This is a genomic window from Vibrio cyclitrophicus, assembly GCA_023206055.1.
GTDB classification, from domain to species: domain Bacteria; phylum Pseudomonadota; class Gammaproteobacteria; order Enterobacterales; family Vibrionaceae; genus Vibrio; species Vibrio cyclitrophicus_A.
Map to the genome: position 1 here is coordinate 2,710,554 of CP065366.1, position 57,671 is coordinate 2,768,224.

The window sequence follows — 57,671 nt, forward strand, 5'->3', positions numbered from 1 at the left end:
TCCGGTTCACTAACGCCTTGCGTTAATTCCGTCACAATCATTTGAATTGGTTTAAAACTTGTTAAAATAGTATTGGCACTTGCAACACTTGGCGCTAAAAGCAAAGTAGCAAGTATAAAAGATGAACGTGACATAATCCCTCGATAATAGAAAAGTAGCTTAGGCTTGAGGTAAATGTTACATTATAACATTAGCGAATTGCAAATGAGTTCTATTCATGGATAACTTAATCCAACTAGATTCTGTGAGCGTCGAATTTGACGGTCGAAAAGTTTTAGACAACATCTCTCTAAATTTAGAGCGTGGCAGAATCACTACCCTAATTGGGCCAAATGGCGCGGGAAAATCAACCTTAGTTAAGGTACTACTAGGGCTCCAACACAAATATTCCGGAAAGATCACCAAATCAAAAAAACTAAAAATTGGTTATGTTCCTCAAAAGCTAAAGCTGAACGACTCTCTACCTCTTAATGTAGAGCGTTTTCTTAAGCTCACAGGAAAATTCAGCAAACAAGAAATTCTAGAATCTTTGATGCTAGTGGGCGCTGAACACCTGATGAAAAGTAACATGCACCAACTGTCTGGTGGCGAAAACCAACGCGTGCTGATCGCTCGCTCTCTATTGAAAAGACCCGATCTGCTCGTTCTTGATGAGCCCGCACAAGGTGTTGATGTACAAGGCCAAATCGATCTTTACGACCTGATCGACTCCATCCGTCACCGCTTTGGTTGCGCTGTGTTTATGGTTTCACACGACTTACACTTAGTGATGGCAAAAACAGACGATGTGATCTGTTTGCACCATCACATCTGCTGTTCTGGCGCACCGGCTGATATTAAACATCACCCTTCTTATATCGCGCTATTTGGGACTGCGGTTCAAGAGAGCTTAGCTTTCTACCACCACCAACATGACCACCATCACCATGACTTGGCAGGCAAGCCAGTTTCCGGGGATGTGCACGACTGCTCCAACCATAAACACGGACATCACCACTAATGCTTGAGTTTCTTCTACCTTCTATTCTTGCAGGCTTAGGCATTGCTCTTATTGCTGGCCCACTGGGTTCGTTCGTGGTGTGGCGCAAGATGGCTTACTTTGGTGACACTCTTGCACACGCCTCTCTAATGGGCTTAGCGCTTGGTTTCCTGTTCAACATTAACTTGTACTTTGCGTTACTGATCTGTTGTTTGATGCTGGCAGTGTTGCTCGTGACATTACAAAAACAAAAACTGGTCGCGACCGATACCCTACTCGGGATTTTGGCGCACAGTGCACTATCACTTGGTTTGGTTGCTGTCAGCTTCTTAGATAATGTTCGTGTTGATCTGATGAGCTACCTATTTGGTGACTTGCTGGCGGTATCTCCGACTGATTTAGTATTCATCTATGCGGGTGCTGCAGTGATAGGATTGGTACTGGCTATCTTTTGGCGACCACTATTATCAACAACCGTTAACGAAGATCTCGCGGCTGTTGACGGCATCAACATTGATTTAATGCGTCTTATTTTGATGCTGCTTGTTGGTATCGTGATTGCTGTCGGTATGAAATTTGTGGGTGCGTTGATTATGACATCGCTACTGATTATTCCTGCAGCAACAGCAAGAAAGTTCTCCAATACACCTGAGCAGATGGCATTCCTCGCATCGATTATTGGCTCTATCTCTGTATTCGGTGGATTAAGCTTGTCTTGGTTCTATGACACGCCTGCAGGCCCTTCTGTGGTTATCAGTGCAGCTGCGATGTTTATGCTATCTCAAATGGTGAAGACCCGAGCGTAGTCATACGATTCGTATCTCGTATCTCGTATCTCAAGAACATAAAAAAGGCTTGGTCAATAATGACCAAGCCTTTTTAATATCGTTCAGTTAGCTTCTATCTCTCTCGATAAAAGTTAGCTGATTACCAACCTGTGATTTCACGTAGGCCTTTACCGATGTCAGCAAGAGACTTAACTGTCTTAACACCTGCTGCTTCTAGTGCTGCGAATTTATCTTCAGCTGTACCTTTACCGCCAGAAATGATTGCGCCTGCGTGGCCCATACGTTTACCCGGAGGAGCCGTAACACCAGCGATGTAAGAAACAACTGGCTTAGTTACATTCGCTTTGATGAACTCAGCCGCTTCTTCTTCCGCAGTACCACCAATCTCACCAATCATTACGATTGCTTCAGTCTCTGGGTCTTCTTGGAAAAGTTTTAGGATATCAATGAAGTTTGAACCTGGGATTGGGTCACCACCGATACCAACACATGTAGACTGACCAAAGCCTTCATCTGTTGTTTGCTTAACTGCTTCGTACGTCAGAGTACCGCTGCGAGATACGATACCTACTTTACCCTTCTTGTGGATATGACCAGGCATGATACCAATCTTACACTCGTCTGGAGTGATAAGACCCGGACAGTTAGGACCGATCATGCGAACGCCAGTTTCTTCTAGCTTCACTTTAACGTCGATCATATCTGTTGTTGGGATACCTTCAGTGATCGTTACGATCAGTTCGATACCTGCATCAATCGCTTCTAGGATTGCATCTTTACAGAAAGGAGCTGGTACGTAGATAACTGTTGCTGTTGCGCCAGTTACTTCTACTGCTTCACGTACTGTGTTGAATACTGGAAGGCCTAGGTGAGTTTGACCACCCTTACCAGGCGAAACACCACCAACCATTTGCGTACCGTATGCGATAGCTTGGTCTGAGTGGAATGTACCTTGACCGCCAGTGAAACCCTGACAGATTACTTTAGTGTCTTTGTTAATTAATACAGACATTATTTAGCCTCCGCAGCAGCAACAACTTTCTGAGCAGCATCTGTTAGAGATTCAGCTGCAATGATATCAACATCAGAATTAGCAAGTACTTCGCGACCTAGGTCTGCGTTAGTACCTTCTAGACGAACAACTACAGGAACTGTTACGCCAACTTCTTTAACCGCACCGATAATACCTTCAGCGATCATGTCGCAACGAACGATGCCACCGAAAATGTTTACTAGTACTGCTTTAACATTGTCATCAGAAAGGATGATCTTGAATGCTTCAGCTACACGCTCTTTGGTCGCGCCGCCGCCTACATCAAGGAAGTTTGCTGGCTTGCCGCCGTGTAGGTTTACGATATCCATCGTACCCATCGCAAGGCCTGCACCGTTAACCATACAGCCAACGTTGCCATCTAGTGCTACGTAGTTCAGTTCCCACTGTGCTGCGTGTGCTTCACGCTCATCTTCTTGAGATGGATCGTGCATTTCACGTAGTTTAGGCTGACGGTACATCGCGTTTGAGTCGATGTTGATCTTGCCGTCTAGACAAAGCAGGTTGCCTTCGCCAGTAATTACAAGCGGGTTGATTTCTAGTAGAGCTAGGTCGTACTGAGAGAACATTTGGCCAAGACCCATGAAGATCTTAACGAACTGTTTAATTTGATCGCCAACTAGACCAAGTTTGAACGCAAGTTCACGGCCTTGGTAAGCTTGAGGGCCCACTAGAGGATCGATCGCTGATTGGTGAATCAACTCTGGCGTTTCTTCAGCGATTTTCTCAATGTCCACACCGCCTTCAGTTGACGCCATGAATACAATTTTGCGTGTTGCACGGTCAACAACAGCACCTAGGTAAAGTTCGTTAGCAATGTTCGATGCTTCTTCAACTAGGATCTTTGTTACAGGCTGACCATTAGCGTCTGTTTGGTAAGTCACTAGGTTTTTACCTAGCCACTTTTGTGCAAACTCTTTAACGCCTTCTTTTGTGTCATGTAGCTCTACGCCGCCCGCTTTACCGCGGCCACCAGCGTGTACTTGACACTTAACGACTTTCTTGGCTGTACTGATACGACCCGCAGCTTCGAAAGCTTCTTGTGCAGTATCACATGCGAAACCTTCTGGTACAGGCAAACCGAATTCTGCAAACAGCTGTTTGGCTTGGTATTCATGCAAATTCATTTTGATATTCCGTTTATTTTCCCTTAAGGGATTATTATTTCCATAACGACACAGTTTCCTGTGTTACGTCTGTAGGGTCTTCTCAAATCAACTGCTGTCCATTTTCTAATGGCTTTACAGTTCAAGTGAAGGCCAGACGTTGAGCAGCCTAGCCTTTGAAACTTTTTACGTCTAGCTAACTGGGTTAACTAGACGTTTTAGAGATACTAAACGTCTAATAGCAGACGTGCAGGATCTTCTAGAAGCTCTTTGATTGTCACTAGGAAGCCAACTGATTCACGGCCGTCGATTAGACGGTGATCGTAAGAAAGCGCTAGGTACATCATTGGTAAGATCTCAACCTTGCCATCAACAGCCATTGGACGATCTTGGATTTTGTGCATACCCAAAATTGCCGCTTGAGGCGGGTTGATGATTGGCGTAGACATTAGAGAACCAAATACACCACCGTTCGTGATAGTGAAGTTACCGCCCATCAGCTCATCAACAGTTAGCTTGCCGTCACGGCCTTTGATTGCTAGCTCTTTGATGCCTTTTTCGATGTCAGCGAAACCTAGTGTGTCACAGTCTTTCAGTACTGGAGTCACTAGACCACGTGGCGTTGATACTGCCATGCTGATGTCGAAGTAGTTGTGGTAAACGATATCTGTACCATCAATAGAAGCGTTAACTTCTGGGAAACGTTTCAGTGCTTCTGTTACTGCTTTCACGTAGAAAGACATGAAACCAAGACGCGTATCGTGACGCTTCTCGAATTGGTCTTTGTACTGCTTACGAAGGTCCATGATTGGCTTCATGTTCACTTCGTTGAAAGTAGTCAGCATTGCTGTGCTGTTCTTCGCTTCTAGAAGACGGTTTGCAACTGTCTTACGTAGGCGAGTCATAGGCACGCGTTTTTGGCTACGAGCCGCTGCTGGCGCTTCAACTGCTGGTGCAGATGCTGCTGCCGGAGCCGCTTTCGCTGCTGCTAGGTGTGCGTCGATGTCTTCACGAGTAATACGACCACCAACACCAGTGCCTTTAACGTCAGCTGGTTGTAGGTTGTGCTCTGCAAGCAGACGACGAACAGCTGGGCTTAATGCATCGTTGTTCTCTTCTGTTAGCGCAGCTTTATGGCGCTTATCAGGAGATGCTTCTGTATCTTCAGTGGTGTCTTTCGTTGGTTCACCAGCGACAGCACCCGGCTTGATTTTAGCCAGAAGCTGCTTAGAAAGTACCGTAGCACCCTCTTCTTCGATGATAGCTTCCAGAACACCCGCTTCAGGAGCCGGTACTTCTAGAACTACTTTATCTGTTTCGATATCTACAATGACTTCATCACGTGCAACCGCTTCGCCCGGTTTTTTGTGCCAAGTAGCAACTGTTGCATCAGCCACAGATTCAGGTAAATCTGGAACCAGAATTTCAATTGTCATGTGCGTATTTTCCTTTTACTTCTAGTTCTTAAGTAGGGTCAAAGCGTCGTCAACTAACGCTTTTTGTTGTTTCAAGTGTACTGACATATAGCCAACAGCTGGTGATGCTGATGCAGGACGACCTGCGTATTGAATATCAGCACCTACTGGGATAGCAGCTCGGAAATTATGTTGGCTACTGTACCAAGCACCTTGGTTTTGTGGCTCTTCTTGACACCAAACGTAATCGACTACATTTGTGTATTGTGCGATGGCAGCTCTCACGTCCTCATAAGGGAACGGGTAAAGTTGCTCAATACGTACAATAGCGACATCGTCTTGCTCGTTCTTACGTCTTTGGTCAAGCAGGTCAAAGTAAACCTTACCTGAACAGAACACGACGCGTTTTACGTTCTCAGGAGCCAGATCATCAATTTCTGCGATAGCTGGTTGGAACGTGCCTTCTGCCAAATCTTCAAGAGAAGAAGTACACAGAGGGTGACGAAGCAATGACTTAGGTGACATTACAATCAGTGGACGACGCATTGGTCGAACAACCTGACGGCGAATCATGTGGTAAACCTGTGCCGGTGTTGAAGGAACAACAACCTGCATATTTTGTTCAGCACATAACTGAAGGTAACGCTCAAGACGTGCAGAAGAGTGTTCTGGGCCTTGGCCTTCATAACCGTGAGGAAGCAGCATAGTTAAACCACATAGACGTGCCCACTTTTGCTCACCTGATGAAATGAATTGGTCGATAACAACTTGTGCACCGTTTGCGAAGTCACCAAATTGTGCTTCCCAAAGGGTTAGACCGCTTGGCTCTGCTGTTGCATAACCATACTCAAATGCGAGTACCGCTTCTTCAGATAACACAGAGTCAAACACTTGGAAAGGCCCTTGTTTATCGTGAATGTTCGCAAGAGGAACATACGTGCTTGCATCTGATTGATTGTGCAATACTGAGTGACGGTGGAAGAACGTACCACGACCTGAATCTTGGCCTGAGATACGAATACGCTTACCGTCATCAACAAGTGTTGCGTAAGCCAAAGTTTCAGCCATACCCCAATCGACTTGTTTCTCACCATTCACCATGGCAGTACGATCGTTGTACAGTTTATTTACTCGGCTTTGCAGCTTGTGGCTGTCTGGGTATTGGCAAAGTTTAGTACCAAGCTCTTTCAGGCGCTCGATATCAATCTTGTTATCCCACTCGATATTCCAATCGTGACCTAGGTAAGGAGACCAGTCCACAGAGTGAAGTGCCATTGGGCGCCACTCTTTTACCACAACTTCACCGTGATCAAGTGCATCACGATATTCATTAACGAGTTGAGTTGCTGTATCAATACCAAACTCACCGCGCTCCATTAGCACGTCAGCGTAAAGCTTACGTGGCGTTGGGTGCTTCTTAATTTTTTGGTACATCAAAGGCTGTGTTGCATTCGGCTCATCGGCTTCGTTGTGACCGTGGCGACGGTAACAAACCAAATCAATAACAACATCACGCTTAAACGTATTACGGTAATCCAATGCAAGACGCGCAACGAACGCAACCGCTTCTGGATCATCAGAGTTAACGTGGAAAATCGGAGCCTGAACCATCTTCGCGATATCGGTACAGTACATCGTAGAGCGTGTATCGCGAGGGTTAGACGTTGTAAAACCAACTTGGTTGTTTACAACGATACGAACCGTACCACCAACACAGAAACCACGCGCTTGAGACATGTTAAACGTCTCTTGTACTACACCCTGACCCGCGATAGCTGAGTCACCGTGGATAGTAATAGGAAGTACACGGCTACCGTCGTTATCACCAAGGCGATCTTGACGTGCACGTACTGAACCGATAACTACCGGGTTTACGATTTCTAAGTGAGATGGGTTAAATGCTAGTGCTAAGTGAACGTTGCCGCCTGGCGTTGCGAAGTCCGCAGAGAAACCTTGGTGGTATTTCACATCACCAGTACCCCACGTGTCATCGTGCTTGCCGGCAAACTCGTCAAACAGGTCTTGTGGCTTTTTACCAAGCACGTTGACCAACATGTTTAGACGACCACGGTGAGCCATACCAACAACAACTTCACGCATGCCTTGTCCGCCAGCATGACGAATAATTTCTTTCGTCATTGGGATAAGCGCATCACCACCTTCCAACGAGAAGCGTTTTGCGCCTGGGAATTTAGCACCAAGATAGCGCTCAAGACCTTCAGCAGCAGTTAGCTCTTCTAGGAAAGCTTGCTTTTCTTCTTTGTTGAAAGAGGGCTGACCCGATACAGACTCTAAACGTTGTTGGATCCAACGCTTTTGCTCTGTATTTGTCATGTGCATGTATTCAGCACCAATAGAGCCACAATACGTTTGCTTTAGAGATTTGTAGAGATCTTTAAGCACCATCGTCTCTTGGCCAATGGCGTAAGAGCCGACGTTAAACGTCTCATTGAGGTCATCTTCGGTAAGAGTGTGGAAAGAAGGGTCCAGTTCATCAACTGTCGCTCTTTTCCATAAACCTAGGGGGTCTAGATTTGCTGCTTGATGCCCTCGGAATCGATAGGCATTAATAAGTTGCAGAACCTTTACTTGTTTCGCATCGACATCTGGATCACTAACTTGGACACTGTAATGCTTTGTTTCTTGAGCGAGTCGACGGAAGTATTCACGAACACGAGAGTGTGGTTGTTCCACTGTCTCTGAAGCTTGCACAGGCAGTTCTTCAAAAACACTTCTCCATTCGTCACTTACCGAATCTGGGTCACTTAGATACAGTTCATAGAGTTCTTCTACGTACGTTGCATTGGCGCCAGCCAAGTGTGAAGACTCGAGCCATGCCTTCATCACGCCGTTGTGCATATTTTCCCTTAACCAGTAGTTTTCACGTTTGCTGCGGTCTATGCCGAGCTATTAAAAGGCCGCCCCAAAACTTCTAGGGCGGCAATTTTTATATAACTTAAACCGAACGATTCACTAGCATGGTCTTGATATGACCAATCGCTTTCGTCGGATTTAATCCCTTAGGACAAACACTTACACAATTCATGATGCCATGGCAACGAAAAACGCTAAATGCATCATCAAGATCGGACAAACGTTCGTCTGTCGCTGTATCTCGGCTATCAATTAGCCAACGGTACGCTGCAAGCAGGCCTGCTGGTCCGATGAATTTGTCAGGGTTCCACCAGAACGATGGGCATGACGTTGTACAACATGCACACATGATACATTCGTACAATCCATCTAAATGAGCACGCTCATCAGGGCTTTGTAAGTTTTCACGAGCCGGTGGCACATTGCCATCAGACACTAAGAATGGCTTCACTTTTTCGTAGTTATCGTAGAACTGAGTCATGTCTACAATCAGGTCACGAACAACGGGTAAGCCAGGCAGTGGGCGAATCACAATTTTGTCTTGGCCAGAAAGCGCAGACAATGGAGTGATACACGCCAGACCATTTTTACCATTCATGTTCAAACCATCCGAACCACATACACCTTCACGGCATGAGCGACGGAATGAGATAGTTGGATCTTGCTCTTTCAACAGAATAAGCGCGTCCAAAAGCATCATGTCTGAACCTTCATCCACCTCTAGGGTGTATTCCTTCATATAAGGCTTCTGGTCGACATCTGGATTGTAACGGTATAAAGAGAAATTCAGTTTCATGGTCATATCTCCTTAGTACGTACGTGCTTTTGGTGGGAACGCTTCACGATGGATAGGTTCCATGTTTACACCACGCTTAGTCATGCTCTCTGACTCTGGATTGTAAAGAGAGTGGCATAGCCATTGCTCATCATCACGGTCAGGGAAATCGAATCGAGCGTGTGCGCCACGGCTCTCTGTACGGAAGTTTGCAGCAACCGCTGTTGCGAATGCAGTTTCCATCAGGTTTTCAAGCTCTAGACACTCGATACGTTGAGTGTTGAACTCTGTCGACTTGTCAGATAGGTGTGCATTCTTCAGACGCTCGCGAATCGCTTTAAGCTCTTCTAGGCCTTCAGCCATTGCTTTGCCTTCACGGAATACGGAGAAGTTGTTCTGCATACATTGTTGAAGATCTTTACGGATTTGCGCTGGATCTTCGCCGTCAGTACTGTTTTCCCAACGGTTGTAACGTTCTAGAGAACGCTCAATGTCTGCTTCCGTTGCTGGTTTCGCTTCGTCTTGCTTCTTCAGAGTCTCACCTAGGTGTAGACCTGTTGCACGACCAAATACCACCAAATCAAGTAGTGAGTTACCACCTAGTCGGTTTGCACCGTGTACTGATACTGATGCGATTTCGCCACAAGCAAATAGACCTTGGATTTCAACATCGGTGCCATCTTCAGTTTGCTTAATAGCTTGACCAGAAACTTGTGTTGGAACACCACCCATCATGTAGTGACATGTTGGGATTACTGGGATTGGCTCTTTTACTGGATCAACGTGAGCAAAGGTACGAGACAGTTCACATACACCAGGAAGACGAGATTCAAGTGTCTCTTTACCTAGGTGATCAAGTTTCAGCTTGATGTGTGGACCCCAAGGGCCATCGCAGCCGCGACCTTCACGGATTTCAACCATCATTGAACGAGCAACAACATCACGACCCGCTAAGTCTTTAGCGTTTGGTGCGTAACGTTCCATGAAGCGTTCGCCGTCTTTATTAAGAAGGTAACCACCTTCACCACGACAACCTTCCGTTACCAATACACCTGCACCAGCGATACCCGTTGGGTGGAACTGCCACATTTCGATGTCTTGCATAGGAACGCCTGCACGAATCGCCATACCAACACCGTCACCAGTATTAATGTGTGCATTGGTTGTTGATGCGTAGATACGACCAGCACCACCAGTAGCAAGGATTGTTGCCTTCGCTTTGAAGTAGCAAACCTCACCCGTTTCCATACAAAGCGCAGTAGTACCTAAGATTGCACCATCTTCGTTCTTAACAAGATCCAGTGCATACCACTCAGAGAAAACGGTCGTTTTGTGTTTAATGTTTTGTTGGTAAAGCGTGTGAAGCAGAGCGTGACCAGTACGGTCGGCTGCCGCTGCGGTACGAGCCGCTTGCTCACCACCAAAGTTTTTAGATTGACCACCGAAAGGACGCTGGTAAATAGTACCGTTCTCAAAACGAGAGAAAGGTAGGCCCATCTTTTCAAGTTCGATTACCGACTCAGGACCGTTTTTACACATGTATTCGATAGCGTCTTGGTCACCGATGTAATCAGAACCTTTTACTGTGTCATACATGTGTTGTTCCCAATGGTCTTCATGCGCGTTACCAAGAGCAACAGTGATGCCGCCTTGCGCTGAAACCGTATGAGAACGAGTAGGGAAAACTTTAGAAAGCAATGCACAAGAAAGGCCTTGCTCAGAAATTTGCAGTGCGGCACGCATACCTGCACCACCAGCGCCGATAACTACGGCATCAAACTCACGAACAGGAATAGTCACTTACGCACCCCACAAAATAAACAGACCAGAGAAGAAATATCCAAGAAGAACTGCAACAACACCGACTTGAAGACCAACACGCAGTTTTGCGCATTTGATGTAGTCAGTTAGTACTTGCCATAGGCCGATCCACGCGTGAACCAAAACAGAAGTAAGCGCTAACATGGTGAAGACTTTAGTGAAGGTTCCACCAAAGAATTGCGTCCAAGATGCGTAAGAGATATCACCAGAGAAAGCACAGAAGCTAACTAGGTAGATAGTGTAAAGCGTCATAATGATGGCAGTTGCACGAATCAATAGATAATCGTGGACACCATTACGACCAAAAGTAGAAACGTTGTTTACCATACTAAGATCCCCGCTAGTAGAGACAATACCGCTGTTGCTGCGAATGCAACCTTAGCGCTCTTAGCGCCAGATTCCAGCTCTTCAAAGTGACCTAGGTCCATAAGAAGGTGACGAATACCACCAGCAATGTGGTAAGCCAAAGCGGTTAAAATGCCCCACAGGATAAACTTCACAAAGAAACCGTCGACAATGTCGCTAGCTTCGGCAAAGCCTACTGGGGATGAGAGGGAAGTGGATAGTAACCAAAGCAAAATTCCAATCGCGACAAAAGTTATCACCCCAGACACACGGTGTAGGATGGAAGCTATTGCTGTGATTGGAAAGTGGATGGTCTGTAAATCTAAATTAACAGGTCTTGTCTTTCTTTCTTTCACGGGCTTGCTCACTCAGCTCCATTGAGCATTATGGTCATTAAATAACCTTATGATATTGTTATGGACAAAATTTGATTGCAAACCTTCAAAATTTAACATTAACTTAACAAATAACTGAAGTTGAGCCTTAGATAATTGTAAAATAATTGTTAACTGCTCGATTAAGAAAGACACCTCACATTTCTTCTTAGCCTTGCATTTATAAGGTTTTAACCAAACTTTTCAGCGCCACTATACGGCTGGCAACATTCTAATACAATTGATGTAACAAATAATGCTACACAGACCAGATTTTTAACGAATTTAATGTAAAAAACACTAACAAGTGCACACAAAGCTTCAGAAAAATTGACTTTCCCACGTAAGACCAGTAAAAAAATGGCACATAAACATCCTGGACGGATTAAATAATAAACAAAGGAGATTGTTATGGCGGATAAGAAAGCTACCCTTCACATTGAAGGTCAAGCGCCAATCGAGCTGCCGATTACAGAAGGTGTACTTGGTACTCCAGTGATCGATGTTCGTACACTAGGTTCTAATGGTTTTTTCACTTTTGACCCTGGTTTTCTTGCCACTGCATCCTGTGAGTCTCAAATCACTTTTATTGACGGTGGAAAAGGTATCCTTTTACATCGTGGTTATCCAATTGACCAACTTGCCAATAACGCTGATTACTTAGAAGTATGTTACATACTTCTTTACGGTGAAGCCCCATCTCGAGCTGAGTACGAAAAGTTCAAGACTACCGTGACACGTCACACTATGGTGCATGAGCAAATCGCTAGTTTCTTCCACGGCTTCCGTCGTGACGCTCACCCTATGGCTGTAATGTGTGGTGTTGTAGGCGCTCTAGCGGCGTTCTACCACGACTCACTTGATGTCAACAACGATACACACCGTGAAATTGCGGCATACCGCCTGATTTCAAAAATGCCAACACTGGCTGCAATGTGTTACAAATATTCAATCGGTCAGCCGTTTATCTACCCACGTAACGACCTAGGCTACGCAGAAAACTTCTTACACATGATGTTTGCAAACCCATGTGAAGAGTATGAAGTGAACCCTATCGTTGCTCGTGCAATGGATAAAATCTTTACTCTACACGCTGACCACGAACAGAACGCTTCTACGTCTACAGTGCGTCTTGCTGGTTCATCTGGTGCTAACCCGTTTGCGTGTATCGCAGCAGGTATCGCATCACTTTGGGGCCCAGCTCACGGCGGTGCAAACGAAGCTTGTCTGCGCATGCTTGAAGAGATCGGTAGCGTAGATAACATTGAAGAATACGTTGCGAAAGCAAAAGACAAAGATGACCCATTCCGTTTGATGGGCTTCGGTCACCGTGTTTACAAGAACTACGATCCACGTGCAACAGTAATGCGCGAAGCATGTCACGAAGTACTTAAAGAGCTAAACATCCAAGACCCACTACTAGACGTAGCTATGGAACTTGAGCGTATCGCTCTTTCTGATGAGTACTTTGTTTCTAAGAAGCTATACCCGAACGTAGATTTCTACTCAGGTATCATTCTGAAAGCAATCGGTATTCCAGTATCTATGTTTACTGTAATCTTCGCGATGTCTCGTACCATCGGTTGGATTGCTCACTGGAACGAAATGCACAGCGATCCGACGAACCGTATCGGTCGTCCTCGTCAGTTGTACACTGGTGAAGAACAGCGTGATTTCCAAGCTCTACACGAGCGCGAATAGTAAAGTTTAGACTTTTCTAATCGATTAAAATCAAAAAGGGTTGATGCATTAACATCAACCCTTTTTTGTCTTCCAGCATTTCGTCTCACTTCAATGAAGGTACAAATATCCAGAGAGTTACTACCTCTAAATATGGCTACACTGGATTATCGATATCAATAAACTCAACATCCAAGCCATGCTCTTTTGCTAACCACTCACCTAGTGCTTTTACACCGTAGCGTTCAGTCGCATGGTGGCCAGCAGCAAAATAATGAATGTCTTGCTCGCGTGCTGAGTAGGTTGTGCGCTCTGAAATTTCACCAGAGATAAAAGCATCAATGCCTTGAGAAGCCGCTAGCTCAATGTAATCTTGACCACCACCAGTACACCAACCGACGGTCGTAATCATTTTGTCTTGGTTTTCTGGAGCGATATGCAGTGGTTTACGATTTAGAACTTGATCGATTTTTGCTGCGAATTCAGCACCTGTCATTGGTGTTTTTAGTTTGCCAAACATAGCAACCGATTGTGGGTGTCCTTCCAAACCACCTTCAACTTCTATCTCAAGTAACTCTGCCAATTTTGCGTTGTTACCAAGTTCAGGGTGGATATCAAGTGGTAAGTGATAACCTAAAAGGTTGATGTCATTTTTAATCAGGGTACGAATACGCTTGCCCTTCATGCCACGAATTGCTTCTGACTCACCTTTCCAGAAAAAGCCGTGATGGACTAACAAAGCGTCTGCGTTCAGTTCTACCGCTTTATCAATCAAGGCTTGAGAAGCTGTCACACCAGTAACGATTCGCTTCACTTCTGTTGCACCTTCAACTTGAAGACCATTAGGACAGTAATCTTTAATCTGCTGAGGCTGCAGTTTTTCGTTAAGTAGCTTTTCTAATTGTAAGTTATTCATTTTTCTTTCCAGCTTACCTTTATAATAACGTCGTTATATCAATTTACGGGTAGAATGTCGAAAGCCCCACGATGAGTTTATGAGGAACAGATGACAGCACTGCAACGTTTTTATCAATGGGTCATCGACTCACCGCCATTACTAGAAATCAAGCCACCGATTTCTGACCTCAGTGCATTCTCAAACTACCAAGAGCTCAACGAATCACATACTTATAATGGTAACCCTAGATTAGGCTTTCTCTACCAACACCTATGTGAACAAGTCATCACTGCTTCGGATAATTATTCAATCAAGCACGATGAGATTCAGATTAATGTTGAGGGTAGAACACTAGGTGCTATCGACTTTATTCTCGAAGACGCGAACAACCAAAAGTTAGAACACTGGGAGGTCGCGATTAAATTTTACCTACTTCATGAGCAAACATGGTTTGGCCCCAACTCTCATGACCAATTGGATAAGAAGCTCGATAGAATGCTCAGCCATCAGCTTGGAATGTCATCTTCAGCCGCTTTTATTGAGCAGTACCCAGAGATCGATATCGACTCAAAACACCTCCTCATGCAGGGGCGTCTATACACCAACCCTTTTTTAGAGCAAAGCGTACCGAACGAATGTTTGGGCTACGACATTAATTCAAGTCAAGTAAACGGGTTTTGGTGCTATCAAAACCAAGCTCATCTAATCACCGAAGCGCTCTACCCCCTCACCAAAGAACAATGGGCAGCTGGGACGGATGATTTCAGCGGTAAACCCATCACCGAGTTTGGTGATCGATTTGTACATGGGCAAACCCAATCTGGGCAATTCTGGTTTGTGATGCCACAAAGTTGGCCACACGGTTAGTCGTCCGAATTAACTCACATACCTTTCCCGCTTATACGAAACCAACACAAATAAAAAGGGTTGATGCTTTCACATCAACCCTTCTTCTATTTACGTAGCAACTCTAGTAATCGAGATTCGATTATAGGCCAGCCGCTGCAAATACTTGGTTCACAATCTCTTGAGCTTCTGCTTCGATTGCTTTCAGGTGCTCTTCACCCTTAAAGCTTTCACAGTAGATCTTGTAGATATCTTCAGTACCTGATGGACGAGCAGCAAACCAACCGTTTTCAGTTGTCACTTTCAGGCCACCAATCGCAGCGCCATTACCTGGAGCATGTGTTAAACGTGCAGTAATCGAATCGCCAGCAAGTGTTTCAGCCGAAACCATCTCTGGAGACAGCTTCTTCAGCACGTCTTTTTGTGCGCCATTTGCTACCGCTTGAATACGGTTGTACTTAGATTCGCCGTGTTTAGCAGCAAGCTCTTCGTAATATTCTTGTGGGTTCTTACCCGTTACCGCTGTGATCTCAGCCGCAAGTAAGCAAAGAATTAGGCCATCTTTATCTGTTGACCAAGGCATTCCGTCTTTACGTAAGAAAGAGGCACCCGCACTCTCTTCGCCACCGAAACCAAACTGACCGTTGTATAAGCCATCAACGAACCATTTGAAACCAACTGGCACTTCACAAAGTTCACGACCTAGGTCAGCAACAACACGGTCAATCAATGCACTTGATACCAGTGTTTTACCAACAGCAACGTCTTTACCCCAACCTTCACGGTTACGGTATAAGTAGTCGATACAAACTGCTAGGAAATGGTTTGGATTCATTAGGCCTTTTGGCGTAACAATGCCGTGACGATCGTAATCAGGGTCGTTACCAAACGCTAATTGATAATCGTCTTTAAGGGCCAGTAAACCTGACATCGCGTACGGAGAAGAACAATCCATACGAACCACGCCATCTTTATCTAAAGACATAAACTGGAACGAAGGATCAACCGCTTCACTTACCAGAGTAAGATCTAGGTTGTACGCTTTGCCGATTTGACGCCAGTAATCGATGCCGCTACCACCTAGTGGGTCAACACCAATCTTGATGTTTGCTTTCTGGATCGCTTCCATATCAACCACGTTAACCAAGTCAGCAACGTAAGGAGCAACGAGATCAACTTCTTTTACTAAATCAGACTGTTTAGCTAGAGCGATAGGAGTACGTTTAACACCTTGCATTTGCTCAGCAATGATCACGTTCGCACGATCTTCAATAGCTTGAGTTAGCTCAGCTTCAGCAGGGCCACCGTGTGTTGGATTGTATTTAATACCGCCGTCTTGAGGTGGGTTATGTGAAGGTGTGATAACAATGCCGTCGGCTTTTTTATCATTTACTAGGTTGTGCGTAAGGATCGCGTGCGAGATGCCTGGTGTTGGAGTAAAGCCATTTTTTTCTTGAATAATAACTTCAACACCGTTCGCTACAAGCACTTCGATAACAGTAGAAAACGCAGGCTCAGAAAGAGCGTGAGTATCTTTACCTAAGAAAAGTGGGCCTGTTGTACCCTGCTCAGCACGAACCTCAGCAACCGCTTGAGCAATCGCTAGAATATGGTTTTCGTTAAATGTTGATTTGTCTGCTGTACCACGGTGACCCGAAGTACCGAATAGAACTTTATGGTCTGGGTTACTAGCATCCGGTTGCTGTAAGAAATAGTTAGCCACTAAAGCCGGAATATTATGAAGATCTTCCTGCTGAGCTTTTTGCCCGGCACGAGGGTGCATAGCCATTTTTCGACATCCTTATATATAAAAATTTAAAAACAAAAAAACCTCATAATATCTTCTTATCCATGGATATTATGAGGTTTAAATCAGATTTCTTTAAATTGAACCTGTTACTTTTTCTATCAATTCTGCTTGGAAATTCATGCGGCTCATAAGCTGCTCAACCATCTGTCTTTTACGGCTAGTATTATTATTAGTAATAACCCAAAAAGGACTGTGTGGGATCGCTTTAGGCTTGGTTGTATTCCCGTTTGCTAACAACGTCTCTTCGTTATCTGCAAAGTAAACACGCTTACGGCCTTTTACTTGAGTTGCTTCTGAAAAGCTTAAAGGGTCGATTTTATGCAGTGTTGATAACACAAGCATGAAACGATCAATGGCTTTCTTTAGTGATGCAAACTCATCTGATATTAGTAGTGAGCGCATTTCTTTAACGCCATCGAACTTCTCTGGAGTAAAGCCTACCTCTTTGCTAACAACGATACCTTTTGGCTCAACGATCTCTTCGATCGGAACCATGCCTTGGCTATCAACCTGTAACAAGCGGCGCAGAATATCTGAAGCGCTTTCGCCAATACGTTCTGTCTGACCCGCAATAAAACGGTATAGGTCCTCATCAACCTCAATTGTTTTCATTCGCTTTTCACAATCTCAATGTTTAAACTCTGGGGGATTATAGCGAGATCCGCGCGGATACTCTACGTCAAACCCACCATGAATAAGATAAAAATGTCAGTACAGCTCAACTATAAAATTGAAGGTGAGGGTCACACCATTGTTTTGATCCATGGATTATTCGGTAATCTGGACAACCTTGGCTTGCTCGCTAGGGATCTAAAAGCCGATCATCAAGTGCTTAGTATCGATCTACGTAACCACGGCCAATCTTTCCATAGTGACACTCACAACTATCAAGCGATGGCACAAGATGTGGCTCAACTGCTGAATGATCTTGAACTAGAAGATGTGACTGTGATTGGTCACTCTATGGGTGGCAAAGTCGCGATGGCGCTAACCCAACATCTCGAACTGCGTAAATTGGTTGTGCTGGACATGGCACCGGTTACGTACACTCAGAGCCGTCACGATAACGTATTCGCCGGCCTGCAAGCCGTGATCGAAGAACAACCAACCTCGCGCTCAGAGGCACTAAAGGTTCTCGCAAAACATATCGAGATTGATGGCGTTCGCCAGTTCTTGACCAAATCTTTATTTAAAACAGATCAAGGTATCATGGAGTGGCGCTTTAACGTCGCATCCCTGCTCGCAAATTACGCGCACATCATTGGCTGGGAACCGATCGACAAAACCTCGGTCAAAACCTTGCTAATAAAAGGTGGAGATTCTGACTACCTCACGGCTGAACACCAAACCGCGGTTCAGCAGCAATTTTCTAACGCAAAGGCACACGTCATTGCGAATACGGGTCACTGGCTACACGCAGAAAAGCCAGCTGAAGTACTCAGAGCAATTCGAAAATTCATCGCTTAAGCGCGCTTTTTCATGCAGATAAATGAGAGCTGAGTAATCACTGCACATTAACTTTATCTCGCAACAGTGATATAGTGCGCCCAAGCAAAATTGGTATATAAGGTTCCCATGCTTTACGACTACATGAACATCATTGAATCTGTTGGTTTAGATCTCCTATTTGCCGCGATTTTCTTTTTAATCGGTATGGCAATTAAGGATGTTCTCAAGCAGGGAAATGTTCCTCCATTTGGTCGTCGCATCGTATGGTTAGTACTTTTCCTTGGCTGTGCGGGCTTTATTGCCAAAGGGATAATCCAACTAAGCTGGGAAGGAACTGGGATCTAACGATTCTCTTCCGAACTTTATTACACCGACAACAGACAAAATGAAAGGTAATGATTCTATGGCAAGTGTAGGTCTCTTCTTTGGTAGCGATACAGGTAACACTGAAGCTGTTGCTAAGATGATTCAAAAGCAATTGAGCAAACAGCTCGTTCACGTTCAAGACATTGCAAAAAGCAGCAAAGAAGATATCGATAACTTCGATCTACTGTTGCTTGGTATCCCTACGTGGTACTACGGCGAAGCACAATGTGATTGGGATGACTTTTTCCCAGAGCTAGAAGCTATTGATTTCTCAACTAAGCTTGTTGCTATCTTTGGTTGTGGCGACCAAGAAGATTACGCAGAATACTTCTGTGATGCTATGGGTACTATCCGTGACATCGTTGAAGCAAAAGGCGGTACTATCCTAGGTCACACGTCAACTGAAGGCTACGAATTCGAAGCATCGAAAGGTTTAGTTGAAGGCGATGACAGCCAATTCGTTGGTCTATGTATCGATGAAGACCGTCAACCTGAGCTAACAGATGAGCGCGTATCTAACTGGGTTAAACAAATCCACGAAGAAATGTGCCTAGCTGAGCTAGAAGACTAATTCTCTGATGGTGGTTAATTGTTACAATTAATAACCATTATGTAGATATGAAAAAACCTCCTAACGGGAGGTTTTTTGCTATTTAAAATCTATTAATTAGCACTCAGCTTCTAATGCTTCGTCATCGTCTCTAAATTGCGGCTTCTTTCTTACATAGAGGGTGCGTTGAATTTCCGAAACCACATTCCCCTGCTTATCTTTCACGTGAATAATAAATTCAGGAAAACACTTTTCACCGAGCTGCGTCTGACGATAGATATCGTCAAGCTGTCCTTGGCTTATCTCAAAATCTGCATACAAGTCCGATTGCCCCGGCTTGATGAAGTTAATGCTCGCTTCTTTATCCCAAACATAATATCTCTCCCCTAAAATTCCCATTAACATCAATGAGTAAACGGGATCGGTAAGAGAAAAGATACTGCCGCCATATTGAGTACGATTGGCGTTCTTGTTCCACCAGCGTAGTTTTAATACTGTCTTAACAATTCTAAAATCAGGGCTTATATGAGCAATACGAATACCCGCCCCCCAGAAAGGTGGCCAGATATTGAGTGCGAACTTTACAATGTTCGGTTTGTAGATTTTTGCGAGTTGCTTATTCATAACAACATTCCATGTTCATATCAGAAACACCGTCACCTTGACTGGTCTTACCTCCACTATAAGTGAGATGCTTCTATTTTACAAAACAGATTGTGATGTCAGTGAGTAACCCTTTGAAGTTCGTGGTTTATTGTTATGCCTGACTAAACTATAATGGTATTAATATTGAATTCTGTTAATCGCGGCAGATCATCAACAGGAAAGTATATGTCAGACAATAATCAAGCGCTAAAAGATGCTGGTCTTAAAGTGACCCTTCCACGGCTCAAAATTTTAGAAGTATTACAACAGCCAGACTGCCAACATATTAGTGCTGAAGATTTATATAAGAAGCTGATCGACCTAGGTGAAGAAATCGGTCTTGCAACCGTTTATCGAGTACTTAACCAATTCGATGACGCTGGCATTGTAACTCGCCACCACTTCGAAGGCGGCAAGTCTGTATTTGAACTTTCTACACAGCACCACCACGACCACCTTGTGTGTCTAGACTGTGGCGAAGTGATCGAATTCTCTGATGACATCATCGAAGAAAGACAGAAAGAAATCGCAGAGCGTTACAATGTGAAACTGACCAACCACAGTTTGTACTTGTACGGAAAAAGTATTACCGGAGATTGCAAAGGCAATCCAGACGCGCACAAAGCGAAGAAGTAATGCAGAACGCTGGCTTAGACCGGCGTTTTTTATGTAGGGTGGAATCCAACTCGACTGCTATTAGCTCAACGACTTATTCAAGCACAAAAAAACCGGCTCTAAGCCGGTTTTTTATTGGGTCGCTTTTAACAAACTAAGTACTCAAGCATCAAGCTTCAGTTTTACCCCAAGTGTCACGTAGACCAACCGTGCGGTTGAAGACTAGTGCGTCTGCTTTAGAGTCTTTCGAATCCAAACAGAAGTAACCTGTACGTTCAAACTGGTACGCTTGCTCTGCCACACCTTCTGCTAGGCTAGGTTCAACAAAACCGTTTAGCGTAACAAGTGATTCAGGGTTTAGCGTTGCAGCGAAGTCATCAGCAGCGGCTGGATTTGCCACTGTGAATAGACGATCGTACAAACGAATCTCAGCAGGCAACGCTTTATCAGCAGATACCCAGTGGATAACGCCTTTCACTTTGCGGCCATCTGCAGGGTTCTTACCCAATGTTTCATTGTCGTAAGAACAGAAGATAGTCGTAATGTTGCCTTCTGCATCTTTTTCGATACGTTCAGCTTTGATCACGTAAGCGCCACGTAGACGAACTTCTTTACCTAAAACTAAACGCTTGTACTTTTTGTTTGCTTCTTCACGGAAGTCATCATGCTCAATCCAAACTTCACGGGTAAATGGTACTTCACGAGTGCCCATTTCTGGCTTGTTTGGGTGGTTTGCAACCGTTAGCGTTTCTACTGCATCTACTTCGTAATTTTCGATAACAATCTTAACTGGGTCAAGAACAGCCATTGCACGAGGTGCATTTTCGTTCAGATCATCACGGATGCAAGATTCAAGTGAACCGAACTCAATCATGTTCTCTTGCTTAGTCACGCCAATACGTTTACAGAATTCACGAATCGAGCTTGAAGTAAAACCACGACGACGTAGGCCTGAAATAGTAGGCATACGTGGGTCATCCCAACCTTGAACTAGGTTTTCAACCACAAGTTGGTTCAGCTTACGCTTAGACATCACTGTGTATTCAAGATTCAGACGGCTAAACTCGTACTGACGAGGTTGGCAATCGATCGTGATGTTATCTAGAACCCAATCGTACAAACGACGGTTATCTTGGAATTCAAGCGTACAGATAGAGTGCGTAATACCTTCCAGCGCATCAGAGATACAGTGAGTAAAGTCGTACATTGGGTAAATGCACCACTTGTCAGCAGTTTGATGGTGGTGAGCAAAACGAACACGGTAGATAACAGGATCGCGCATTACCATGAATGAAGAGCTCATGTCGATCTTAGCACGTAGACACGCTTTACCTTCTTCAAAGCCACCGTCACGCATTTTTTCAAACAACGCTAGGTTCTCTTCAGGGCTGCGGTCACGGTATGGGCTCGCTTTACCTGGCTCTTTTAGCGTGCCACGGTACTCACGGATTTGATCAGGACTTAGCTCGTCAACATACGCTAAGCCTTTATTAATTAATTCCACAGCATAAGCGTAAAGCGTATCGAAGTAGTTTGATGAGTAACAAATATCACCAGACCATTCGAAGCCTAACCAGCTTACATCATTCTTAATTGACTCAACGTATTCAACGTCTTCTTTTTCAGGGTTTGTATCATCGAAACGAAGATTACATTGTCCCTGGTAGTCCTGAGCAATACCAAAGTTTAAGCAAATAGATTTAGCGTGACCAATGTGCAGGTAGCCATTTGGCTCCGGCGGGAAACGAGTATGCACGCTACTGTGTGTACCATCCGCTAAATCTTTATCAATAATTTGGCGAATGAAATTCGATGGACGAGCCTCAGCTTCACTCATCTATAGCACCTCTATGTATTTAGTATTGTCAGAGAAAGTTATCTTTCGTCTCCAAGAAAATGGTCGCTTGTAGCGCCAGTCAAAGATAGAAAGATCATTGTTGCTAATCATCCACAATTCTTAGCCTTTGCACAATAAGAACCGTCCGTTAATTGCGATTATTTCTGCTATTCGATGAAGAATAGAACGAACCGTGTTCGCTCGTCTTAAACAACAGGCACAAAAAAGCCTCCCATCTGGGAGGCTTTCAATTTGACACTTACTTAAGAGTAACTTTACGTCTTAATTAAGTACTTCCCTTACTATGGAAGTTTTACATCAGATAGGTCTTCGCCTGCACCGATAGCTTTCATTTCGCCAGCTACGATTTCAGCTAGTGGACCTAGGATAACCTGTAGGTTGTTTTCACCTAGTTTAACCACACCTTTAGCGCCGAGCTTCTTAAGAACAACTTCATCAGCGATAGAGCGGTCTTTTAGCGTTAGACGTAGACGAGTGATACAAGCATCGATTGAAGTAAGGTTCTCGTGACCACCTAGAGCTTTAAGGTATTGACGAGCAACTTCACCCTTTGGTGCGTCGCCAGCAGGAGCAGCAACAGCTTCGTCATCATCTTCACGACCTGGCGATTTCAAGTTGAAAGCGCGGATTGCGAAAGAGAAAGTGAAGAAGTATAGAGCACCGAAACCAAGGCCGATTAGTAGTAGTACGAATGGTTTAGTTGCTAGACCCCAGTTCAATACGAAGTCGATAAGACCAGCAGAGAAACCGAAACCATGCAGAGTGCCAAACATGTTAGCAACTACTAGAGACAGACCTGTAAATACAGCGTGCATTGCGTATAGAGCAGGAGCTAGGAATACGAACATGAATTCTAGCGGCTCTGTGATGCCTGTTAGGAATGAACAGAATGCAACTGAGAATAGTGCGCCACCAACTTGGCTACGTTTTTCAGCAGGAGCAGCTAGGTACATTGCAAGTGCAGCACCTGGTAGACCGAACATCATTACTGGGAAGAAGCCGTTCATGAATACACCAGCGCCTTTATCGCCGCCGAAGAAACGGTGTAGGTCGCCAGATTTAACAGTTTCAGTCACTTCTTTAACTACAGTAGTGATTTCTGGAGTTACAGAGTTAGCGAATGTGAATGTGTGCTCTTGGCCAACAACTAGAGTTTTAGCAAGTGCTGGGTCAACACAAAGTTGAGTGATGTTAGCGAATGCGCCTTGACCAGCAACGATGATTTCTTGACATGTACCCATACCGAACCAGAAGTATGAGTTCAATACATGGTGTAGACCTACAGGGATAAGTGCACGGTTAAGAGTACCGTATACGAATTGGCCGATAGCGCCAGACGTTGATACTGCATGAGCAAGTGCGTCTAGACCAGATTGAACACCAGGCCAAACCACACCAGACACAGCACCTGCAACAAGTGCAAATAGACCGGCCATGATAGGTACTAAACGTTTACCCGCGAAGAAAGCCAGCCACTCAGGAAGGCGTGTTGCATGGAAAGCGTTGTAAGAGTGACCTGCGATGATACCTGCGAAGATACCGCCGAAGAATGACATGTTAACGTCTGCGTTAATTGTCGTTGCTGTAGCAGTTAGTACGAAGTAAGCAACTGCACCAGCAAGACCCGCTGCGCCGTTACCGTCTTTAGAAAGACCAATCGCGATACCTAGACCAAAGAGCAATGGTAGGTTACCGAAGATAGCACCACCAGCTTGCGCCATGAATGGAATATCAAGTAGATCGCCTTGACCTAAACGTAAAAGAAGCGCCGCAATCGGAAGCGTTGCGATTGGTAGCATTAACGCCTTACCAAGCTTCTGTGCATATCCTAGAATATTCACCAGTTGTTTCCCCCTATAGGATTTTTTAGAATTCGTTTGAGAAACTTATTTTAGTCGCTCAATTTAGTCCTATTCAGTGTATTCAATTAATTTTGCTCCGCAAATTAAAACCTTACCATTTGTGATCCTAATCACCAGTTTTTACCAAATCCAAAGGTTTTTGCTAGCGAGATCATAAAACTTATTTTATCATTCAAAAAAATGAACATTTATAGATAAAATCCAAATCTAATCATTAGGCAAAAAGATGGTATCTCCGAGCTTATAGAGCATCGTGAATAATCATTAACGATGAACCTAAATGTATAATAAAGATCAATTGTTCATATATTTTTCAACAACTTAAATCGCTTCCCGTTTTGAAGCCGTTTGCCCATAAAAGATAAATCGTTACGTAAATGATGCTCGCAAACTAAGTCCGCATTTAGGTAACGAACGAATTTTAAAGATCTCACGAAATAAGGATTAGCTGACTATGTACGCGCTAAGTAACTGTAAAATTTACACTGGTAGTGATGTTCTAACCGATCATGCTGTTGTAATCGAAAACGAACTGATCAAAAAAGTCTGTCCTATCTCTGAATTGCCAGAAGGAATCGAGGTTCGCGACCTAGATGGTGCAAACCTAAGCCCAGGTTTCATTGACCTACAACTGAATGGTTGTGGCGGTGTAATGCTTAACGATGAGATCACTGCAGAAACCATGCAGATCATGCACAAAGCAAACCTGAAATCTGGCTGTACTAGCTTCCTACCGACGCTTATCACCTCTTCAGACGAAGATATGCGTGCGGTTATTACGGCTGCGCGTGAATACCACAACCAGTACCAGAACCAATCTTTAGGTCTGCACCTTGAAGGCCCTTACCTAAACGTTGCGAAAAAAGGCATCCATAGCGTCGATCACATTCGTAAATCTGACAGCGAAATGATTGAGCTTATCTGTGAAAACCGTGACCTTGTTGCAAAAGTAACATTGGCTCCAGAGCTTAACGAACCAGAACACATCGAACGCCTACACAAAGCTGGCGTTGTCGTTTCTATCGGTCACACCAACGCAACTTACGCAGAAGCGCGCCAAGGTTTCGAATCTGGTATCACATTCGCTACTCATCTATTCAATGCAATGACGCCAATGGTTGGTCGTGAGCCTGGCGTTGTAGGCGCGATTTACGACACACCAGAGGTTTACGCTGGTATTATTGCGGACGGTTTCCATGTTGATTACGCAAACATCAGAATTGCGCATAAAATCAAGGGAGAAAAGTTGGTATTAGTGACGGATGCCACAGCTCCTGCAGGTGCTGACATGGAATACTTTATTTTTGTCGGTAAGAAAGTATATTACCGAGATGGTAAGTGTGTTGATGAAAACGGCACACTGGGCGGCTCAGCTCTGACTATGATTGAAGCAGTTCAGAATACAGTTGAGCACGCTGGTATCGCTTTAGACGAAGCTCTTCGCATGGCTACGCTATACCCAGCTACGGCTATCGGTGTAGAAAGCAAGCTAGGTCGAATCAAAAAAGGCATGGTTGCAAACCTAGCTGTATTTGACCGAGATTTTAACGTTAAAGCGACTGTTGTTAACGGACAATACGAGCACAATTAAGTATGAATGGCGGACAAATAGGTAACGTAGACTTAGTTAAACAACTAAACAGTGCGGCGGTATACCGACTTATAGACCAACAAGGGCCTATCAGTCGTATACAAGTGGCTGATGTAAGCCAACTCGCACCGGCAAGTGTTACAAAAATTACCCGCCAACTTTTAGAGCGCGGCCTAATTAAAGAGGTTGCGCAGCAAGCGTCTACTGGCGGTAGACGCGCTATCTCCCTAACCACAGAAGTAGAACCTTTTCATTCTGTCGCTGTGCGTTTGGGTCGAGACTACATTCAAATAAGCCTGCATGACCTTGGCGGTCGTGAATTGGCTTTCCAACAACAAGACCTAAATTATTCAGACCAATCAGACCTTACCCAAGGCTTGGTCAATAACCTCAAAGCTTTCATTGCTGAGCATCAGCCAAAGATCGACCAACTGATTGCCATTGGTGTCACTCTTCCTGGCCTAGTTAACCCAACGACCGGTGTTGTTGAGTACATGCCGAATACCGACATAGATAACCTTGCATTAAGCGACATTATTCGCGATACATTCCATGTTGCTTGTTTTGTTGGTAACGATGTTCGAGGAATGGCGCTTGCTGAACACTACTTCGGAGCAAGTAAAGACAGCCAAGATTCTATTTTGGTCAGTGTTCACCGTGGTACAGGTGCAGGTATTATCGTTAATGGTCAGGTTTTCCTTGGTCATAACCGTAACGTGGGTGAAATTGGTCATATCCAAATTGATCCGCTAGGCGAGCAATGCCAATGTGGTAACTTCGGGTGTCTTGAAACCGTAGCGGCAAACCCAGCTATCGTTGAACGAGTGCAGAAGCTGATTAAGCAAGGCTACGAGTCTTCTTTAACAGAGCTTGAACATATTACGATTCAAGACGTTTGTGACCACGCGATTAATGGTGATGAGCTAGCTAAGCAAAGCTTGGTTCGAGTAGGAAACCAGTTAGGTAAGGCGATCGCTATGACGATTAACTTATTTAACCCTCAAAAAGTTATCATCGCGGGTGATATTACGAAGGCACAAGAGATTGTTTTCCCTGCAATTAAGCGCAATGTAGAGAATCAGTCGTTAACGACTTTCCATAGCGGCTTGCCTATTGTAGCATCACAGATCGATAAACATCCTACGATGGGAGCTTTTGCCATGATTAAGCGCGCCATGCTCAACGGTGTGTTGCTGCAGAAGCTTCTCGAAGACTAGAGAAAAACAATTCTGATTTTCCACGGGCCGTGTTTGTATAAACACGGCCCGTTTTTTTAAGCTAGGGAACTACAACAACAAGTTATGGAACTTATATTAATATCCACTGCGTTTATCGCAGGATTTATTGCTTTAAAGTGTCACCTTCCCCCATTAGTTGGTTTTTTGGTTGCAGGCTTTGGGCTTTTTGCCTTTGGCTTTGAAACCAATGACACCATCATTACTTTAGCTGACCTTGGTGTCACGCTGCTTCTATTTACTATCGGCTTAAAACTCGACATCAAAACCCTACTCTCTAAAGAGATCTGGGCTGGCGCGACAATCCACAACCTTTTGTCCACTCTGTTTTTCGCTGTCGCCCTATTTGGTTTTAAGTTCTTAGGTATTTCATCGCTGGCTGCCATGTCGGTAGAACAGATCGTTCTGCTCGGTTTTGCTCTGTCATTCTCCAGTACGGTATTTGCGGTTAAGACTCTGCAAGAGAAAGGCGAAATGAATGCGACTTACGGAACTCTGGCGATTGGTATCTTGGTCATGCAGGATATCTTCGCCGTAGTATTCCTAACGGCTTCTACAGGTAAAATCCCTGAGTGGTATGCGATTGCTCTGTTTGCCTTGCCCTTACTACGCCCACTGTTCTACAAAGTGCTCGATTGGGTTGGTCATGGTGAGATGCTGGTTCTTTCCGGCATCTTCTTCGCATTAGTCGTAGGTGCTGGTTTATTCCATTTGGTTGGTGTGAAACCAGACCTGGGTGCTCTTGTTCTAGGTATGTTACTTGCGGGTCACCCAAAAGCCTCAGAGCTATCAAAATCGCTGTTTAACCTTAAAGAGCTTTTCCTCGTCTGTTTCTTCTTGAACATTGGTTTGTCAGAGCAACCAACCATTCAAGGCTTTATGCTTGCAATCTTGTTCTTACTGATGCTGCCAGTGAAAGGGGTTCTCTACTTCTTGGTGCTTAACCGCTTCAAGTTCCGTGTTCGAACGTCCCTACTTGCCTCTTTATCACTGTTTAACTACAGCGAATTTGGCCTAATCGTTGGTGGCCTCGCCTTCAAGATGGGTTGGATGTCGGGTGATATCTTAGTTGCCGTAGCGATTGCGGTTTCACTGTCGTTCTTAATCGCTGCACCTTTAAACCGAGCTGGTCACAAGCTTTATCAGCAGTCAGGTAAATGGCTGAAAGAGCACGCGTCAGAAAAGCTTCACCGACGTGATAAGCGAATTGACCCGGGTCGGGCTCAAGTTCTTATTCTTGGTATGGGACGAATTGGTACTGGTGCTTATGACGAATTACGTTCTCGCTACGGTAAAGTGAGCTTAGGTGTCGAAGTTCGTGAAGAAGCTGCGCACAACCACAGAAGCCATGGCAGAAACGTGATTTCTGGCGACGCGACTGACCCAGATTTTTGGGAGCGAATTCTAGATACAGCAAACGTAAAACTGGTGATTTTGGCAATGCCTCACCACCAAGGTAATCAAACCGCTTTAGAACAATTAAAGTCACGTAACTTTAAAGGCCAAATTGCGGCTATTGCTGAATACCCAGATCAACTCGAAACACTGAAAGAGAATGGCGTTGATGCGGCATTTAACATTTACAGCGAGGCTGGTAGTGGTTTTGCTCGCCACGTTTGCGAACAGTTAAATCCAAATATCAATAAAATCTAGTATTAGACCGTGTTCAACCAAACCTCTCAAAACTGCCTATTTTTCGCACTTTTGAGAGGTTTTTGTTTAAAAAACCAACCGCAATTAAACGCCACCCATCAAAATCACATGTAAATTAGATAATTTCTAACATAACACCCTTTATATTATTTTTTTGCTCACATCCGGTTGCTTTTTTTAGCCAGAATGGCAAATTGAATGCAGTTGATTTGGAAATTATTTAAAAGGAAGTTCTATGTGTTCAGTATTTGGCATTCTCGACATTAAAAGTGATGCCGCAGCACTTCGCCCTATTGCTTTAGAAATGTCTAAAAAGCTTCGTCACCGTGGTCCAGACTGGTCTGGTATCTATGCTGGTGAAAAAGCAATCCTTGCTCATGAGCGTCTTGCTATTGTTGGCTTGAACAGTGGTGCTCAACCACTATACAGCCAAGACAAAAAGCACATTCTTGCAGTAAACGGTGAAATTTATAACCACAAAGAACTTCGCGCACGCTATGAAGATAAGTACCAGTTCCAGACTGATTCTGACTGTGAAGTTATCCTAGCGCTATACCAAGAGATGGGTGCAGACCTTCTAGAAGAGCTTAACGGTATTTTCGCTTTCGTTTTATACGACGAAGAGAAAGACGAGTACCTAGTGGGCCGCGACCATATTGGTATTATCCCGCTTTACCAAGGTTACGATGAGCACGGTAACTACTACGTGGCTTCAGAGATGAAAGCATTGGTTGAAGTATGTAAGACGATCAGTGAATTCCCTCCTGGTAGCTTCTACTCTTCTAGAGATGCAGAGCCTCAGCGTTACTACATCCGAGATTGGAACGAATACGCTGCCGTTCAAGGCAACAGCACAAGCAAAGAAGAGCTGACTGAAGCACTAGAAGCAGCGGTTAAACGTCAACTAATGACTGACGTTCCTTACGGTGTGCTTCTATCAGGAGGCCTTGATTCATCAATTACTTCAGCAGTCGCTAAACGCTTTGCAGCAATGCGCATCGAAGACGATGAGCAATCTGAAGCTTGGTGGCCACAACTGCACTCATTCGCTGTTGGCCTTGAAGGCGCACCAGATCTTATCGCTGCTCGTGAAGTTGCAGATAAGATTGGTACCGTACACCACGAGATGACTTACACCATTCAGGAAGGCTTAGATGCCATCCGTGATGTTATCTACCACATCGAGACTTACGATGTAACAACGATTCGTGCATCAACGCCGATGTACTTGCTTGCTCGTAAGATCAAGGCAATGGGCATCAAGATGGTACTGTCTGGTGAAGGTGCCGATGAGATCTTTGGTGGTTACCTGTACTTCCATAAAGCGCCAAACGCGAAAGAGTTCCATGAAGAGACAGTACGTAAGCTACTTGCTCTAAGCATGTTCGACTGTGCTCGTGCAAACAAATCACTAGCGGCATGGGGTGTTGAAGGCCGTGTACCATTCTTGGATAAAGAGTTCATAGATGTCGCAATGCGTCTGAACCCTGAAGACAAGATGTGTGGCAACGGTAAAATGGAAAAACACATCCTGCGTGAATGTTTTGAAGACTACCTACCAGATTCAATCGCATGGCGTCAAAAAGAGCAGTTCTCTGATGGTGTTGGCTACGACTGGATTGACACATTAAAAGCAACAGCTGAAGCAAAAGTAACGGATCAACAAATGGAAGCTGCTAAGTTCCGTTTCCCTTACAACACGCCAACAACCAAAGAAGGTTATGCTTACCGTGAAATCTTTGAGGAGCTATTCCCTCTAGAATCTGCGGCAGAATGTGTACCTGGTGGTCCTTCAGTTGCTTGTTCATCAGCGAAAGCGATTGAGTGGGATGAGTCATTCAAAAACTGTGTTGACCCATCAGGCCGTGCAGTACAAGCCGTTCACAACGACTCTTACTAAAAGCTATCTTTTGAATAAATGCTAAACACTAAAAAGGCGCACAATGCGCCTTTTTTATTAAGCCTTATTTTTGTTATTGCAGTTATGCGTGAGCTTGAAGTGCCTCGTTCTCGATACTGACGGGCACCACTTGACTGATCATCTTAACTAACATGATAGAGCGTGCCTCACCATCTTTTTGATGATAGATAGCCTCAATACCAGCAAACTGACCGCTCTTAATTTTCACGACTTGCCCAGACTCAAACTCAATACAACAATCTTCAACTTCGTTACTGCAGCACTTCTCAAACTCTTTGAGTTCAAACACCAAGTCTCCTTGGACCTCGTGCGGCCTTGCACCGAACTTAATAAAGTCCACAACACCACGTGTTGAACGAACAGTCGTGAAGCTAGGACCTTGCTCGTAATCGAAGCGAACAAAGATGTAAGACGGAAATAGCGGTTCTTTGACCTGCTTTTCTTTTCCTCTTACAACCTTTGCAACTTCTATTTGGGGATAAAAACACTCTACCCCTTGATTTTCTAAGTGCAACTGCGCGCGTTTTTGATCACCACGCTTACAGTAAAGTAAATACCAACGTTTCATTTAACTAGCCATTTTATATTTTTAGATATTTTACCACACGCCTAAAACGGTTGAATCCCATTAATAAAATGAATCGTTACTAACCAGAAATAATGCGTAGTAGACCAATTTATCAACAAAAAGTTATAGGTGTCGGAGTGGTTAAGCATTGTACAGAGATCATTTAAAGATCAAAAGGCTCATTGTTGTAAGCATATGTACGCCCACCACAATAGGTACACCATACCATTAATATTAAAACAATTCACCAGAGAAATGCGTCTAAAGTTTTTCATTCAACACAACTTTAATAAAGGTTATTAACCAACCAACTCAAATCTGGAAAATTAGTTTGCAGCACATCTAAAATGGGCAACATTAAAATCAAAGAACTTTAATATCAACACCTTAGCTAAACCAAGTTGTCGTAACCATAAAATAAGTCTATTGCAGACTTTTATCCCACTGTGTATACATGAATGACTATAAAATCTTTTAATACCTAAAATTAGTAAAACTTATGCCAAGCAACCACAACATCTTTGGCCACCCTAGAGGCCTATTTCTACTTTTTAGCACAGAGCTATGGGAACGTTTCTCTTACTATGCGATGCGTGCCATCCTTGTCTTATTTTTGACTGACACCACCCTTAACGGTGGACTTGCTTGGTCAACGAAAGATGCACTCGATCTCTACGGTATTTATACGGGTTTAGTCTACATTACACCATTAATTGGTGGCTGGATTGCCGATAACTACCTAGGGCAGCGTAAATCAATTCTGATTGGCGGTGTATTAATGGCACTTGGCCAATTTACACTGGCTCTGCCTAACGGTTTCATTGGCTTAGACCAAGTGAACGCTCTGTACCTTGGTTTAGCGCTGCTAATCAGTGGTAACGGTATGTTTAAGCCGAACATCTCAACCATGGTTGGCGACCTGTACCAAGAAGGCGATAACCGCCGTGACGGTGCTTTCACCATTTTCTACATGGGCATCAACTTAGGTGCACTACTTGGTGGCTTGATTTCGGGTGCTGCTGTCGACTCGTTCGGTTGGAAAGCAGGTTTCCTAGCCGCTGGTATTGGTATGGTTATTAGCTTGATCATGCAAGTGACAATGGCTCAGTCTTGGTTAGGCAACATCGGTTCTGTTCCTGCTGCTGCACGAGCGAAAGCACTGAATAAATCTAAAGAAAAAGCACCACTGACCAAAGAAGAGTTCGACAGACTAAAAGTGATTCTTATCATGGGTCTGTTCGTGATTGTTTTCTGGGCGGGCTTTGAACAAGCTGGCGGCCTAATGAACATCTACACTCAACAATATACTGACCGTATGATTGGTGGTTTTGAAGTTCCAGCTGCTTGGTTCCAATCTCTGAACCCATTCTTCATCATTACACTTGCACCGATCATCGCTGCATTTTGGGTGAAGCTTGGTAAACGTGAACCAAACTCACCAGTTAAGTTTGCGATGGCGTTGTTCTTCTTAGCACTAGGCTTTGTGTGCATGATGGGTGCGGTAATGGAGCAAGGCGGCGACCTAACAGTGAAAACATCAATGCTATGGTTAGTTGGTGCTTTCTTCTTCCATACCCTTGGTGAGCTTTGTCTATCGCCTATTGGCCTGTCGTTGGTCACTAAGTTAGCTCCGCTTCGCCTAGCATCATTGATGATGGGTGCATGGTTTGGCTTCAATGCGGTGGCAAACTACGTAGCTGGCCTTGTGGGTTCTCACGTTGGTGAGCTTGGTGCTATGTCTATCTTCAGTGGCATCGCTATCACAGCAACAGTGAGTGGCATATTACTGCTGCTTTGTGCTGGTAAGCTTGTGTCATGGATGCATGGCGTAGAAACCAACATGACGCTTGAAACAGAACCTAAAGCTAAGCAAGCAACAGAAACATCTGCGGCTTAAACTCTCAAGCTGTTTCAACACAAAGTATCCGGTTCAAAAAGGGCTGCTCAATGAGCAGCCCTTTTGTTATTTGTATGATATGCCTTAATGTTAACGACAAGCCGTAATCATTGCTCAACAGTTATTAGCGATACAGCGCCACTAACTCTGCCATCATATCGATGTGCGAATCTCTGTCGTTCAGACACATAATGTAGCTAAAGTCTGAGCCACCAGCTTCGATGAAAGTCTCTTTACACTGATCTGAAATCTCTTCCAATGTTTCCAAGCAATCCACCGAAAATGCAGGAGCCATGATATCGATCTTCTTGATGCCTTTGCTCGGCAGTGATTCAAGAGTCTCGTCAGTGTATGGCTTCAACCACTCTTCTCGACCAAATCGCGATTGGTAGGTCATGGTGATATCGTCTGCTGATAAACCTAACTCTGCCGCAAGTAATTTTGTTGTCGCTTCACAATGCTGAGGGTAGATATCGCCTTCATCAGCCAGTCGCTTCGGAATACCGTGGAAAGAACACACTAAATGATCGGCCCTGCCATTTTTATCCCAATGACTACGAACGCTTTCAGCCAATGCTTTTGCATAACTTGGATGAGCGTAGTAATCACGAATAAAGCGATAACTCGGGATGACCGGCATCTGTTTAAAGGCCTTGGTTAAACCATCAGAAACAGCCGCTGTGGTTGTGCCAGAGTACTGCGGATATAAAGGCAGTACTATGATGTCCTCAACGCCCCGCTCCATCAGCTGTTCAATACCTGTTTTTAGACTTGGGTTACCATAGGTCATACCCAGCGCAACAGGCACCTCTAGTTTCTTTTGGAGCTTTTCAGCTTGTCTTTGAGAGTACACAAGCAGTGGAGAGCCTTCATCCATCCAGACAGACTGATACAACTTAGCGACTTTAGGCGAGCGAATCGGCAAAATCACCCCATGTAATATAGGACACCAAAGCCAACGCGTTAGGTTTACAACTCGCTTGTCGTGTAAGAATTCACTCAAAAATCGACGAACGCCAGCGGGGGTCGCCGAATCTGGTGTTCCTAAGTTCACCAGTAAAACGCCCTGCTTTTTATTATTTTCCATAGATACCTGAGACCAATATGTGATTTTCTGGAAAGTAATATACTAATCTGCATAAGTTTAAGATCATTGCTTCCCACAGAATGTCTGAATAATCATTCTTGATGTGAGAGACACAACATCCACTCTCGATTGTTAGCCACTGCCATCGGGTCTAAACCGTTCTGAATCATGTGCAATCAAATTATCTAGATTGGTATCGTACTAAAAATTGAAACAAAAAAAGCGACCCTTAAGGTCGCTTCCAATATATCAAATTCTAAAACTGGCTGTTAGCCAATTATGCTAGTGCTTTCTCAAGTTCTGCACTAACTTCAGCAACTTGCTTAGTACCGTCAAACTTAAGGTACTGAGTGTTACCTGCTTCTGCTTCTTTACCGTAGTAAGAGATTAGCGGAGCTGTTTGATCGTGGTATACACCTAGACGTGCACGAACTGTTTCTTCTTTGTCGTCATCACGTACAACTAGGTCTTCACCAGTTACGTCATCTTTACCTTCTTCTTTAGGTGGGTTGTACACATTGTGGTATGTACGACCAGAAGGAAGGTGAGCACGACGACCAGCCATACGCTCAACAATCACATCGTCAGCTACGTCGAATTCAACAACGTAATCAACAGCGATGCCCATTTCTTTTAGGCCATCAGCTTGTGGGATTGTACGTGGGAAACCGTCTAGTAGGAAACCTTTCTCACAGTCATCTTGAGCGATACGCTCTTTGATAAGACCAAGGATAATTTCATCAGAAACTAGCTGACCAGCATCGATTACTGATTTTGCTTGCTTACCAAGCTCAGTACCCGCTTTGATAGCAGCACGTAGCATGTCACCAGTTGAAATTTGAGGGATACCAAATTTGTTCATGATGAAGTTAGCTTGAGTACCTTTACCCGCGCCAGGAGCACCTAGAAGAATGATGCGCATGTTTAATCCTCTTATAAAATTATGATTTATACCGAAGCTCACTATTCCACCTTCCTCGTTCATTTTTAAGACAAACAGGAAAAGTTAGGTAACAGCTGAGATTAAGCAAAACTGTAAACAGAAGCAAAACGGTAAGTTTCGGTATAACGTTTAAAAATCATACAACTGGAGATGGTAGCTTCCTAGCCCCAGCTGATTAGGTCGAGCATTCTATCACATTAATATTCAATTTGGCTGAATTTACGACTAAAGAATGCATCGGCAACATTTGTTGTGACGATAACGGTGACGTTGACCACGTTAGGTCAATTTTCAACGACGTTCATAAAAAAAGCCCGCATTTGCGAGCTTTCTATTACAATTGTTGACTTAACCTAAAGTCGAAAGACTAACGCTTTGTTAGTAGCTCGTTGATTGCACCCAAGAATTGTGACGGATCTTCCATTGAGCCTTTTTCAGCTAGCATAGCCTGGCCAAAGAGTAACTCCACCCAACGGCCGAACGCTTGCTCATCGGCTTCATCAGCCATCTGTTTCACAAGTGCGTGCTCAGGGTTAATCTCAAAGATGTACTTCACTTCAGGAGCAGCTTGACCCGCCGCTTCAAGAAGCTTAGCCATTTGAGTGCCCATTTCGAAGTCGTCCGTCACAACAACCGCAGGCGTCGTTGCTAGCTTGAACGTAGTGCGAACTTCTTTAACACGACCACCTAGGTAAGATTGAGTACGCTCAACAACAGATTTAAACTCTTCTTCTGTCTCTTTTTGCTTCTCTTTCTCTTCTTCACCTTCAAACTTGCTTAGGTCTAAGCCCGCTTTAGTGATCGATTGGAACTGTTTCCCGTCGAAGTCTGTCAGGTAGTTCATTACGTACTCATCAATACGATCGTACATTAGAACCACTTCAATACCTTTAGCTTTGAACTGCTCCAAGTGTGGGCTGTTCTTAGCGGCAGCGTAGCTATCTGCTGTTAGGTAGTAAATCTTATCTTGGCCTTCTTTCATGCGCTCAACGTAAGATTCTAGGCTGATAGTTTGTTCAGCAGAATCCACTTCCGTTGACGAGAAACGAAGTAGACCAGCGATCTTCTCTTTGTTCGCCATGTCTTCAGCTGGGCCTTCTTTCAATACTAGGCCGAACTCTTTCCAAAACTCTAGGTACTTATCATTGTCATTCTTCGCCATGCGCTCAAGCATAGTCAGGACACGCTTGGTACATGCGCCACGAAGAGACTGAGTTACCTTATTATCTTGCAGAATTTCACGAGACACGTTCAATGGCAGATCGTTTGAGTCAATCAAGCCACGAACGAAACGCATGTAAGATGGCATGAACTGCTCAGCATCATCCATAATAAATACACGCTGCACATAAAGCTTCAAGCCGCTCTTGTGGTCGCGGTTCATCATGTCCCAAGGTGCTTTCGCTGGGATGTAAAGCAGGCTTGTGTAGTCGTTCTTACCTTCAACTTTGTTGTGGCTCCAGGTCAGTGGATCAGCAAAGTCGTGAGATACGTGCTTGTAAAACTCTTGGTACTCTTCTTTCTCGATATCAGACTTGTTACGAGTCCAAAGCGCTTGCGCCTTATTGATCTGCTCCCAATGCTTCTCTTCGGTGTCTTTACCTTCGTCATCTTTCACAGCTGTGAAGATAGAAACAGGAATGCCGATGTGGTCAGAATATTTACCGATCACTTCACGCAGACGCCATTCATTTAGGAACTCTTTACCGTCTTCGCGCATATGAAGAATGATGTCAGTACCACGAGACTCTTTAGTGATGTCTTCGATTGTGTAATCGCCTTCACCTGCAGAGTGCCACTGAACAGCTTCATTGTTCGGCAGGCCAGCTGCGCGTGTGCGAACTGTTACCGCGTCAGCAACGATGAATGCAGAATAGAAACCCACACCAAATTGACCAATCAGTTGAGAATCCTTGCTTTGGTCTTCAGATAGTTTTGAGAAAAAGTCTGCAGTGCCTGATTTAGCAATCGTACCTAAGTGCTCAATAACGTTGTCACGGCTCATTCCGATACCGTTATCAGAAATCGTCAAGGTATTTGCTTCTGCATTGAATGAAAGTTTTACACCTAAATCAGCATCGCCTTGGTAAAGGTCACCATTAGATAGGGCTTGAAAACGAAGCTTGTCAGCCGCGTCAGATGCGTTAGAGATCAGCTCACGTAGGAAGATTTCTTTATTTGAATACAGTGAGTGAATCATAAGGTGAAGTAGTTGTTTTACTTCAGATTGAAAGCCACGAGTCTCTTTATTTTGCGTTGCCGTTTCGCTCATTTTTACTCCAAAACATCTATACTTTATGTTGAATAATCATAGGGGCGTAACACTTGATGCTACTCTTCTGTTCATTAACATGAGGATGACAAATGTAAATTCAAGGTCAAAAATCATAAAAACACTGTTTTTTTTATCTGTTTTTATTATCCTTGAGCCTGATAAATATAAAAGAACATAAAATAAGCCATGATTTGGTGAAGAATTAACGGAACTTCACCTGAGATTTGTCTATTTCGCCCCCAAAACAATCCAAAATAGAAGAATTCAATGAGTAATATCGGCACAAAGTTTATTCTCGCACAACGGTTCGTATTCGATCCAAACAGCAATTCACTTGTCGATCAAATGAGCGACGGTGAAGTCGTACGTCTTGGTAGCAATGAAAGCCGCATTCTCTTGATGCTGTCAGAAAGGCCTAATGAAGTTATCACTCGTAATGAATTGCATGAGTATGTTTGGCGAGACCAAGGCTTTGAGGTGGATGACTCAAGCTTAACGCAAGCCGTATCGACTCTGAGAAAGATGCTCAAAGACTCGACCAAATCTCCTGAATTCGTAAAAACAGTACCTAAGCGCGGCTACCAATTTATTGCGACCGTTGAACGTTCTGCGCCACTGTCATCAAATGATCTGCCAGTAGCCGCTGAAATTGCAGAAAATGACGTTGAACCTATCCTAACGTTTGCAACGCCTGCAGCGACTGAACAAGCAATCACTGACACATTTGAACCCGAGCCAATTACAAAAGTTCAACAAACTAAGGTGGCAGTAGAACCAGCAACCGCTCCTGTTGTAGATCCGGCTAAAAGCACCAATAAATGGTTAACATTTTGGTTACTGCTTGCCGCTTTCATCATGCCGATTCTCGTTTTAACGTTTATTACCCCGGTGGAGTCCGAGTTCACGGTTTTGACTGAAGTGGATGGTGTAAAGGTTCAATCACCGGTTAACCACCCAGACCTCAGCAGTTGGCTGCCAGCAATAGAAAAGTGTGTATTAAGTTACAACACGAGTCACACTGGTGTGCTAAAGCCGACAGAAGTGATCGCGACAGGTGGACAAGCCAATAACCTTGCCCTCAACTACATTCACACGCAAGATTACTCGAGCGAAAATGTAACCCTAAGAATTTACGCAAATCAGTCGGATGTAAACGACATTTGTAACGGTGGTAAGTAACATGAAATTAAAAGTATCGATTATCTTACTGGTTCTATCGGCATTTTTGAGTGGTTGGTTATATTGGAGCAGCGATGCAAAAGTAGAGCGCTTGCTCACTCAGCATGAATGGCAGTCGAGAATGGTGACGCTGATTAGCGATAACAAGCAAGCTGACTCAATCGGCCCACTTCGTAGAGTTGAACTATCATCGAATGCGAAATACCTACCAAATGGTACCTATCTGAGAATGTCAGTGGTTAGACTTTACGGAAATCAAACTGAGCCTGCGAATGTGATCAACATTTCGGAAACGGGTCAATGGGATATTAACGACAACTACTTACTGGTTTCACCAACGGAATTTAAAGATGTGACTTCGGCTCAGCGCCAAGATTTTTCAGAAGAACAGCTAGAGCTTATCACTCAAGTCATTAAGATGGACGCAGAGCAAAGCCGCCGCATAGACATTGTTAACCCGAAGGCACTGCTACTGACTAGCTTAAATCATGGTTCTACCGTATTGTTTTCAAACTAAGATTGGATCGCTATTTACTGTTTATGAATAGCTGAATACCATGAAACGGTAAACCAATGGAAAAAAGGGGCATGAAGCCCCTTTTTTGTTAGCCGTTGGTATCAAATTACGGATGTAGCATTTTAAGGATTAACCATGAATACGGAACAACCAAATTTGGCGCCATCGAAAGAAGCAGCAGTAAAAGCAACAATCACCATACACTATTGCCGTCAATGCAATTGGATGCTTCGCTCAAGCTGGTTGTGCCAAGAATTGCTGCACACCTTTAGTGAGGAGATAGAACAAGTCAGTCTACACCCTGATACGGGCGGACGGTTCGAGATTTTTTGCAATGGAATACAGATTTGGGAAAGAAAAGCAGATGGCGGCTTTCCTGAGGCTAAAGTTCTGAAGCAAAGAGTACGAAACATCATTGCTCCAGACAGAGACCTCGGCCACGTAGACTCAAAATAAGCCTTCTCACGGCCGAACCAATGATTTAAAGCTGGCCACTCACGAGAACATCACCTTCAAGGCTAATTACTTTGAAGGTATTGTCTTCATAGATGCCATAGCTCGCCGCGTGTCCCTCTCGTGGGAATGTCACCGAGCTAGGATTAAAGATAAAGATGTCATCTTGGTATTCAGCGACAGGAATATGGGTATGACCGTGTGCAATGATATCGCCCGCCTTCAGCGCAGGGCGTTTATTGGTATTGTACAAATGACCATGCGTTAGGAAGATACGTTGACCTGACTCTAATAGCACCCACGAGTAATCCATCATCATTGGAAAAGACAACAGCATCTGATCCACTTCGCTGTCGCAGTTACCACGAACGGCAATAATCTCTTGAGAAAACGCATTCAACTTCTCTGCAACCGCCGGCGGGTTGTATCCCTCTGGAATCGGGTTTCTTGGACCATGATTCAGAATGTCACCCAATAGCACTAAATATTGCGCACCAGACGCTTGGTAGAGTTCTAATACCTTTTCTGTTGCTGGCAGCGAACCGTGTAGGTCTGAAGCAAAAAATAATTTCACACGTACTTCTCCATAAAGTTTATGAGCCTATTGTACGTATCTAAATGCTACACGTCATCTCTCACCATACCGTTGATCACGATATTATTGTAACTAACCATACCGACTATTTTGTTATCACGAACTACTGGCGCACGACTGATACCAAAGCGTTCAAACAGGCGAGCACAATACTTTACGTTCATCTCAGCAGACACGCTTAACGCTGGCTTGGTCATGATCTCATAAACATTAGTTCGCTTTGGAGAACGATTCTTAGCCAGTACTTTCTTGGCAATGTCATTCATCAATACGATGCCGTATTCATCATCTTCGTGACGCTTATCGACAATAATGGCTTTTACTTTGTGCTTCTTCGCCATCTCTATCGCTTCTAACACCGTAGTTAGCCCATCGATAATCACATACGTATTGGCCATGACATCACCTACTCGGATTTTTTCACTAACACTCATAACTCGTCCTCCACAACCTTAGTTAATGTCTCGACTTGGTGCGCTACCCCGACTGCATCTTCGATATCGATCTGCACCGCTATACCTTGTCCTGACTCTTGGTCGAACTCTCCGACTTCACCGATGGTTTCTAAAATATGTCTCGCCAAATGCTCTTCGACGACAAACAGCAACACATCTTTTTGCACCTCCAACGTTAAGCCAAAGAAGGTGGTTTTTTGGTTTAAACCTTGCCCTCTGGCGTTGTTAATCACCGTTGCTCCAGTCGCGCCCGCATCACGCGCGGCATCGAGCACAGTGTCGGTCTTGCTCTCTTCTACAAACGCTAAGATAAGTTTAAAGCGCATCTTTGCTCTCCTTAGAGGTGTGTAAACGGTTTAACCATTGTGTTATTTGGGCATAGCCCATCACTGAAATAATCGGAAATAAGCTGGCAAAGGCAATTAAGCCAAAGCCATCAATAACAGGGTTTCGTCCAGGTACAGTTGAAGCGAGCCCAAGCCCTAGCGCTGTCACTAAAGGGACTGTCACCGTTGATGTGGTAACACCGCCCGAGTCGTAAGCCAATGGAATAATGAGTTTAGGGGCGTAAAAGGTTTGAATGACCACGACGACATAACCAAAAATGATGTAGTAATGGATAGGATCGCCCGCAACAATACGATAGCTTCCGAGCGAGATACCGATAGCGACTCCTAGTGCCACGGCGATTCTCAGCCCATTAACACTGATGCTGCCGCCGGATACTTGATTTGCTTTAATAGCCACCGCAATCAATGAAGGCTCAGCGATCGTGGTACTAAAACCGATGCAGAATGCAAAAAGATAAACCCAATAATAATCAAACCAAGCCAATGTCAGGCCAGAGCTGACTTTAAACTCAGTCAGAAAACTTGGTTCGGTCAACTGCATGGCCATCGTCTCCCCTAAGGGAAACAACGCGAGTTCCAATCCCATCAAGAAGAGAGACAACCCGAGGATGACGTAGAAAAAACCAATCAGCACCTTGGCTAAATTGTTCACAGGCTTACGTAGCACCGCCAACTGAAAACCAAAGATGATCACCGCAATCGGAATCACATCCATCACAGTACCTAAAAAAGTGTCGATAAATTGCTGAGCACTGATCATGTCACCACCATCCCGTACACCATGACAAACATCATCGGCAGCAACGAAGCAAACGCGATTAACCCAAAACCATCTATCATCGGATTACGCCCTTTAATTGCCGAGGCTAAACCCACTCCTAACGCAGTCACTAATGGGACGGTGATCGTTGATGTTGTCACTCCGCCAGAATCATACGCAATTCCAATGATGTTCTCCGGAGCAAAAGCGGTTAGCACCACAACTCCAATATATCCACCGATGATCATGTACTGGATTGGCCAACCTTTTAAGATTCTCAGCACACCGAGTAAAATAGCGATACCGACCGACAGTGCCACTGTGAAGCGCAAGCCATCGGCATACTGTTCCATTTCATCTAACGTATTAGGGATAACGCCTCCCTCGGCGGCCACTTCTGCTGCCTCAGCCGCCACCGCAGTTAGTGCAGGCTCAGCAATGGTTGTTCCAAAACCCAAACAAAAAGCAAATGTCAGTAACCAGAACACACTCCCCTTGCGAGCAAAGGCTTGGGCCATAGATTCACCGATTGGGAATAGCCCCATTTCTAGGCCGAATATGAAGAAGGTTAACCCAAAGACCACCAGCACTAAGCCAGTTAGAATTGATAACAGATGAGGAAGTGGCTCTTGCAACACAGCGAGCTGGAAGAAAGCGATCACCGCGACAATCGGCAATAGATCTCGCAAGCTGCCTAGCATAGCTCGAAACAAAGCAAGTACTGCTGCCATCACCACTCCTTATCGCTGAAATTATGTCGGGTTATTGGTTACTAATAATCATGGCAAATCCTTATCATTCCTTATGTGATAAATATTACGCAGTTGGTAACATATCCGAGTAAAATGCATAAGTGTGATAACGGTACACATCCTGACTTGATGCATTTAATTCCACTCCTTTGTAAATTGAAAAAGGCGTAATTTGGGCATCACACGATTGAAACCTTATGATCGCTATAGTGATTTTTTCGTATTGAATGGCGAATAAAAACAAGCCATGTCTATAATTATGTTTAATAGGGAGATTGGTATGAAGATATTGTTAACGGGTGGTACTGGATTTATTGGCTCTGAATTGGTCAAAAGTTGGAACACTGACGACGTGACACTGCTGACGCGGAGTCCTAAAAATGCGAAACAAAGCCTAAATCACCTCAATCAGAACAACCTTCATTACATTCAATCCCTTGATGAGCTCAGTGATCTCAATGACTTTGATGTAGTGGTCAACCTCGCAGGTGAACCGATTGCCGATAAGCGTTGGAGTACAGAGCAAAAAGAGAGTATCTGTAACAGTCGCTGGCACATCACAGAAAAGTTGGTCGAATTAATTCATGCCAGTAGCAACCCGCCACACGCTTTCATTAGCGGTTCAGCCGTCGGTTACTATGGCGATCAACAGCAACACCCGTTTGACGAGTCACTGCAAGTAGAAGATGAAAGCTTTCCTCATAAAGTCTGTGCCCACTGGGAAGAGATAGCTAAACGAGCACAATCAGAAAGTACACGCGTGATACTACTGCGAACAGGGGTTGTACTTGGCGAGAATGGCGGCGCACTCAAGAAGATGCTATTGCCTTATAAACTCGGCGTCGGTGGTCCACTAGGTTCCGGAGAGCAGTACATGCCATGGATTCACATTCTCGATATGGTGAGAGCCGTCAATCACTTGTTGTCTATTCCTCACGCTCAAGGGGAATTTAATATGTGTGCCCCTCACCCTGTGACCAACAAACTGTTCAGCAGCACGTTAGCTAAACAATTAGGCCGACCGCATTTCTTATTCACGCCGAAATGGGCAATGTCGATTCTAATGGGGGAATCATCTTGTTTGCTATTTGACAGCATTCGCTCTAAGCCGAAGAAACTCACTGAGATGGGATTCATCTTTAGTTACTCAAGAATCGAGCCAGCACTAAAAAACTTGTTACAACATCAAGACTAATTCTTTACCCTAGAGCAATAGAGACTCTAATAAAGGATTAAGTGTGAACAAGTCGATTCTGATTACCGGTTGCTCAACGGGTATTGGCTATACATGTGCGCATGCACTTCAAAAGCGTGGTTTTCATGTCATTGCATCTTGTCGTGATCCACAAGATGTTCAACGCCTTCAAGATGAAGGCCTCACCTGTATTCAATTAGATCTTTCCAACCAAGAAAGTATTGAGCATGGCGCCAAGCTTGCTATTGATCTCGCGCCTAATGGATTGTATGGATTATTCAATAACGGGGCTTACGGTCAAGCAGGTGCGCTAGAAGACTTACCGACCCAAGGACTCAGAGAACAATTCGAAACCAACTTCTTTGGTTGGCATCATCTCGTCTGTCAGATCCTTCCGCACATGCGCGGGCGTGGCGAAGGTCGAATCGTACAAAACAGTTCTGTATTAGGTTTTGCAGCCATGAAGTATCGTGGTGCTTATAATGCTTCTAAATTCGCGATTGAGGGTTGGACGGATACCTTACGATTAGAACTGCATGGCAGTGGTATACAGATCTCATTATTGCAACCAGGGCCAATTGAGACTCAATTTAGAACCAATGCCCTGAAAGCGTTCAATAAATGGATAGCCATTTCTGGTAGCGCTCACCAAGAAGCTTATCAACAACAAAAAGATCGACTCGAAAAAGAGTCATCGAATAACGCTTTTGTTCTTCCGCCTGAAAGTTGTATTGAGCCGGTATTCCATGCTCTCACCGCCGACAAACCCAAACTAAGATACCGAGTTACGACCCCAACTAAAGTGTTCGCGGTATTGAAAAGGATTCTACCGAGTCGCTTACTAGACCCTATTTTGAGAAAAGCTGCATAAATTACCAACTTTGAATGCAGAGTCGCAAACTTTAATGTAACGATGTAATTTTTCCGTAACAATAAGATGTCATGATTATTCTATCCCATCAATTATTTCCAATTGATGGTTCTACTCTGGAAATCTCATGACTTTAAACCGCCTTAATTGGGTAGGTGTGGGTCTGGCTATTACGTTGTTTATTCTGTTTTGAGTATCTCACGCAACGCCTCACTGACTACCTCGATGATAACGCTATGCCTTCCATGTTGATATAACAACTCTATCAACATAGAAGCATAGCGTTTTTCTATTTTTGGTTCTTTTTATCCGAGATAACCGAGTTAGATCTTGAAGTTACCGAATTATCCCCCCATATTTGCAACGTATCCACAAAACAAACCTCAAGGAACGTAAATGCAATCTCCGCATATTGTTGAACTTAATGAGCAGAACTTTCGTCAAGTATTAGAAGGTTCGATGCAGACCCCTGTACTCATCCATTTTTGGGCACCAATGAGCCAAGAGAGCGCCCAAGTCATTCCTGAACTTCAAACATTAACTCAGCAATACAACGGTGCCTTCACCTTAGCTCTGCTAAATTGCGAACAAGAACAAGCTATTGCTAGCCAGTTTGGCGTACAAGCACTGCCTACTATTGCACTGTTTGTTAACGGTCAACCTGTCGACGGTCTTGGTGGCCCTCAAAGCTTAGACGCGATTGTTGATATGTTAAGTAAACACCTTCCTAGTCAAGATGAACTCGCGCTGCGCCAAGCTCTTGAGTTAATGCAAGCAGGCGATCACACGCAAGCACTAGCAGCAATGCAACAGCTTCCTGCTGAGCTTACAAACAAAGGTGAAGTAAAACTGGCGATAGCAGAGTGTTTGTTAGAAACACAACAGTTTGACCTTGCTGAAACTCAACTAGCAACCATCCCACTTGAATACCAAGACAACTACTACAAAGGTTTAGTTGCGAAGCTTGAACTGCATAAACAAGCAGCAGACAGCCCAGAGATCCAAGCACTAGAAGCCGCTCTTCAGCAAAACCCAAGCGATGCTAAAACGGCCTCTGAATTGGCACTGCAATACCACCAAGTGAACCGTAGCGAAGAAGCTATGGAATTACTGTGGTCATTCTTAGCGAAAGACCTCAACACCTTAGATGGCGACATGAAAAAAGAATTCATGGATATCTTAAGCGCACTTGGGCAAGGTAATGCAGTTGCGAGCAAATACCGCCGCCAACTGTACTCTCTGCTTTACTAATTCGAACGCGAACAAGTTGATAAATACTGAGGAAAAATCACTCAGATAAATGATAAATGATAAATGATAAATGATAAAAACCTCAGCAATCTTATCGTATAACACAAAGTAAAATGGGTCATAAAATCAAGGTTTTATGGCCCATTTCTCGTTTATAAATTTGCTCGAATTTTAAATATGAGCCAGTATGAGTAAAGAACTATCAAAAACTCACACTTGCAAAGGATTTCGTATGCCTATTGATACATTGATTACTATTGGCGTCTTTACTGCCGTCGCACTGCTCTTTATTTTCGCTGGTGTTAAAACCGTTCCACAGGGTAATAACTGGACTGTCGAACGTTTCGGTCGCTACACACACACCCTTCAACCAGGCTTGAACTTAATCATTCCATTCATTGACAAGGTTGGTCAGAAAATCAGCATGATGGAACGTGTGCTGGATATTCCCGCTCAGGAAGTCATTTCAAAAGACAACGCCAATGTCATGATTGATGCTGTCTGTTTTGTTCAAGTTATTGATGCGCCCAAAGCAACCTACGAGGTCAATGACCTTGAACACGCGATTCGTAACTTAACCCTCACCAATATCCGTACTGTACTGGGTTCTATGGAACTGGATGAAATGCTCAGCCAGCGAGACATGATCAATACCAAATTGCTTAACATCGTAGATGAAGCAACTAACCCTTGGGGCGTAAAAGTTACACGTATTGAGATTAAAGACGTACAACCACCAGCCGATCTAACCGCAGCGATGAACGCTCAAATGAAAGCCGAACGTAACAAGCGTGCTGATATTTTAGAGGCAGAGGGTGTAAGACAAGCTGAGATCCTAAAAGCCGAGGGTCATAAGCAATCAGAAATCTTAAAAGCGGAAGGCCAAAAGCAAGCAGCTATACTGCAAGCCGAAGCCCGTGAACGTGCAGCAGAAGCAGAAGCTAAAGCGACAGAGATGGTATCAAACGCGATCGCTCAAGGCGACATGCAAGCCGTCAACTACTTCATCGCACAAGGCTATACTGATGCTCTGAAATCAATTGGCCAAGCAGAAAACGGTAAGATCATTATGTTGCCATTAGAAGCTACAGGGCTAATGGGCTCAGTCGCAGGCATTGCCGAGATGTTTGCACAAAGCAATGACAAAGGCAGTAAGGACTAACTTATGGTCGAATTACTAGAACAAGTAAACCACTGGCATTGGTTGGCGTTTGGTCTAGCACTATTAGCTATTGAGCTTATCGGAACGGCTGGCTACTTTCTTTGGATTGGTATATCAGCCATGCTCGTCGGGGCTCTTTTGGGTGCATTACCGCTTGGTTGGCAGATGCAATGGCTATCATTCGCCAGCTTCTCGTTGATCACCACTTGGTTGTGGTGGAGAAGACAACTGTCCAATGACAAGCACTCTGATGCTGGTCGAGAACTGAATCAGAGAGAAAAGCAGTTGCTGGGACAAACCGTACTATTAACTGAAGATATCAAAAGAGGTAACTGCCGAATTAAGGTAGGAGACTCTTCTTGGTCAGCAAGAGCTAGCCAAGATATCCCATCAGGCACAGAAATTAAGATTGTGGCGTTAGACGGAATAATTCTAATAATCCAGCCTTTATAGCTAATTTACATATAAAGCCTACATTATCGATAAATGTAGGCTTTAATCACTTTAGAGAGCAAAGAACATTCGAATTATCATTGCGATAGATTGAATAGCAAAAAAAATAAGTTCTTATTTCGTAAAGCTAAAAATTTTGATTGAGCTAAAAACATATAAGAAAGTCTGGTTTATTAACCAATATATATATGAATAGTGAGCCACGCTCTCGCTTAATTATAATTATTAAAAATGTTAAGCCCGTCCAATTTTTGAAATTTTATTTTCCTTGTCCATACTTTCATTTATCTCAATCAGAGATAAACCTAATGGAGTTTGTATGAGACATTTTTTAATAATTCTAACGGCTATTTTCAGCTTGTCAGTCGGAAGCGCTCTCGCGAGCAGTCAGTCTCCTGGTAACGGAAACATGGGGCCTATTGTAAAATGTTCAGATGGTAATGCAGTCACTCACGTGCCATTACTGATTTGTAAACATTACGGCGGAAAAGTCCTGTGATAGGAGACTAAAGTCAGGCTAGTAATGTAATTGCGGCCTGACGATTATTTATAGCTGACACAACCTAACTGCGGCCAGACAGATTGTTTAAGATAGGACATTCCGTTGAAGCATCACCAGGGCAATCATGAACCCAAGATTGCAGTTGAGCTTTCATCTTATTTAGTTCAGCAAGCTTCAACTCTATTTCGTCTAACTTCTGCGTTGCCTTCTTTTTTACCTCGTAGCTTTCTCTATTGGGATTCATTGCCAACTCAACCAGTGATTTACACTCATCAAGCGTAAATCCAACCATTTTAGCTCTCAGTACAAATTCTAACTGTTCGATGTGAATCTCGCCGTATTGCCTATAGCCATTTTCTGAACGATGTGGAGGGCTCATCATGCCTTTACTTTCGTAAAAACGAATGGATTTCGCTGTTGTACCAACACGTTTCGCTACTTCACCAATATTCACAATCTTACCTGTAAGCCTAAAATGAAAAACCGCAGTACTGCTGTTATACAATACTGCGGTTGAAAAACATAGTTAGGGCGTAACGTTAAAGGCTTACTCTTGCTCTAACAACCAAATCATAGTTTGAGATTTTTCTTCACTGTCTAGCTTGTTGAACCAGTATGAAACCATTTCGATCTCTTTTGAACCTTCTAGCGATGCTGGGTTAGCGTTCTTACGGTTCTTGAATGCCCAATCTGTCACTGCAGATTGCTCTTCTTTTGTTGCTTCACCGTACCAATAGTTAACCATATCTTGAGCTTGAGACACCTTTGGTTCTTCAGCAACGACAGCTGCAACAGGTACCGCTACTGGAGCAACAGCAATAGCTGTATGATTATTTGCACCATTATAAATTGTGTCGATATACGCTTTCGGCACAATAAAAGTTGTACTAATCACTGAGTTCTGTCCATCCAGGGTAAACTCGAGATCTTTTTGTCTTGCCTGTTGAATATCTTCGTCATTCAAAGGGAACTTAATATATTGCGTGGTGGTACAATGCTCACTACAGCTTTCGCGTGAAACTTGTCTATCTTCTAATTCTATCGTCTTACCAAAAAAACTTACCGTTTCATATTCTTTATAGCTCTGGAAGTAACTCACATCCATGATAATTGAAGATTCTGGAGCCGAGTTCTGTGTTAGTTCTTTGTTGTACGTAAAGTAAAGTGACGACTTTAGGATATCAGCCCCTACATTCGCTTTGTTCTCTGCTGCGTAAGAGCGCCCCGTAACCTGAACATAACTCCCCTTTGATTGTACATCCGCAACTGAATCGGCAAAATTACTCTGTGAATCAAGTGAACTACAAGCTCCCAAAAATAATGATAATACAACTACACTAACTTTATTCATTGTGACTAATTCCTTATGTTCACTATGGAAAAACGCTGGCAAAATAATTTACCAGCGTTTTGATTTTATTTAACTATTTTTAAGCTGACAACTTTAGCTTAGAAACCGTACTCAAGACCAACGCGAGTTACGATATCTGTATCAGCGTCACCAACAGTACGACCCGCTACGCGTAGATAAGGTACGAAACCGTTGTGAACAGCCATTAGCTGACCAGAGATAGTGTTGCTGTCAGAGTTTGCATCTTTAGAGCCGTCTGTCTCAGATTCAAGGTTCGCTGCGTAACCCAGTTTGAAACCGATTGGACCATTCCAGTATTGACCAATGATTGAGTAAGAATCTTGAGTAACTTTACGATATTGACTATCTAACTCTTCGCCTTTATATGCTGCAGCGATACCGAAACCAGCAGGTAGGCTAGCTTCAAAACCAACAATGTATGCGAAAGTATCGTCATCATAACCAGGTTCTACTGGAGCTTGTACTGGTTGACCATTTTCATCAAGAGACCAATCGCCGCCTTTTGCATCAACTACACGAGTACCAGATTCAACCGCACCCATGAATGTGATTTTTTCGAAACTGTACTTCGCACTTGCACCAAAGAATTGTGCATCACGAGTTATATTGTCATCACCACCACCATTTTTTCCATCATCACGACCAACAGAAGCTGCAAAAGAGAAACCACCAAATTTAGCTGAATCGTAACGTACTTGGTTAGATTGACGATCGTAGTGACCATTGATGCCGCCCCAATCGAATACAGAACCTAGACCAGGGTTAGAGAATGGCCAATCGACGATTTCGTATAGTGGCGTAAGAACACGACCCACACGTAGGTTACCCCAAGAGCCAGAAGCACCGATGAAAGTATCACGGAAACCAAGAACACCACCTGAAACGCCACCGTGAGACCAGTCTGTGCTATCTACGTAACCAGATTCAATCTGCATTGTGATTAATACATCGTCAAACATCTCTTTATGAGCACGGAATCCGATACGAGATTCATTCTCAACTGAATAACCTTTGCCAGTATCGTTGTTGTCAGTTGTGTTGTAGTTAACTAAAGAGATTGCTGCAACACCGTATACGTCAACGTTGAAGTCAGAGTTGATACCAACTTCTTTCGCCATTGCGCCTGTCGATAAAAGTGCAACCGTTGCACCTAGTAGAGTACGTTTGAAAATTTTGTTTTCCATGGAATAAAACTCCTAAAAATGGATATAGCTGTTTGAATATTCCCCGCCTAAAGTTGGCCGCCGTAGAGAGAAATACCTTTTCTTGTTTGAGAACCCTAAAGTCTGAATTCTCTATTTCCTTTCTGGTTATACACATCATGTGCATCCATGACATTAAGACTAACTTCGCCCTCAAAAAGATCAATGAGAACTTAATTTTCATCTAAAAAAATATGAGTTGGTGCAAATTTAGTAGGTACTTAGTGATCCAGATCGACAAATTGAAAAAACCTCACCAAAATAGATTAAAAACCAATATATTCAACAACTTAAAAACAATTCCACTTTATAAAAATAGATATGACTCGCAATTATGATACAACTAGAATGGTATTTCATTAATGTTGAGCACCATCACTGTCCCTTTTTGATAGTTCGTATAGGTACAAAATTCTCAACAATTAAAAAGACATATAATTTGCAGCAGACACAAAAAAGCACTCCCTTAAAAGGAGTGCTTTTGAGCTTTTTTTACCTTGGTTTACTTACGAAATAAGTGCAATTAGATCTTCTTCTGTTCTTATTTCGATACCTAAATCTTGTGCTTTAGTCAGTTTAGAACCCGCAGCTTCACCAGCAAATAAGATATCCGTTTTCTTAGACACGCTACCGGTTACTTTTGCACCTAAAGCCTGCAAAGCGGCTTTCGCTTCACTTCGACCTAATTGGGACAATGAACCTGTTAACACAACGACTTTGCCTTCTAATGGTAACTCTTGGTCATCGGCAGCTTCTTCGATGATTGGCCAATTCACACCAAGCTCTATCAGCTGATCGACAACCGCTCTGTTTTTCTCTTGTGAGAAGAAGCTTGTGAGGTGACTTGCAACGATGTCACCAATATCTGACACTTCAACCAACTGTTCATGGGTTGCTGCTTGAACTAACTCCAACGTCTTAAAGTGCTGCGCTAGGTTCATCGCTGTCGCTTCACCTACTTCGCGAATACCGAGCGAATAAAGAAAACGCGCTAATGTCGTGTCTTTAGCTTTATTAAGCGCACTCACTACATTCTGTGCTGATTTAGGCCCCATTCGGTCAAGGACCGTAATCACGCCCGCACTTAACTTAAAGAGATCAGCTGGAGTTTCTACCATTTCACGGTCGACAAGCTGCTCTATCACTTTTACGCCAAGGCCATCAACATCCAGCGCCTTTCTAGACACAAAGTGTTTAAGCGCTTCTTTACGTTGCGCCTGACACACTAAACCGCCAGTACAACGTGCTACAGCTTCACCTTCGACACGTTCAACTGCAGAGTTACAGACTGGGCAAGCATCAGGGAAAACAATGTCTTTTGCCGATTCAGGACGACGATCGAGTACTACAGCCACAATTTGTGGGATCACGTCACCAGCTCGACGAATAATAACGCTATCACCTACCTTCACACCTAGACGAGCAATCTCATCAGCGTTATGTAGCGTTGCATTACTCACCGTCACACCACCGACAAAGATAGGCTCCAGCTTAGCAACGGGCGTAATAGCGCCTGTTCGGCCTACTTGAAACTCAACATCGTTAAGCAGAGTGATCTCTTCTTGAGCAGGGAACTTGTAAGCAATTGCCCAGCGAGGTGCTCGTGCAACAAAGCCTAGAGTTTCTTGTGCGGCAATGTCATCGACCTTAATCACCACCCCATCAATTTCGTAAGCGAGAGCATCACGACGAGTCATGATATCTTGGTAATACGCCTTTACATCCTCAAGCGAACTTAACTGCTTAGTTTCAGGACACATAGGTAAGCCCCAACCTTTCAACTGCAAGAAGCGTTGATAATGGCTATTTGAAAGCTCAGCGCCCTCTACAACGCCGACACTGTATGCGTAGAAAGCCAAGGGACGTTTAGCTGTAATACGAGAATCTAGCTGACGTAGGCTACCTGCGGCGGCATTACGTGGGTTCACAAAGACCTTCTCGCCTTTCTTCAACGCCAGTTCATTCAGTTTGTCGAAGCCTGCTTTTGGCATAAACACTTCGCCACGTACTTCAATACGTTCTGGCCAGCCTTCACCTTGTAACTTAAGCGGAATCGAGCTGATCGTACGCACGTTTTCAGTAATATTTTCGCCCGTCGCACCATCACCACGCGTCGCTGCCTGTACTAAGGTGCCATATACATAGAGTAGGCTCACAGCTAAACCATCAAGCTTAGGCTCACAACAGAAAGTCTTAAGATTTGCGGTTGGCGCTCGATCAGACATACGCTTATTAAACGCATCTAAATCGTCATCAGAGAATGCATTGTCGAGCGAAAGCATTGGGATTTCATGAGCCACTTGCGTAAACCCATCTAAAGGCTGCCCACCGACACGTTGGCTTGGCGAATCCACCGTCACAAGCTCAGGGTTCTCTTCTTCGATTTTTAGCAACTGTTGCATTAATCGATCGTACTCAACATCAGGAACCTCGGGGCTATCTTCTACGTAATAACGAACGGCATGATAGTGCAGAGTTTCTCTTAACTGCTCTAAGGTAACTTGAATCGATTCTTTCATATCATTCTCTGTCGTGATTGAAATATCAAAAAGGGCTCCCTTAGGAGCCCTTTTCTATAAATATAGATTATTTATAAGGCTAAACAAGACGACTAGGCATTGGCTGCCGTCATAAAGTCTCTGATTTGTTTGCGATAGTCAGACAAACGATTAGGTGTCATTAAGTTACGTGACTCGTCCAAAACGTTTCCGCCCATATCATCAGCAATTTTCTGTGCTGCACTCAGCATGACATTAAAGTTCTGATCAGCTTGACCATAACAAGGCAGCGTCATGAAGAACGAAATACCTTTCGTTGTAAAATCAGCAGGATCATCATGTTCTAGCGTTCCCGGCTGCATCATGTTCGCAATACTGAAAATAACTTTTGGCTCATCGCTAGATTGTGCAAAGCAGTGGTAAATAGACATCTCGCCATAAGTTAAGCCGTTATTTTCCATGCTACGGAAAAGTTCAGTACCCACAAACGGGATCTCTCCAGCGCAGTGAACATTGAGAACAATAACTTCTAGGCCAAGCTCTTCATCTGGCTTAGCTTCTTCGGTAGGCGCGGTGCTTTGTGAAGCAACGACTTCTTTAGCAACGTCTACTTGAGCAACAAGCGGTTCACTTGGCGTCAGTGCTTTGTTAGGAGCTAGCGGCTCAGTAACGGTATCTGTAGTTTCTTCAAACGAACCATACTGCTCTTTAAAGCCAGCATGGTTTTCTTTTTGCTCGTCAGTCAATTCGAAATTTGGAACCTCAGGCTCCACAACTTCTTCGATCTCTTCAGGCTCACTTTCGATCTGAACTGGTTCTTCTTTAACACTGAAAGAAGGAAGATCATTCAATTCGATGTCGTCTTCGATAACTTCTTTCGTTTGTGGTGCTGTTAGTGGGTCAGAGTCAATCAGCGGATCGGTAGCAGACGGTGAAACCGCAAAGTCCGGCTCTTTACGCTCTTTTCTGATTATCTCAAAATCATCTTCTGGGGCGAATGAACGGTTTGGGATCGTTTCAGACTCGTCTAAGCTATCGTTATCAAGCTTACCGAGCGGCTTATCTCCAAACTTTGCTTTCCCTTCTTTTTTACTCGTCCATAGACCATGGAACAATAATGCGGCGATAGCTAACGCGCCAACAATAATGAGTACAAATCGCAATTCCTGCATTTTTCGCTCTCAGCTTTCTTAGTCAACTAGCTATATAGATGCTGTCACTAAGTTGGGTTAATTTGGCCAATCTCACTACTCTATCAAAAGTAGCCACTGTTTTAGAACAACTTAATACAATTAGTTCCTTACATGGTGTGATTTTCGCCACGCTTTTTTTCTTAATTTCGGTCGAGTACACTAGGGATGTTTGCTATTTAACCAAATTCACATGTGACCTAATTTAAATATGACTATTGAATCTATTCCACGCTCAGGCTTTGGCTATTTTATTTTCGGAATAAAAATCGCTTTATCACCGAGCATTCGTAAGTTTGTACTAATGCCACTTATCGCGAACGTGTTACTCGTTGGTGGTGCCTTGTTTTATATTTTCTCTAACCTAAACACTTGGATTGAAGGTTGGATTGGTGCATTGCCAAGCTTTTTGTCGTGGTTGTCATACATTTTATGGCCATTACTTGTGTTAACCGTCTTGGCCACGTTCTCGTATTTCTTTAGTACGCTCGCTAACTTCATTGCCGCACCGTTCAATGGATTACTCGCAGAAAAGGTAGAAGAGCTGCTTAGTGGCAAAAAAGTAAATGACGATGGTTTACTTGATGTCCTCAAAGATACGCCACGTATATTAGCGAGAGAATGGCGCAAGCTTGTCTACATTCTGCCAAAAGCGATCGGTTTATTCCTACTTTTGTTAATTCCAGCACTCGGGCAAACCGTTGCACCGTTTTTATGGTTCATTTTCACAGCATGGATGTTAGCGATTCAATACGCCGACTACCCGTTCGATAACCATAAAATCAAATTTGATAACATGAGAAACAATTTGAAACAAAAACAAGGCAAGAGCTATAGCTTTGGCGCGCTTGTTTCTGTGTTCACTACCATTCCAATTTTAAACCTAATTGTTATGCCCGTTGCCGTTTGTGGCGCAACAGCAATGTGGGTCGCTGAGTTTAAAGACCAAGCTCTACGCTCACGTCTATAACTTCTCGTCTCTAACCCTGCCTATACTTCCTAGTTTTGCCTATCTTTTTGAAATTCTGATTTCAATAAAGATAGGCGTCAATTCTGCTACATATCTATATGATATAACTTTTTAATCCTTTTACCTTTTTTTCAAGTTGTTTAATCTAAATTCAAGCTAAACAAACATCGAAAGACACTAGACGGTAAAGTGATTGATATACTACGTTTAGTTCTGTCATTAAATGAAGGAATATCGCATGAGCAAGATCTACGAAGACAACACCCTAACGATTGGTAACACACCGCTAGTCCGCCTTAACAAAGTAAGCAAAGGTAACGTCCTAGCTAAGATCGAAGCTCGTAACCCAAGCTTCAGTGTTAAGTGTCGTATCGGTTCAAACATGATCTGGGAAGCAGAAAAAGCAGGTACTCTTAAACCAGGTATCGAGCTTGTTGAACCTACCAGTGGTAACACCGGTGTTGCTCTTGCATTCGTAGCTGCGGCGCGTGGTTACAAGCTAACACTAACTATGCCTGAGTCAATGAGCCTAGAACGTCGTAAGCTGCTTAAAGCGCTTGGCGCAAACCTAGTGCTAACTGAAGCACCAAAAGGTATGAACGGCGCAATTGCTAAAGCAGAAGAGATTGTTGCTTCAGACCCAGACAAGTACCTACTACTACAACAGTTCAACAACCCAGCGAACCCACAAATTCACGAGCAGACAACGGGTCCGGAAATTTGGGAAGCAACAGACGGCGAAATCGACGTGTTTGTAGCGGGTGTTGGTACGGGCGGTACTATCACTGGTACAAGTCGTTACATTAAAGGTGAAAAAGGCAAAGCTATTACATCAGTAGCGGTTGAACCAGCAGAGTCTCCAGTTATCGCACAAGCGCTTGCAGGCGAAGAAATCAAACCCGCTCCGCACAAAATCCAAGGTATCGGTGCAGGTTTCATCCCTGGAAACCTAGATTTAGAGATTATTGACCGAGTTGAATCGGTAACTTCTGAAGAAGCAATTGAGATGGCTCAACGCCTAATGAAAGAAGAAGGCATTCTTGCTGGCATCTCATCTGGTGCAGCTGTAGTGGCCGCAAACAGAATCGCAGAACTACCTGAATTTGCAGGAAAAACTATCGTTACCGTACTACCAAGCTCTGGTGAACGTTACCTAAGTACAGCCTTGTTTGCAGGCATCTTTACGGAAAAAGAGAACCAACAGTAATATGTGGTCAAATCAATTTTTCGTCCAAAAAAGCCCCGTTTAGGGGCTTTTTTGTTGATCCCTGCCCCACCTTTGGTAATATCAGCTCTGTTTTATTTTTCGCTTCAAAATAAAAGAAGCAATAAACAAATTCTGAAAGTCATGAGTACTCAACAAAAGACGACCATGGCTGGATAAAAATTTATAACCAGTCTAAGTTCTAACACGAACATAGCGTACTAGCCTCTAGCGGATTTACGTTAAAGCAGTTAAGCTAAATTGGTTACAAACTTACAAAAAATAAATTAATTGGGGTATATAAAATGTACGAGAAGCAAGTAGAAATCACAGCAGAAAACGGCCTTCACACACGTCCAGCTGCACAGTTCGTTAAAGAAGCAAAATCTTTCGATGCTGACATCACAGTGACTTCTAACGGCAAAAGCGCTAGCGCGAAAAGCCTGTTCAAGCTACAAACTTTAGGCCTAGTAAAAGGTACTAACGTTACTATTTCAGCTGAAGGCCCTCAAGCTCAGCAAGCTGTAGACCACCTAGTTGCTCTTATGGATCAACTACACTAATACGGTCTCCTTCTTTCAAAGCCATTTTGCACAGCAAAGTGGCTTTGTTCGAAATAGATAGCGATAAGCGCGACATTTAGTCGACGACTTAAAGTCACACATTCTCCCGTTTACAGTTGAACAACTAAGGTAAGGCTATGATTTCAGGCATCCTAGCATCTCCTGGTATTGCTTTCGGTAAAGCACTACTACTTCAAGAAGATGAAATTGTCCTAAACACTCAATCTATCTCAGACGATCAAGTTGAAGCAGAAGTTCAGCGTTTTTTTGACGCTCGTAACAAATCTTCTCAACAACTTGAAGTTGTAAAGCAAAAAGCACTTGAAACTTTTGGCGAAGAAAAAGAAGCAATCTTTGAAGGCCATATCATGCTGCTTGAAGATGAAGAGCTAGAAGAAGAGATTTTAGCACTCATCAAGAAAGACAAAATGCACGCAGACAACGCGATCTACACAGTGATCGAAGAGCAAGCTGTTGCACTTGAGTCACTTGATGATGAGTACCTAAAAGAACGTGCGACTGATATCCGTGATATCGGTACTCGCTTCGTTAAAAATGCACTAGGCATCAACATTGTATCTCTAGCAGATATCAATGAACAAGTTATCCTAGTTGCTTACGACCTAACGCCATCTGAAACTGCACAAATCAACCTAGACTACGTTCTTGGTTTCGCTTGTGACATCGGCGGTCGTACATCTCATACTTCAATCATGGCACGTTCACTTGAGCTTCCAGCTATCGTTGGTACTAACGATATCACTAAGCAAGTTAAGAACGGCGACATGCTTGTGCTAGACGCGATGAACAACAAGATCATCATCAACCCTTCTGACGCTGAATTAGCAGAAGCTAAGAAAATCAAATCTGATTTTGAAGCAGAAGCGGCTGAACTAGCAA

Annotated in this window: 54 protein-coding genes (2 of these 54 cut by a window edge); 25 read left to right on the forward strand and 29 right to left on the reverse strand. The window is 43.8% G+C overall.

From position 1 onward, the window contains the following. Positions 1 to 134 carry the 5' portion of a zinc ABC transporter substrate-binding protein ZnuA gene (gene znuA / locus ITG09_11840; protein UPR51383.1) on the reverse strand. It extends 757 nt beyond the left edge of the window, so only the first 134 of its 891 coding nucleotides appear in the window; it begins with the start codon at positions 132 to 134; the stop codon falls past the left edge of the window. Between the two features lie 83 nt (positions 135 to 217). Here znuA and znuC point away from each other — a divergent pair, with 83 nt between their 5' ends. Further along, positions 218 to 1,000, forward strand: a complete 783-nt coding sequence (znuC, locus tag ITG09_11845; protein UPR51384.1) for a zinc ABC transporter ATP-binding protein ZnuC — start codon at positions 218 to 220, stop codon at positions 998 to 1,000. Next, complete coding sequence (gene znuB / locus ITG09_11850) at positions 1,000 to 1,785, forward strand: zinc ABC transporter permease subunit ZnuB (protein ID UPR51385.1); 786 nt, start codon at positions 1,000 to 1,002, stop codon at positions 1,783 to 1,785. Before znuC ends, znuB begins: the two co-directional genes overlap by 1 nt. Before the next feature lie 121 nt (positions 1,786 to 1,906). On the opposite strand, the gene sucD is transcribed toward znuB, so the two are convergent. The 8 genes from sucD to sdhC all read right to left on the reverse strand — a co-directional run bounded on the left by sucD (position 1,907) and on the right by sdhC (position 11,522). Further along, on the reverse strand, positions 1,907 to 2,779 hold the full coding sequence (gene sucD, locus ITG09_11855; protein UPR51386.1) for a succinate--CoA ligase subunit alpha: 873 nt from the start codon (positions 2,777 to 2,779) through the stop codon (positions 1,907 to 1,909). After that, positions 2,779 to 3,945, reverse strand: a complete 1,167-nt coding sequence (sucC, locus tag ITG09_11860; GenBank protein ID UPR51387.1) for an ADP-forming succinate--CoA ligase subunit beta — start codon at positions 3,943 to 3,945, stop codon at positions 2,779 to 2,781. Before sucC ends, sucD begins: the two co-directional genes overlap by 1 nt. A 206-nt stretch (positions 3,946 to 4,151) precedes the next feature. Continuing rightward, positions 4,152 to 5,360 carry a 2-oxoglutarate dehydrogenase complex dihydrolipoyllysine-residue succinyltransferase gene (gene odhB / locus ITG09_11865; protein UPR51388.1) on the reverse strand — a complete coding sequence of 403 codons (1,209 nt, stop codon included), beginning with the start codon at positions 5,358 to 5,360 and terminating at the stop codon, positions 4,152 to 4,154. A gap of 21 nt (positions 5,361 to 5,381) precedes the next feature. Next, positions 5,382 to 8,198, reverse strand: a complete 2,817-nt coding sequence (gene sucA, locus ITG09_11870) for a 2-oxoglutarate dehydrogenase E1 component (GenBank protein ID UPR51389.1) — start codon at positions 8,196 to 8,198, stop codon at positions 5,382 to 5,384. A gap of 97 nt (positions 8,199 to 8,295) precedes the next feature. Continuing rightward, the gene (locus ITG09_11875) at positions 8,296 to 9,009 is read right to left on the reverse strand and encodes a succinate dehydrogenase iron-sulfur subunit (protein ID UPR51390.1); all 714 of its coding nucleotides are present in this window, start codon (positions 9,007 to 9,009) and stop codon (positions 8,296 to 8,298) included. 12 nt (positions 9,010 to 9,021) lie between these two features. Next, complete coding sequence (gene sdhA / locus ITG09_11880) at positions 9,022 to 10,788, reverse strand: succinate dehydrogenase flavoprotein subunit (GenBank protein UPR51391.1); 1,767 nt, start codon at positions 10,786 to 10,788, stop codon at positions 9,022 to 9,024. Next, positions 10,789 to 11,136, reverse strand: coding sequence for a succinate dehydrogenase, hydrophobic membrane anchor protein (sdhD, locus tag ITG09_11885; GenBank protein ID UPR51392.1), 348 nt, complete (start codon positions 11,134 to 11,136; stop codon positions 10,789 to 10,791). Further along, positions 11,130 to 11,522 carry a succinate dehydrogenase cytochrome b556 subunit gene (gene sdhC / locus ITG09_11890; GenBank protein ID UPR51393.1) on the reverse strand — a complete coding sequence of 131 codons (393 nt, stop codon included), beginning with the start codon at positions 11,520 to 11,522 and terminating at the stop codon, positions 11,130 to 11,132. Before sdhC ends, sdhD begins: the two co-directional genes overlap by 7 nt. A gap of 417 nt (positions 11,523 to 11,939) precedes the next feature. Between sdhC and ITG09_11895 the strand changes: the two genes are divergently transcribed. Continuing rightward, positions 11,940 to 13,229, forward strand: a complete 1,290-nt coding sequence (locus tag ITG09_11895; GenBank protein UPR51394.1) for a citrate synthase — start codon at positions 11,940 to 11,942, stop codon at positions 13,227 to 13,229. 136 nt (positions 13,230 to 13,365) lie between these two features. Here ITG09_11895 and ITG09_11900 read toward each other — a convergent pair whose 3' ends face one another. Further along, positions 13,366 to 14,124 carry a Nif3-like dinuclear metal center hexameric protein gene (locus tag ITG09_11900; GenBank protein ID UPR51395.1) on the reverse strand — a complete coding sequence of 253 codons (759 nt, stop codon included), beginning with the start codon at positions 14,122 to 14,124 and terminating at the stop codon, positions 13,366 to 13,368. 90 nt (positions 14,125 to 14,214) lie between these two features. Here ITG09_11900 and ITG09_11905 point away from each other — a divergent pair, with 90 nt between their 5' ends. After that, a complete protein-coding gene (locus ITG09_11905) occupies positions 14,215 to 14,973 on the forward strand; it encodes a DUF1853 family protein (protein UPR51396.1) in 759 nt (252 codons plus the stop codon). 121 nt (positions 14,974 to 15,094) lie between these two features. Here ITG09_11905 and pgm read toward each other — a convergent pair whose 3' ends face one another. Both pgm and seqA read right to left on the reverse strand, forming a co-directional pair. Further along, positions 15,095 to 16,741 carry a phosphoglucomutase (alpha-D-glucose-1,6-bisphosphate-dependent) gene (pgm, locus tag ITG09_11910; protein ID UPR51397.1) on the reverse strand — a complete coding sequence of 549 codons (1,647 nt, stop codon included), beginning with the start codon at positions 16,739 to 16,741 and terminating at the stop codon, positions 15,095 to 15,097. A 93-nt stretch (positions 16,742 to 16,834) separates the two neighbouring features. Then, positions 16,835 to 17,374, reverse strand: a complete 540-nt coding sequence (seqA, locus tag ITG09_11915; protein UPR51398.1) for a replication initiation negative regulator SeqA — start codon at positions 17,372 to 17,374, stop codon at positions 16,835 to 16,837. Between the two features lie 93 nt (positions 17,375 to 17,467). Between seqA and ITG09_11920 the strand changes: the two genes are divergently transcribed. The 3 genes from ITG09_11920 (at position 17,468) to fldA (ending at position 19,148) form a co-directional block, all read left to right on the forward strand. After that, positions 17,468 to 18,229 carry an alpha/beta fold hydrolase gene (locus ITG09_11920; GenBank protein ID UPR53637.1) on the forward strand — a complete coding sequence of 254 codons (762 nt, stop codon included), beginning with the start codon at positions 17,468 to 17,470 and terminating at the stop codon, positions 18,227 to 18,229. A gap of 108 nt (positions 18,230 to 18,337) precedes the next feature. Further along, positions 18,338 to 18,556: a DUF2788 domain-containing protein gene (locus tag ITG09_11925; protein UPR51399.1), complete on the forward strand. Its 219-nt coding sequence runs from the start codon at positions 18,338 to 18,340 to the stop codon at positions 18,554 to 18,556. Between the two features lie 58 nt (positions 18,557 to 18,614). Next, positions 18,615 to 19,148, forward strand: a complete 534-nt coding sequence (gene fldA, locus ITG09_11930; protein ID UPR51400.1) for a flavodoxin FldA — start codon at positions 18,615 to 18,617, stop codon at positions 19,146 to 19,148. 96 nt (positions 19,149 to 19,244) lie between these two features. Here fldA and ITG09_11935 read toward each other — a convergent pair whose 3' ends face one another. Next, complete coding sequence (locus ITG09_11935; GenBank protein UPR51401.1) at positions 19,245 to 19,751, reverse strand: DUF4442 domain-containing protein; 507 nt, start codon at positions 19,749 to 19,751, stop codon at positions 19,245 to 19,247. Between the two features lie 207 nt (positions 19,752 to 19,958). On the opposite strand from ITG09_11935, the gene fur reads away from it, so the two are divergent. After that, a complete protein-coding gene (gene fur, locus ITG09_11940; GenBank protein ID UPR51402.1) occupies positions 19,959 to 20,408 on the forward strand; it encodes a ferric iron uptake transcriptional regulator in 450 nt (149 codons plus the stop codon). Between the two features lie 148 nt (positions 20,409 to 20,556). Here fur and glnS read toward each other — a convergent pair whose 3' ends face one another. Together glnS and ITG09_11950 are read right to left on the reverse strand one after the other, a co-directional pair. Further along, entirely contained in the window at positions 20,557 to 22,224 is a 1,668-nt protein-coding gene (glnS, locus tag ITG09_11945) for a glutamine--tRNA ligase (protein ID UPR51403.1), read from the reverse strand. 302 nt (positions 22,225 to 22,526) lie between these two features. Continuing rightward, positions 22,527 to 24,086, reverse strand: coding sequence for a PTS transporter subunit EIIC (locus ITG09_11950; GenBank protein ID UPR51404.1), 1,560 nt, complete (start codon positions 24,084 to 24,086; stop codon positions 22,527 to 22,529). A 475-nt stretch (positions 24,087 to 24,561) separates the two neighbouring features. Here ITG09_11950 and nagA point away from each other — a divergent pair, with 475 nt between their 5' ends. The 4 genes from nagA (at position 24,562) to asnB (ending at position 30,486) form a co-directional block, all read left to right on the forward strand. Then, positions 24,562 to 25,698 carry an N-acetylglucosamine-6-phosphate deacetylase gene (gene nagA, locus ITG09_11955; protein UPR51405.1) on the forward strand — a complete coding sequence of 379 codons (1,137 nt, stop codon included), beginning with the start codon at positions 24,562 to 24,564 and terminating at the stop codon, positions 25,696 to 25,698. A gap of 2 nt (positions 25,699 to 25,700) precedes the next feature. Continuing rightward, complete coding sequence (locus tag ITG09_11960; protein ID UPR51406.1) at positions 25,701 to 26,915, forward strand: ROK family protein; 1,215 nt, start codon at positions 25,701 to 25,703, stop codon at positions 26,913 to 26,915. 84 nt (positions 26,916 to 26,999) lie between these two features. Further along, complete coding sequence (locus ITG09_11965; GenBank protein ID UPR51407.1) at positions 27,000 to 28,586, forward strand: cation:proton antiporter; 1,587 nt, start codon at positions 27,000 to 27,002, stop codon at positions 28,584 to 28,586. A 235-nt stretch (positions 28,587 to 28,821) separates the two neighbouring features. Beyond that, positions 28,822 to 30,486: an asparagine synthase B gene (gene asnB / locus ITG09_11970; protein ID UPR51408.1), complete on the forward strand. Its 1,665-nt coding sequence runs from the start codon at positions 28,822 to 28,824 to the stop codon at positions 30,484 to 30,486. Positions 30,487 to 30,568: 82 nt separating this feature from the next. Here asnB and rfaH read toward each other — a convergent pair whose 3' ends face one another. Next, the gene (gene rfaH, locus ITG09_11975; protein UPR51409.1) at positions 30,569 to 31,075 is read right to left on the reverse strand and encodes a transcription/translation regulatory transformer protein RfaH; all 507 of its coding nucleotides are present in this window, start codon (positions 31,073 to 31,075) and stop codon (positions 30,569 to 30,571) included. A 499-nt stretch (positions 31,076 to 31,574) separates the two neighbouring features. Between rfaH and ITG09_11980 the strand changes: the two genes are divergently transcribed. Next, the gene (locus ITG09_11980; GenBank protein UPR51410.1) at positions 31,575 to 32,972 is read left to right on the forward strand and encodes a peptide MFS transporter; all 1,398 of its coding nucleotides are present in this window, start codon (positions 31,575 to 31,577) and stop codon (positions 32,970 to 32,972) included. 124 nt (positions 32,973 to 33,096) lie between these two features. Here ITG09_11980 and hemH read toward each other — a convergent pair whose 3' ends face one another. The 3 genes from hemH to htpG form a co-directional block, all read right to left on the reverse strand. Continuing rightward, a complete protein-coding gene (hemH, locus tag ITG09_11985) occupies positions 33,097 to 34,059 on the reverse strand; it encodes a ferrochelatase (GenBank protein ID UPR51411.1) in 963 nt (320 codons plus the stop codon). Between the two features lie 277 nt (positions 34,060 to 34,336). Then, positions 34,337 to 34,981 carry an adenylate kinase gene (gene adk / locus ITG09_11990; GenBank protein UPR51412.1) on the reverse strand — a complete coding sequence of 215 codons (645 nt, stop codon included), beginning with the start codon at positions 34,979 to 34,981 and terminating at the stop codon, positions 34,337 to 34,339. 388 nt (positions 34,982 to 35,369) lie between these two features. Continuing rightward, a complete protein-coding gene (htpG, locus tag ITG09_11995; protein UPR51413.1) occupies positions 35,370 to 37,274 on the reverse strand; it encodes a molecular chaperone HtpG in 1,905 nt (634 codons plus the stop codon). 270 nt (positions 37,275 to 37,544) lie between these two features. On the opposite strand from htpG, the gene ITG09_12000 reads away from it, so the two are divergent. The 3 genes from ITG09_12000 (at position 37,545) to ITG09_12010 (ending at position 39,429) form a co-directional block, all read left to right on the forward strand. Next, positions 37,545 to 38,456: a winged helix-turn-helix domain-containing protein gene (locus ITG09_12000; protein UPR51414.1), complete on the forward strand. Its 912-nt coding sequence runs from the start codon at positions 37,545 to 37,547 to the stop codon at positions 38,454 to 38,456. A gap of 1 nt (position 38,457) precedes the next feature. Next, the gene (locus tag ITG09_12005; GenBank protein UPR51415.1) at positions 38,458 to 38,973 is read left to right on the forward strand and encodes a regulatory protein ToxS; all 516 of its coding nucleotides are present in this window, start codon (positions 38,458 to 38,460) and stop codon (positions 38,971 to 38,973) included. A gap of 135 nt (positions 38,974 to 39,108) precedes the next feature. Next, complete coding sequence (locus ITG09_12010; GenBank protein ID UPR51416.1) at positions 39,109 to 39,429, forward strand: SelT/SelW/SelH family protein; 321 nt, start codon at positions 39,109 to 39,111, stop codon at positions 39,427 to 39,429. A gap of 25 nt (positions 39,430 to 39,454) precedes the next feature. Here the strand turns inward: ITG09_12010 and yfcE are convergent, their stop codons facing one another. Genes yfcE through ITG09_12035 form a run of 5 tightly spaced genes read right to left on the reverse strand, consistent with a single transcriptional unit; the run spans position 39,455 to position 42,317 of the window. Beyond that, entirely contained in the window at positions 39,455 to 40,000 is a 546-nt protein-coding gene (gene yfcE / locus ITG09_12015) for a phosphodiesterase (GenBank protein ID UPR51417.1), read from the reverse strand. 47 nt (positions 40,001 to 40,047) lie between these two features. Then, on the reverse strand, positions 40,048 to 40,455 hold the full coding sequence (locus tag ITG09_12020; GenBank protein UPR51418.1) for a CBS domain-containing protein: 408 nt from the start codon (positions 40,453 to 40,455) through the stop codon (positions 40,048 to 40,050). Continuing rightward, entirely contained in the window at positions 40,452 to 40,802 is a 351-nt protein-coding gene (locus ITG09_12025; protein ID UPR51419.1) for a P-II family nitrogen regulator, read from the reverse strand. Before ITG09_12025 ends, ITG09_12020 begins: the two co-directional genes overlap by 4 nt. Further along, a complete protein-coding gene (locus tag ITG09_12030; GenBank protein UPR51420.1) occupies positions 40,792 to 41,586 on the reverse strand; it encodes a DUF1538 domain-containing protein in 795 nt (264 codons plus the stop codon). The genes ITG09_12025 and ITG09_12030 overlap by 11 nt, the downstream gene beginning before the upstream one ends. Beyond that, positions 41,583 to 42,317 (reverse strand): DUF1538 domain-containing protein, encoded by a 735-nt coding sequence (locus tag ITG09_12035; protein ID UPR51421.1) that lies wholly within the window; start codon positions 42,315 to 42,317, stop codon positions 41,583 to 41,585. Before ITG09_12035 ends, ITG09_12030 begins: the two co-directional genes overlap by 4 nt. Before the next feature lie 301 nt (positions 42,318 to 42,618). Between ITG09_12035 and ITG09_12040 the strand changes: the two genes are divergently transcribed. The 5 genes from ITG09_12040 (at position 42,619) to ITG09_12060 (ending at position 47,270) form a co-directional block, all read left to right on the forward strand. Beyond that, a complete protein-coding gene (locus ITG09_12040) occupies positions 42,619 to 43,533 on the forward strand; it encodes a TIGR01777 family protein (GenBank protein ID UPR51422.1) in 915 nt (304 codons plus the stop codon). 43 nt (positions 43,534 to 43,576) lie between these two features. Continuing rightward, a complete protein-coding gene (locus ITG09_12045; GenBank protein UPR51423.1) occupies positions 43,577 to 44,404 on the forward strand; it encodes an SDR family oxidoreductase in 828 nt (275 codons plus the stop codon). A gap of 396 nt (positions 44,405 to 44,800) precedes the next feature. After that, positions 44,801 to 45,655: a co-chaperone YbbN gene (locus tag ITG09_12050; protein ID UPR51424.1), complete on the forward strand. Its 855-nt coding sequence runs from the start codon at positions 44,801 to 44,803 to the stop codon at positions 45,653 to 45,655. A 232-nt stretch (positions 45,656 to 45,887) separates the two neighbouring features. Continuing rightward, the gene (locus tag ITG09_12055) at positions 45,888 to 46,817 is read left to right on the forward strand and encodes an SPFH/Band 7/PHB domain protein (GenBank protein UPR51425.1); all 930 of its coding nucleotides are present in this window, start codon (positions 45,888 to 45,890) and stop codon (positions 46,815 to 46,817) included. A gap of 3 nt (positions 46,818 to 46,820) precedes the next feature. Next, positions 46,821 to 47,270, forward strand: coding sequence for an NfeD family protein (locus ITG09_12060; protein ID UPR51426.1), 450 nt, complete (start codon positions 46,821 to 46,823; stop codon positions 47,268 to 47,270). 563 nt (positions 47,271 to 47,833) lie between these two features. On the opposite strand, the gene cueR is transcribed toward ITG09_12060, so the two are convergent. From cueR to zipA, 5 genes are all read right to left on the reverse strand, one after another. After that, the gene (gene cueR, locus ITG09_12065; GenBank protein UPR51427.1) at positions 47,834 to 48,226 is read right to left on the reverse strand and encodes a Cu(I)-responsive transcriptional regulator; all 393 of its coding nucleotides are present in this window, start codon (positions 48,224 to 48,226) and stop codon (positions 47,834 to 47,836) included. Positions 48,227 to 48,319: 93 nt separating this feature from the next. Beyond that, a complete protein-coding gene (locus ITG09_12070) occupies positions 48,320 to 49,123 on the reverse strand; it encodes a DUF2057 domain-containing protein (protein ID UPR51428.1) in 804 nt (267 codons plus the stop codon). A gap of 98 nt (positions 49,124 to 49,221) precedes the next feature. After that, on the reverse strand, positions 49,222 to 50,328 hold the full coding sequence (locus ITG09_12075; GenBank protein UPR51429.1) for a porin: 1,107 nt from the start codon (positions 50,326 to 50,328) through the stop codon (positions 49,222 to 49,224). Positions 50,329 to 50,852: 524 nt separating this feature from the next. Next, complete coding sequence (ligA, locus tag ITG09_12080; GenBank protein ID UPR51430.1) at positions 50,853 to 52,865, reverse strand: NAD-dependent DNA ligase LigA; 2,013 nt, start codon at positions 52,863 to 52,865, stop codon at positions 50,853 to 50,855. 92 nt (positions 52,866 to 52,957) lie between these two features. Then, the gene (zipA, locus tag ITG09_12085) at positions 52,958 to 54,016 is read right to left on the reverse strand and encodes a cell division protein ZipA (GenBank protein ID UPR51431.1); all 1,059 of its coding nucleotides are present in this window, start codon (positions 54,014 to 54,016) and stop codon (positions 52,958 to 52,960) included. Positions 54,017 to 54,245: 229 nt separating this feature from the next. On the opposite strand from zipA, the gene cysZ reads away from it, so the two are divergent. From cysZ to ptsI, 4 genes are all read left to right on the forward strand, one after another. Next, entirely contained in the window at positions 54,246 to 55,004 is a 759-nt protein-coding gene (cysZ, locus tag ITG09_12090) for a sulfate transporter CysZ (GenBank protein UPR51432.1), read from the forward strand. Positions 55,005 to 55,242: 238 nt separating this feature from the next. Next, positions 55,243 to 56,211 carry a cysteine synthase A gene (gene cysK, locus ITG09_12095; GenBank protein ID UPR51433.1) on the forward strand — a complete coding sequence of 323 codons (969 nt, stop codon included), beginning with the start codon at positions 55,243 to 55,245 and terminating at the stop codon, positions 56,209 to 56,211. A gap of 302 nt (positions 56,212 to 56,513) precedes the next feature. Beyond that, on the forward strand, positions 56,514 to 56,771 hold the full coding sequence (locus ITG09_12100; protein UPR51434.1) for an HPr family phosphocarrier protein: 258 nt from the start codon (positions 56,514 to 56,516) through the stop codon (positions 56,769 to 56,771). A 137-nt stretch (positions 56,772 to 56,908) separates the two neighbouring features. After that, positions 56,909 to 57,671 carry the start of a phosphoenolpyruvate-protein phosphotransferase PtsI gene (ptsI, locus tag ITG09_12105; GenBank protein UPR51435.1) on the forward strand. It continues 962 nt past the right edge of the window, so only the first 763 of its 1,725 coding nucleotides appear in the window; the start codon lies at positions 56,909 to 56,911; its stop codon lies beyond the right edge, outside the window.

Bases quoted from the DNA above. Each gene is read 5' to 3' on its own strand.
- znuC (UPR51384.1), top strand. From the start codon at position 218: ATGGATAACTTAATCCAACTAGATTCTGTGAGCGTCGAATTTGACGGT.
- znuB (UPR51385.1), top strand. From the start codon at position 1,000: ATGCTTGAGTTTCTTCTACCTTCTATTCTTGCAGGCTTAGGCATTGCT.
- sucD (UPR51386.1), bottom strand. From the start codon at position 2,779: ATGTCTGTATTAATTAACAAAGACACTAAAGTAATCTGTCAGGGTTTC.
- sucC (UPR51387.1), bottom strand. From the start codon at position 3,945: ATGAATTTGCATGAATACCAAGCCAAACAGCTGTTTGCAGAATTCGGT.
- odhB (UPR51388.1), bottom strand. From the start codon at position 5,360: ATGACAATTGAAATTCTGGTTCCAGATTTACCTGAATCTGTGGCTGAT.
- sucA (UPR51389.1), bottom strand. From the start codon at position 8,198: ATGCACAACGGCGTGATGAAGGCATGGCTCGAGTCTTCACACTTGGCT.
- ITG09_11875 (UPR51390.1), bottom strand. From the start codon at position 9,009: ATGAAACTGAATTTCTCTTTATACCGTTACAATCCAGATGTCGACCAG.
- sdhD (UPR51392.1), bottom strand. From the start codon at position 11,136: ATGGTAAACAACGTTTCTACTTTTGGTCGTAATGGTGTCCACGATTAT.
- ITG09_11895 (UPR51394.1), top strand. From the start codon at position 11,940: ATGGCGGATAAGAAAGCTACCCTTCACATTGAAGGTCAAGCGCCAATC.
- ITG09_11900 (UPR51395.1), bottom strand. From the start codon at position 14,124: ATGAATAACTTACAATTAGAAAAGCTACTTAACGAAAAACTGCAGCCT.
- ITG09_11905 (UPR51396.1), top strand. From the start codon at position 14,215: ATGACAGCACTGCAACGTTTTTATCAATGGGTCATCGACTCACCGCCA.
- pgm (UPR51397.1), bottom strand. From the start codon at position 16,741: ATGGCTATGCACCCTCGTGCCGGGCAAAAAGCTCAGCAGGAAGATCTT.
- seqA (UPR51398.1), bottom strand. From the start codon at position 17,374: ATGAAAACAATTGAGGTTGATGAGGACCTATACCGTTTTATTGCGGGT.
- ITG09_11920 (UPR53637.1), top strand. From the start codon at position 17,468: ATGTCAGTACAGCTCAACTATAAAATTGAAGGTGAGGGTCACACCATT.
- ITG09_11925 (UPR51399.1), top strand. From the start codon at position 18,338: ATGCTTTACGACTACATGAACATCATTGAATCTGTTGGTTTAGATCTC.
- fldA (UPR51400.1), top strand. From the start codon at position 18,615: ATGGCAAGTGTAGGTCTCTTCTTTGGTAGCGATACAGGTAACACTGAA.
- ITG09_11935 (UPR51401.1), bottom strand. From the start codon at position 19,751: ATGAATAAGCAACTCGCAAAAATCTACAAACCGAACATTGTAAAGTTC.
- fur (UPR51402.1), top strand. From the start codon at position 19,959: ATGTCAGACAATAATCAAGCGCTAAAAGATGCTGGTCTTAAAGTGACC.
- glnS (UPR51403.1), bottom strand. From the start codon at position 22,224: ATGAGTGAAGCTGAGGCTCGTCCATCGAATTTCATTCGCCAAATTATT.
- nagA (UPR51405.1), top strand. From the start codon at position 24,562: ATGTACGCGCTAAGTAACTGTAAAATTTACACTGGTAGTGATGTTCTA.
- ITG09_11960 (UPR51406.1), top strand. From the start codon at position 25,701: ATGAATGGCGGACAAATAGGTAACGTAGACTTAGTTAAACAACTAAAC.
- ITG09_11965 (UPR51407.1), top strand. From the start codon at position 27,000: ATGGAACTTATATTAATATCCACTGCGTTTATCGCAGGATTTATTGCT.
- asnB (UPR51408.1), top strand. From the start codon at position 28,822: ATGTGTTCAGTATTTGGCATTCTCGACATTAAAAGTGATGCCGCAGCA.
- rfaH (UPR51409.1), bottom strand. From the start codon at position 31,075: ATGAAACGTTGGTATTTACTTTACTGTAAGCGTGGTGATCAAAAACGC.
- ITG09_11980 (UPR51410.1), top strand. From the start codon at position 31,575: ATGCCAAGCAACCACAACATCTTTGGCCACCCTAGAGGCCTATTTCTA.
- hemH (UPR51411.1), bottom strand. From the start codon at position 34,059: ATGGAAAATAATAAAAAGCAGGGCGTTTTACTGGTGAACTTAGGAACA.
- adk (UPR51412.1), bottom strand. From the start codon at position 34,981: ATGCGCATCATTCTTCTAGGTGCTCCTGGCGCGGGTAAAGGTACTCAA.
- htpG (UPR51413.1), bottom strand. From the start codon at position 37,274: ATGAGCGAAACGGCAACGCAAAATAAAGAGACTCGTGGCTTTCAATCT.
- ITG09_12000 (UPR51414.1), top strand. From the start codon at position 37,545: ATGAGTAATATCGGCACAAAGTTTATTCTCGCACAACGGTTCGTATTC.
- ITG09_12005 (UPR51415.1), top strand. From the start codon at position 38,458: ATGAAATTAAAAGTATCGATTATCTTACTGGTTCTATCGGCATTTTTG.
- ITG09_12010 (UPR51416.1), top strand. From the start codon at position 39,109: ATGAATACGGAACAACCAAATTTGGCGCCATCGAAAGAAGCAGCAGTA.
- ITG09_12020 (UPR51418.1), bottom strand. From the start codon at position 40,455: ATGAGTGTTAGTGAAAAAATCCGAGTAGGTGATGTCATGGCCAATACG.
- ITG09_12025 (UPR51419.1), bottom strand. From the start codon at position 40,802: ATGCGCTTTAAACTTATCTTAGCGTTTGTAGAAGAGAGCAAGACCGAC.
- ITG09_12030 (UPR51420.1), bottom strand. From the start codon at position 41,586: ATGATCAGTGCTCAGCAATTTATCGACACTTTTTTAGGTACTGTGATG.
- ITG09_12035 (UPR51421.1), bottom strand. From the start codon at position 42,317: ATGGCAGCAGTACTTGCTTTGTTTCGAGCTATGCTAGGCAGCTTGCGA.
- ITG09_12040 (UPR51422.1), top strand. From the start codon at position 42,619: ATGAAGATATTGTTAACGGGTGGTACTGGATTTATTGGCTCTGAATTG.
- ITG09_12050 (UPR51424.1), top strand. From the start codon at position 44,801: ATGCAATCTCCGCATATTGTTGAACTTAATGAGCAGAACTTTCGTCAA.
- ITG09_12055 (UPR51425.1), top strand. From the start codon at position 45,888: ATGCCTATTGATACATTGATTACTATTGGCGTCTTTACTGCCGTCGCA.
- ITG09_12060 (UPR51426.1), top strand. From the start codon at position 46,821: ATGGTCGAATTACTAGAACAAGTAAACCACTGGCATTGGTTGGCGTTT.
- ITG09_12070 (UPR51428.1), bottom strand. From the start codon at position 49,123: ATGAATAAAGTTAGTGTAGTTGTATTATCATTATTTTTGGGAGCTTGT.
- ITG09_12075 (UPR51429.1), bottom strand. From the start codon at position 50,328: ATGGAAAACAAAATTTTCAAACGTACTCTACTAGGTGCAACGGTTGCA.
- ligA (UPR51430.1), bottom strand. From the start codon at position 52,865: ATGAAAGAATCGATTCAAGTTACCTTAGAGCAGTTAAGAGAAACTCTG.
- zipA (UPR51431.1), bottom strand. From the start codon at position 54,016: ATGCAGGAATTGCGATTTGTACTCATTATTGTTGGCGCGTTAGCTATC.
- cysZ (UPR51432.1), top strand. From the start codon at position 54,246: ATGACTATTGAATCTATTCCACGCTCAGGCTTTGGCTATTTTATTTTC.
- cysK (UPR51433.1), top strand. From the start codon at position 55,243: ATGAGCAAGATCTACGAAGACAACACCCTAACGATTGGTAACACACCG.
- ITG09_12100 (UPR51434.1), top strand. From the start codon at position 56,514: ATGTACGAGAAGCAAGTAGAAATCACAGCAGAAAACGGCCTTCACACA.